Source organism: Nocardioides sp. AE5, assembly GCF_031844485.1.
Lineage (GTDB): Bacteria > Actinomycetota > Actinomycetes > Propionibacteriales > Nocardioidaceae > Nocardioides.
The window spans coordinates 54,474-109,475 of record NZ_JAUZVI010000014.1; the positions used below are offsets into that span (position 1 = coordinate 54,474).

At 67.9% G+C, this 55,002-nt stretch carries 57 protein-coding genes (2 of these 57 running past the window's edge); 23 read left to right on the forward strand and 34 right to left on the reverse strand.

All coding sequences use genetic code 11. From position 1 onward, the window contains the following. Positions 1–2,060, reverse strand: partial view of an FtsX-like permease family protein gene (locus Q9R27_RS17315; protein ID WP_311253654.1) — the 5' portion only. 481 nt of this gene lie to the left of the window's left edge; only the first 2,060 of its 2,541 coding nucleotides appear in the window; the start codon lies at positions 2,058–2,060; the stop codon falls past the left edge of the window. A gap of 5 nt (positions 2,061–2,065) precedes the next feature. Further along, positions 2,066–2,836 (reverse strand): ABC transporter ATP-binding protein, encoded by a 771-nt coding sequence (locus tag Q9R27_RS17320; RefSeq protein ID WP_311253655.1) that lies wholly within the window; start codon positions 2,834–2,836, stop codon positions 2,066–2,068. 142 nt (positions 2,837–2,978) lie between these two features. Between Q9R27_RS17320 and Q9R27_RS17325 the strand changes: the two genes are divergently transcribed. Beyond that, a complete protein-coding gene (locus Q9R27_RS17325; RefSeq protein ID WP_311253656.1) occupies positions 2,979–3,608 on the forward strand; it encodes an alpha-ketoglutarate-dependent dioxygenase AlkB in 630 nt (209 codons plus the stop codon). Positions 3,609–3,673: 65 nt separating this feature from the next. Here Q9R27_RS17325 and Q9R27_RS17330 read toward each other — a convergent pair whose 3' ends face one another. The 4 genes from Q9R27_RS17330 to Q9R27_RS17340 form a co-directional block, all read right to left on the reverse strand. Further along, a complete protein-coding gene (locus Q9R27_RS17330; RefSeq protein ID WP_311253657.1) occupies positions 3,674–4,486 on the reverse strand; it encodes a hypothetical protein in 813 nt (270 codons plus the stop codon). 32 nt (positions 4,487–4,518) lie between these two features. Further along, entirely contained in the window at positions 4,519–5,559 is a 1,041-nt protein-coding gene (locus Q9R27_RS17335) for a helix-turn-helix domain-containing protein (RefSeq protein WP_311253712.1), read from the reverse strand. A gap of 475 nt (positions 5,560–6,034) precedes the next feature. Beyond that, the gene (locus Q9R27_RS18790; RefSeq protein ID WP_397220055.1) at positions 6,035–6,316 is read right to left on the reverse strand and encodes a helix-turn-helix domain-containing protein; all 282 of its coding nucleotides are present in this window, start codon (positions 6,314–6,316) and stop codon (positions 6,035–6,037) included. 149 nt (positions 6,317–6,465) lie between these two features. Next, positions 6,466–6,726: a helix-turn-helix domain-containing protein gene (locus tag Q9R27_RS17340; protein ID WP_311253658.1), complete on the reverse strand. Its 261-nt coding sequence runs from the start codon at positions 6,724–6,726 to the stop codon at positions 6,466–6,468. Between the two features lie 387 nt (positions 6,727–7,113). Here Q9R27_RS17340 and Q9R27_RS17345 point away from each other — a divergent pair, with 387 nt between their 5' ends. The 3 genes from Q9R27_RS17345 (at position 7,114) to Q9R27_RS17355 (ending at position 8,452) form a co-directional block, all read left to right on the forward strand. Next, a complete protein-coding gene (locus tag Q9R27_RS17345) occupies positions 7,114–7,317 on the forward strand; it encodes a hypothetical protein (RefSeq protein ID WP_311253659.1) in 204 nt (67 codons plus the stop codon). 263 nt (positions 7,318–7,580) lie between these two features. Beyond that, positions 7,581–8,039 (forward strand): hypothetical protein, encoded by a 459-nt coding sequence (locus Q9R27_RS17350; protein ID WP_311253660.1) that lies wholly within the window; start codon positions 7,581–7,583, stop codon positions 8,037–8,039. A 65-nt stretch (positions 8,040–8,104) separates the two neighbouring features. Continuing rightward, a complete protein-coding gene (locus tag Q9R27_RS17355; protein ID WP_311253661.1) occupies positions 8,105–8,452 on the forward strand; it encodes a hypothetical protein in 348 nt (115 codons plus the stop codon). A gap of 45 nt (positions 8,453–8,497) precedes the next feature. On the opposite strand, the gene Q9R27_RS17360 is transcribed toward Q9R27_RS17355, so the two are convergent. The 8 genes from Q9R27_RS17360 to miaA form a co-directional block, all read right to left on the reverse strand. Further along, complete coding sequence (locus Q9R27_RS17360; protein WP_311253662.1) at positions 8,498–8,977, reverse strand: DUF3800 domain-containing protein; 480 nt, start codon at positions 8,975–8,977, stop codon at positions 8,498–8,500. Positions 8,978–9,275: 298 nt separating this feature from the next. Next, a complete protein-coding gene (locus Q9R27_RS17365; protein WP_311253663.1) occupies positions 9,276–10,136 on the reverse strand; it encodes a nucleotidyl transferase AbiEii/AbiGii toxin family protein in 861 nt (286 codons plus the stop codon). Next, positions 10,133–10,690 carry a type IV toxin-antitoxin system AbiEi family antitoxin domain-containing protein gene (locus Q9R27_RS17370; RefSeq protein WP_311253664.1) on the reverse strand — a complete coding sequence of 186 codons (558 nt, stop codon included), beginning with the start codon at positions 10,688–10,690 and terminating at the stop codon, positions 10,133–10,135. Before Q9R27_RS17370 ends, Q9R27_RS17365 begins: the two co-directional genes overlap by 4 nt. A 298-nt stretch (positions 10,691–10,988) precedes the next feature. After that, positions 10,989–11,645 carry a hypothetical protein gene (locus Q9R27_RS17375; RefSeq protein WP_311253665.1) on the reverse strand — a complete coding sequence of 219 codons (657 nt, stop codon included), beginning with the start codon at positions 11,643–11,645 and terminating at the stop codon, positions 10,989–10,991. Between the two features lie 116 nt (positions 11,646–11,761). Next, positions 11,762–13,399, reverse strand: a complete 1,638-nt coding sequence (gene groL, locus Q9R27_RS17380; RefSeq protein WP_311253666.1) for a chaperonin GroEL — start codon at positions 13,397–13,399, stop codon at positions 11,762–11,764. Between the two features lie 205 nt (positions 13,400–13,604). After that, complete coding sequence (locus Q9R27_RS17385; RefSeq protein ID WP_311253667.1) at positions 13,605–14,474, reverse strand: hypothetical protein; 870 nt, start codon at positions 14,472–14,474, stop codon at positions 13,605–13,607. A gap of 41 nt (positions 14,475–14,515) precedes the next feature. Further along, on the reverse strand, positions 14,516–15,373 hold the full coding sequence (gene dapF, locus Q9R27_RS17390) for a diaminopimelate epimerase (protein WP_311253668.1): 858 nt from the start codon (positions 15,371–15,373) through the stop codon (positions 14,516–14,518). A 109-nt stretch (positions 15,374–15,482) separates the two neighbouring features. Next, positions 15,483–16,424, reverse strand: a complete 942-nt coding sequence (gene miaA, locus Q9R27_RS17395; protein ID WP_311253669.1) for a tRNA (adenosine(37)-N6)-dimethylallyltransferase MiaA — start codon at positions 16,422–16,424, stop codon at positions 15,483–15,485. Positions 16,425–16,497: 73 nt separating this feature from the next. Here miaA and Q9R27_RS17400 point away from each other — a divergent pair, with 73 nt between their 5' ends. Next, complete coding sequence (locus Q9R27_RS17400) at positions 16,498–16,725, forward strand: antitoxin (RefSeq protein WP_311253670.1); 228 nt, start codon at positions 16,498–16,500, stop codon at positions 16,723–16,725. A 270-nt stretch (positions 16,726–16,995) separates the two neighbouring features. Here the strand turns inward: Q9R27_RS17400 and Q9R27_RS17405 are convergent, their stop codons facing one another. Next, positions 16,996–17,652: a methyltransferase domain-containing protein gene (locus tag Q9R27_RS17405; protein ID WP_311253671.1), complete on the reverse strand. Its 657-nt coding sequence runs from the start codon at positions 17,650–17,652 to the stop codon at positions 16,996–16,998. A 93-nt stretch (positions 17,653–17,745) separates the two neighbouring features. On the opposite strand from Q9R27_RS17405, the gene Q9R27_RS17410 reads away from it, so the two are divergent. The 3 genes from Q9R27_RS17410 to Q9R27_RS17420 all read left to right on the forward strand — a co-directional run bounded on the left by Q9R27_RS17410 (position 17,746) and on the right by Q9R27_RS17420 (position 19,689). Then, positions 17,746–18,201, forward strand: a complete 456-nt coding sequence (locus tag Q9R27_RS17410) for an NUDIX domain-containing protein (protein ID WP_311253672.1) — start codon at positions 17,746–17,748, stop codon at positions 18,199–18,201. Between the two features lie 34 nt (positions 18,202–18,235). Continuing rightward, positions 18,236–18,493, forward strand: coding sequence for a hypothetical protein (locus Q9R27_RS17415; protein WP_311253673.1), 258 nt, complete (start codon positions 18,236–18,238; stop codon positions 18,491–18,493). 164 nt (positions 18,494–18,657) lie between these two features. After that, the gene (locus Q9R27_RS17420; protein ID WP_311253674.1) at positions 18,658–19,689 is read left to right on the forward strand and encodes a hypothetical protein; all 1,032 of its coding nucleotides are present in this window, start codon (positions 18,658–18,660) and stop codon (positions 19,687–19,689) included. On the opposite strand, the gene Q9R27_RS17425 is transcribed toward Q9R27_RS17420, so the two are convergent. Beyond that, a complete protein-coding gene (locus Q9R27_RS17425) occupies positions 19,690–19,962 on the reverse strand; it encodes a MerR family transcriptional regulator (protein WP_311253675.1) in 273 nt (90 codons plus the stop codon). Positions 19,963–20,063: 101 nt separating this feature from the next. Between Q9R27_RS17425 and Q9R27_RS17430 the strand changes: the two genes are divergently transcribed. Then, positions 20,064–20,486 (forward strand): Hsp20 family protein, encoded by a 423-nt coding sequence (locus tag Q9R27_RS17430; protein WP_311253713.1) that lies wholly within the window; start codon positions 20,064–20,066, stop codon positions 20,484–20,486. Between the two features lie 158 nt (positions 20,487–20,644). Here Q9R27_RS17430 and miaB read toward each other — a convergent pair whose 3' ends face one another. After that, positions 20,645–22,150 carry a tRNA (N6-isopentenyl adenosine(37)-C2)-methylthiotransferase MiaB gene (gene miaB, locus Q9R27_RS17435; RefSeq protein WP_311253676.1) on the reverse strand — a complete coding sequence of 502 codons (1,506 nt, stop codon included), beginning with the start codon at positions 22,148–22,150 and terminating at the stop codon, positions 20,645–20,647. A 264-nt stretch (positions 22,151–22,414) separates the two neighbouring features. Here miaB and Q9R27_RS17440 point away from each other — a divergent pair, with 264 nt between their 5' ends. From Q9R27_RS17440 to Q9R27_RS17455, 4 genes are all read left to right on the forward strand, one after another. Continuing rightward, the gene (locus Q9R27_RS17440; RefSeq protein WP_397220037.1) at positions 22,415–23,191 is read left to right on the forward strand and encodes an amino acid ABC transporter ATP-binding protein; all 777 of its coding nucleotides are present in this window, start codon (positions 22,415–22,417) and stop codon (positions 23,189–23,191) included. Between the two features lie 28 nt (positions 23,192–23,219). Next, a complete protein-coding gene (locus Q9R27_RS17445; RefSeq protein WP_311253677.1) occupies positions 23,220–24,128 on the forward strand; it encodes a transporter substrate-binding domain-containing protein in 909 nt (302 codons plus the stop codon). Positions 24,129–24,265: 137 nt separating this feature from the next. After that, positions 24,266–24,952, forward strand: coding sequence for an amino acid ABC transporter permease (locus Q9R27_RS17450; RefSeq protein WP_311253678.1), 687 nt, complete (start codon positions 24,266–24,268; stop codon positions 24,950–24,952). After that, a complete protein-coding gene (locus Q9R27_RS17455; protein WP_311253679.1) occupies positions 24,949–25,806 on the forward strand; it encodes an amino acid ABC transporter permease in 858 nt (285 codons plus the stop codon). Before Q9R27_RS17450 ends, Q9R27_RS17455 begins: the two co-directional genes overlap by 4 nt. A gap of 71 nt (positions 25,807–25,877) precedes the next feature. Here the strand turns inward: Q9R27_RS17455 and Q9R27_RS17460 are convergent, their stop codons facing one another. Next, entirely contained in the window at positions 25,878–26,348 is a 471-nt protein-coding gene (locus Q9R27_RS17460; RefSeq protein ID WP_311253680.1) for a hotdog fold domain-containing protein, read from the reverse strand. 129 nt (positions 26,349–26,477) lie between these two features. On the opposite strand from Q9R27_RS17460, the gene Q9R27_RS17465 reads away from it, so the two are divergent. Beyond that, positions 26,478–27,437, forward strand: a complete 960-nt coding sequence (locus Q9R27_RS17465; RefSeq protein ID WP_311253681.1) for an acyl-CoA desaturase — start codon at positions 26,478–26,480, stop codon at positions 27,435–27,437. 207 nt (positions 27,438–27,644) lie between these two features. Beyond that, complete coding sequence (locus tag Q9R27_RS17470) at positions 27,645–28,241, forward strand: TetR/AcrR family transcriptional regulator (protein WP_397220057.1); 597 nt, start codon at positions 27,645–27,647, stop codon at positions 28,239–28,241. A 24-nt stretch (positions 28,242–28,265) separates the two neighbouring features. Here the strand turns inward: Q9R27_RS17470 and Q9R27_RS17475 are convergent, their stop codons facing one another. Both Q9R27_RS17475 and Q9R27_RS17480 read right to left on the reverse strand, forming a co-directional pair. After that, entirely contained in the window at positions 28,266–28,646 is a 381-nt protein-coding gene (locus tag Q9R27_RS17475; RefSeq protein WP_311253683.1) for a VOC family protein, read from the reverse strand. Continuing rightward, complete coding sequence (locus Q9R27_RS17480; protein WP_311253684.1) at positions 28,643–29,416, reverse strand: methyltransferase domain-containing protein; 774 nt, start codon at positions 29,414–29,416, stop codon at positions 28,643–28,645. Before Q9R27_RS17480 ends, Q9R27_RS17475 begins: the two co-directional genes overlap by 4 nt. Before the next feature lie 102 nt (positions 29,417–29,518). Here Q9R27_RS17480 and Q9R27_RS17485 point away from each other — a divergent pair, with 102 nt between their 5' ends. Next, the gene (locus Q9R27_RS17485; protein WP_311253685.1) at positions 29,519–30,004 is read left to right on the forward strand and encodes a MarR family transcriptional regulator; all 486 of its coding nucleotides are present in this window, start codon (positions 29,519–29,521) and stop codon (positions 30,002–30,004) included. A 171-nt stretch (positions 30,005–30,175) separates the two neighbouring features. Then, on the forward strand, positions 30,176–31,144 hold the full coding sequence (locus tag Q9R27_RS17490) for a type IV toxin-antitoxin system AbiEi family antitoxin (protein ID WP_311253686.1): 969 nt from the start codon (positions 30,176–30,178) through the stop codon (positions 31,142–31,144). 56 nt (positions 31,145–31,200) lie between these two features. Here Q9R27_RS17490 and Q9R27_RS17495 read toward each other — a convergent pair whose 3' ends face one another. The 6 genes from Q9R27_RS17495 to rsmI all read right to left on the reverse strand — a co-directional run bounded on the left by Q9R27_RS17495 (position 31,201) and on the right by rsmI (position 38,198). Continuing rightward, entirely contained in the window at positions 31,201–32,982 is a 1,782-nt protein-coding gene (locus Q9R27_RS17495; protein WP_311253687.1) for an ABC-F family ATP-binding cassette domain-containing protein, read from the reverse strand. Continuing rightward, complete coding sequence (locus Q9R27_RS17500) at positions 32,982–33,941, reverse strand: 4-(cytidine 5'-diphospho)-2-C-methyl-D-erythritol kinase (protein WP_311253688.1); 960 nt, start codon at positions 33,939–33,941, stop codon at positions 32,982–32,984. The genes Q9R27_RS17495 and Q9R27_RS17500 overlap by 1 nt, the downstream gene beginning before the upstream one ends. Next, entirely contained in the window at positions 33,934–34,836 is a 903-nt protein-coding gene (gene rsmA, locus Q9R27_RS17505) for a 16S rRNA (adenine(1518)-N(6)/adenine(1519)-N(6))-dimethyltransferase RsmA (protein WP_311253689.1), read from the reverse strand. Before rsmA ends, Q9R27_RS17500 begins: the two co-directional genes overlap by 8 nt. Positions 34,837–34,870: 34 nt before the next feature. Then, positions 34,871–36,001, reverse strand: coding sequence for a transglycosylase family protein (locus tag Q9R27_RS17510; protein WP_311253690.1), 1,131 nt, complete (start codon positions 35,999–36,001; stop codon positions 34,871–34,873). A gap of 309 nt (positions 36,002–36,310) precedes the next feature. Further along, entirely contained in the window at positions 36,311–37,198 is an 888-nt protein-coding gene (locus Q9R27_RS17515) for a TatD family hydrolase (RefSeq protein WP_311253691.1), read from the reverse strand. 154 nt (positions 37,199–37,352) lie between these two features. Then, on the reverse strand, positions 37,353–38,198 hold the full coding sequence (rsmI, locus tag Q9R27_RS17520) for a 16S rRNA (cytidine(1402)-2'-O)-methyltransferase (RefSeq protein WP_397220045.1): 846 nt from the start codon (positions 38,196–38,198) through the stop codon (positions 37,353–37,355). Positions 38,199–38,246: 48 nt separating this feature from the next. Between rsmI and Q9R27_RS17525 the strand changes: the two genes are divergently transcribed. Further along, positions 38,247–39,887 carry a phospholipid carrier-dependent glycosyltransferase gene (locus tag Q9R27_RS17525; protein ID WP_311253692.1) on the forward strand — a complete coding sequence of 547 codons (1,641 nt, stop codon included), beginning with the start codon at positions 38,247–38,249 and terminating at the stop codon, positions 39,885–39,887. A 14-nt stretch (positions 39,888–39,901) separates the two neighbouring features. Here Q9R27_RS17525 and Q9R27_RS17530 read toward each other — a convergent pair whose 3' ends face one another. Beyond that, positions 39,902–40,108 carry a hypothetical protein gene (locus Q9R27_RS17530; RefSeq protein ID WP_311253693.1) on the reverse strand — a complete coding sequence of 69 codons (207 nt, stop codon included), beginning with the start codon at positions 40,106–40,108 and terminating at the stop codon, positions 39,902–39,904. A gap of 139 nt (positions 40,109–40,247) precedes the next feature. After that, on the reverse strand, positions 40,248–40,745 hold the full coding sequence (locus tag Q9R27_RS17535) for a GNAT family protein (protein ID WP_311253694.1): 498 nt from the start codon (positions 40,743–40,745) through the stop codon (positions 40,248–40,250). Between the two features lie 129 nt (positions 40,746–40,874). Here Q9R27_RS17535 and Q9R27_RS17540 point away from each other — a divergent pair, with 129 nt between their 5' ends. Next, a complete protein-coding gene (locus Q9R27_RS17540) occupies positions 40,875–41,300 on the forward strand; it encodes a hypothetical protein (RefSeq protein WP_311253695.1) in 426 nt (141 codons plus the stop codon). Between the two features lie 27 nt (positions 41,301–41,327). Here the strand turns inward: Q9R27_RS17540 and Q9R27_RS17545 are convergent, their stop codons facing one another. Both Q9R27_RS17545 and Q9R27_RS17550 read right to left on the reverse strand, forming a co-directional pair. Then, entirely contained in the window at positions 41,328–42,173 is an 846-nt protein-coding gene (locus Q9R27_RS17545; protein ID WP_311253696.1) for an alpha/beta hydrolase, read from the reverse strand. A 132-nt stretch (positions 42,174–42,305) separates the two neighbouring features. Continuing rightward, a complete protein-coding gene (locus tag Q9R27_RS17550; protein WP_311253697.1) occupies positions 42,306–46,166 on the reverse strand; it encodes a hypothetical protein in 3,861 nt (1,286 codons plus the stop codon). Positions 46,167–46,415: 249 nt separating this feature from the next. On the opposite strand from Q9R27_RS17550, the gene Q9R27_RS17555 reads away from it, so the two are divergent. Further along, positions 46,416–47,210: an enoyl-CoA hydratase family protein gene (locus Q9R27_RS17555; RefSeq protein WP_311253698.1), complete on the forward strand. Its 795-nt coding sequence runs from the start codon at positions 46,416–46,418 to the stop codon at positions 47,208–47,210. A gap of 778 nt (positions 47,211–47,988) precedes the next feature. Here the strand turns inward: Q9R27_RS17555 and Q9R27_RS17560 are convergent. Beyond that, positions 47,989–48,300 carry an antibiotic biosynthesis monooxygenase gene (locus tag Q9R27_RS17560; RefSeq protein ID WP_311253699.1) on the reverse strand — a complete coding sequence of 104 codons (312 nt, stop codon included), beginning with the start codon at positions 48,298–48,300 and terminating at the stop codon, positions 47,989–47,991. A 108-nt stretch (positions 48,301–48,408) separates the two neighbouring features. Between Q9R27_RS17560 and Q9R27_RS17565 the strand changes: the two genes are divergently transcribed. From Q9R27_RS17565 to Q9R27_RS17575, 3 genes are all read left to right on the forward strand, one after another. Continuing rightward, entirely contained in the window at positions 48,409–49,350 is a 942-nt protein-coding gene (locus Q9R27_RS17565; RefSeq protein WP_311253700.1) for a helix-turn-helix domain-containing protein, read from the forward strand. A gap of 132 nt (positions 49,351–49,482) precedes the next feature. Then, the gene (locus Q9R27_RS17570; RefSeq protein WP_311253701.1) at positions 49,483–49,926 is read left to right on the forward strand and encodes a hypothetical protein; all 444 of its coding nucleotides are present in this window, start codon (positions 49,483–49,485) and stop codon (positions 49,924–49,926) included. Between the two features lie 133 nt (positions 49,927–50,059). Continuing rightward, positions 50,060–50,338: a hypothetical protein gene (locus tag Q9R27_RS17575; protein ID WP_311253702.1), complete on the forward strand. Its 279-nt coding sequence runs from the start codon at positions 50,060–50,062 to the stop codon at positions 50,336–50,338. Between the two features lie 6 nt (positions 50,339–50,344). Here Q9R27_RS17575 and Q9R27_RS17580 read toward each other — a convergent pair whose 3' ends face one another. The 3 genes in view from Q9R27_RS17580 to Q9R27_RS17590 are tightly spaced (each overlapping or abutting the next) and all read right to left on the reverse strand, a layout consistent with a single transcriptional unit that may run on beyond the window. After that, positions 50,345–53,185 (reverse strand): hypothetical protein, encoded by a 2,841-nt coding sequence (locus Q9R27_RS17580; RefSeq protein WP_311253703.1) that lies wholly within the window; start codon positions 53,183–53,185, stop codon positions 50,345–50,347. Then, complete coding sequence (locus Q9R27_RS17585) at positions 53,182–53,850, reverse strand: hypothetical protein (protein WP_311253704.1); 669 nt, start codon at positions 53,848–53,850, stop codon at positions 53,182–53,184. Before Q9R27_RS17585 ends, Q9R27_RS17580 begins: the two co-directional genes overlap by 4 nt. Continuing rightward, positions 53,850–55,002, reverse strand: the end of a protein-coding gene (locus Q9R27_RS17590; RefSeq protein ID WP_311253705.1) for a type I restriction endonuclease subunit R. It continues 2,006 nt past the right edge of the window; only the last 1,153 of its 3,159 coding nucleotides appear in the window; its start codon lies beyond the right edge, outside the window — the gene reads right to left on this strand; it ends in the stop codon at positions 53,850–53,852. The genes Q9R27_RS17585 and Q9R27_RS17590 overlap by 1 nt, the downstream gene beginning before the upstream one ends.

Genomic DNA, 55,002 nt, shown 5'->3' on the forward strand with positions numbered 1-55,002 from the left:
ATGTCGGCACGGACCGCGTCGTTGTCGACCCCGTCCTCCATGGTCACGAAGACCATCGAGTCCTGGGCCCGCTGGCCGCCCTTCTCCAGGGCATCGGGCGAGACGATGAAGTCGGAGGGCACCCCGCCGGCCGCGAAGATGACGGCGACCTCGACCTGCTGGGTCCCGGCGTCGAACTCCATGTCGAAGACCTGGCCGACGTGATAGCCGTGGTCCTTGGCCTGCCGGTCGCTGACAGCGACCTTGCCCGGTCCGAGGTCGGCCACGTCGCCGTCGACGACCTCGAGTTCGAAGGCGTTCTCCATCACCGTCGGGTCGACGGCGAGCACGCCGGCGTATCCGTTGCCGATCTTCGGATAGCCGAACCGTACCGGGGCCACGCCCTTCACCCCGTCCACGCGCGCGACCTCCTCGGCGATGCCGGGCGAGAACGGCTGGCCGATCGCGTTGGAGATCACCAGTTCGGACGTCAGCGTCTCCTTGATCGCGGCGTCGGTGCTGGCCGAGGCCGACGAGCCGAAGATGGACATCATCGACATCAGCGCCAGGCCGATCATCAGCGCACTGGCGGTCGCGCCGGTACGCCGTGGATTGCGCAGTGTGTTCTGCGTGGCGAGGTTGCCCACCGCGCCGAACGCCTTGCGATAGACGATCCCGAAGAGGAGCAGCAGGGGGCGACCGAGCAGGGCGCTCATCAGCGAGACCCCGACCAGGACCATCAGGATGCCCAGCCCGATCAGCCACAGCCCGGTGGCCCCGTCACCGAGCAGGCCGAGGAACATCGACAGGGCTCCGACGACCACCAGGGTGGTGCCGACCACCATGCGGCGGCGCAGCGTCGCCTCGGGCATCGACACGTCGTCGCGCAGGGCTGCCATCGGCGGGATCCGCGACGCCCGGACCGCCGGGGTGACTGCAGCGATCGCGGTGACCACCAGCCCCACGGCGTACGCCCAGAAGATGGTGGCCGGCGAGACGGTGAACGCAGCATCACCCAGGTCGAGGCCGAACGAGGCGAAGAGCGCACGGAGCCCCAGCGCCAGCAGATAGCCCAGCCCGAGCCCGAGGGTGGAGCCGGCCACGCCGACAGCGAGGGCCTCCAGGATCACCGAGCGGTTCACCTGGCCGCGGGAGGCGCCCAGGGCCCGGAGCAGGGCAAGTTCGCGGGAGCGCTGGGCGATCAGGATCGAGAAGGTGTTGATGATCAGGAAGATCCCGACCACCAGGGAGACACCGGCGAAGACCAGCAGGAAGGTGGTCAGGAAGCCCATCAATTCGTCCAGGGCGGCCTTGTTCATCTCGACGTACTCGTCGCCGGTCCACGCCACCACCCCGTCCGGCAGCACCTGCTGGGCCTGGTCGGCCAGTTCGCGCTGCGAGACGCCGTCGGCGGCGTTGAGGGAGATCGCGTTGTAGACGTCCTCGCCCTCGAAGAACGTGTCCTGCATGAAGCCGAGCTCGAAGATGCTCAGGGTGGCGCCGTTGGTGCCGCCGGCACCGAACTCGACGATCCCGACGAGCTCCGCATCCAGTTGTGGCGGGGTGGCGCCGGTGACGAAGCTGATCTGGTCGCCCACCGCGAAGCCGCCCTTCTCGACGGTGGCGGTGTCGAGGGCGACCTGGCCGGGACCATCGGGCATCTTCCCCTCGACCACGTCGAGGATCGGCTTGCCGTGCATGGAGGTGGCGTCGGTGGGGTTGAAGGCGAGGCCGGGCGGGCCGTTGCCGCCGATCACCTGGCCCTCCTTGTCGAGGACGAAGACCGTCTGCAGGCCGACCGAGGGGTGCACGGACTCGACGCCGGGCAGTTGCTCGAGGTCGGCGGCGACCGAGGCGGGCATGGTCCGGTTGTCCTCGCCGGAGACGAAGTCGGTGCCGCCCTCGAAGCCGATCTCGACGTCAGCGGTCGATCCCTCGATGATGTCGTCGAAGGTGCCGCCCATGGCGTCGGTGAAGATCAGGGTGCCCGCGACGAAGGCGACGCCGAGCACGATCGCGAAGCCGGAGAGCGCGAGCCGGACCTTGCGGGCCAGCAGGTTGCGCCAGGTGACCTTCCACATCCGGCTCAGCCCTCGGCCGGTGCTTCGTTGGCGAGCTCCTGCATCTTGCCCAGCACCTGGTCGCGGTCGGGTTGGCGCAGCTCGTCGACGATCTTGCCGTCGGCCAGGAAGACGACGCGGTCGGTGTAGCCGGCGGCCACCGGGTCGTGGGTGACCATGACGATGGTCTGGCCGTGCTCGTCGACGCTGTTGCGCAGCAGGGTGAGCACTTCGGCGCCGGATCGGGAGTCGAGGTTGCCGGTGGGTTCGTCGGCGAACACGATGCTGGGCCGGCTGACCAGGGCGCGGGCCACCGCGACGCGCTGCTGCTGGCCACCGGAGAGTTCGCTGGGCTTGTGCGCGAGCCGCGAGCCCAGGTCGACGGTGCGGATCACCGCGTCGAACCACTCCCGGTCGGGCTTGCGGCCGGCGATCGAGAGCGGGAGCAGGATGTTCTCCTCCGCGGTCAGTGTCGGCACCAGGTTGAACGACTGGAAGACGAATCCGATCTCGTCGCGGCGCAGCCGGGTCAGGGCCTTGTCGTTCATCGTCGTCAGCTCGTGGTCACCGATCTGGACGGTGCCGCTGTCGGCGGTGTCGAGGGCCGCGCAGCAGTGCATCAGGGTGGACTTGCCGGAGCCGCTGGGCCCCATCACCGCGGTGAACTCACCCGCGACCAGGTCCAGGCTCACGTCATCGAGGGCGCGCACCTCGGCCTGTCCCATGCCGTAGGTCTTGACCAGGTTCCGCACTCGAGCAGCCGGTGGTGCCGTGGTCGTCGCGGGTGTCGTCGTCATGGGCAACAACCCTAGAGGAGGCCACCGACACATGGGCAACAGATTTGTGGCGGTTCAGGGACCGTTCAGGGTTGTCCCGGGGTCTCGCCGACACACCCCGCACATCGAACTGTTGTTCGATTTGTCGGCTAGGGTGGCGCGCATGAGCGTCCAGTTCCAGGCCAGCCTCTTCGACGCCGAGCCCGCCGTCGGCCCGGCGCTGGCCGACCTCGGTGCCTCCCGACGTACGACGTTGGGCTCTGGCGCCTGGGTCGACGTACGGCCCAACTGGGTCACCGGCGCCGACGACCTGCTGGCCACCCTGGTCCACGACGTACCGTGGCGGGCCGAGCAGCGCGAGATGTGGGACAAGGTGGTCGACGTGCCGCGCCTGGTGCACACCTACCTGCCCGGCACCTCGCTCCCCCACCCGGTGCTCGACCAGGCGCGCGACGCACTCGGCGCCCACTACGCCGACGAACTCGGGGAGCCGTTCGTCTCGGCCGGGTGCTGCTATTACCGCAACGGCCAGGACTCGGTGGCGTGGCACGGCGATGATCTCGGCCGGGGTCGCCATGAGGACACGATGGTTGCCATCGTCTCGTTCGGTGACCCGCGGAGGTTGCTGTTGCGACCGCGCGGCGGCGGCTCGTCGATCTCCTTCACGATGGGCCATGGCGACCTGCTGGTGATGGGCGGCTCGTGCCAGCGGACCTGGCAGCATGCGGTGCCCAAGACCGCCCACGCGGGGCCCCGGATCTCGGTCCAGTTCCGGCCGCGCAACGTGTTCTGAGCTGCGACGTTCCCTCGATGAACTACGGGGCATGGCACACGCTTCTGGACGAAGGGGCGTGTCGCTCACCCAAGCGAGCGGGCCGGTGCGACAGCCAGGGCGAGCGCGCGGACCGTCGCGTGCGCCCGGACGTCTGGGGTCATCGACTTCAGCCCGAAACCTCCGACCTTCACGAAGTCCCACAGAACGGTCAACGCATCCCCTTGTGATCCAGAGTTCCGCCAGTCGCCGGGTCGCAAGCCGGCCTCCCGGCAGACACCCAGCAACCTCCAGACGTCAACGGCGTCCTTCTGGGCCAGACGGTCTCGGTAGGCCAGCAATTTCAGGCACAGCGCGGATTGGGGCGAGGGCAAGGGCACGCTCACGCGAAACGTGCTTCCCGTCGTCAAGCGGACATTGAAGGAGACGAGGACCGCTGGTTGAGCCAAGGCCAGGCTCACTCCCGGAAAGGCGTCGACGTGGAGGTCACCCGCTTCCTGGTTCGGCTCATGCCGGCCACTCAGCGACGGGCCCATGAAATCGACCGTTGCCCTGAGCGCCGCCACTTCCGCCGGAACCTCGCTTGCCCCACCACCGTGGTATCCCCGCCGCTCAGATTCGCTCAGCGGGCGGGAGAGGCGGCTTCCGTCGTCACGGGTGTAGCCGAGCGCAGCCATCCGCTCCAGCAATTCCGGGTTGGCCAGAACCTCGAAGTCAGCGGCGACGTCAGCGTCTGCGGTGTCGCGCTCCGGCACTCCCACGACCTCGAAAGCCGCAGCAAGCAAGGACACGGCGTTCCCGCCCACGATTCGGTACCCATCCTCCAACTGGCGCCTCACCGCGGCGACATCGCGCAGCGCGAGGTAGCCGAGGTCCTGCTCACGGGACGTGCTGGTCATCTCGAACTCTCGCAGGGGCGCCGCCTTTCCTGTCATTGCGCCACCCCAACCGAGTTCGCCCATCGCTGCGCCAAAGGGCCACGCAACTGATCCAACAGGCGCGCTTGCGCCTCCTGAGCCGTCGGCGACGGAGACTGTTCCAGGTCGTACAAGATCTGGAGTGGGTCAGCGAACTCAGCCGCGTCCCCGAACGAGGGGACGCCCCAGGCGGCGGACAGCCACACCCCGGGGTCGTCCGGGATGGTCACCTGCACGGTGGCGGCCCCAGCCGAGGGGACCGCAACCAGCCCCGCCGGAGTCAGCGGTCGGGCAGCGCGCACGTAGACCTTCGCTTGCTGTGGGCGCTGCCAGGGGGCCATGACGTCCGCTGCCACCTCGCCGGATATCGCGATACGTTCCGCGTCCACTCCGAGGACTCGCACGGCGTCGCGGACCTGGTCAGCAGGTGCATCCAGGCCGTACCAATAGCCGGTGATGCCGCCGGGGCCAGGATAGTTTCGCAGCCACCATGAAGCCAGGAGCGAGAGATCGCCCACGACCACACTTGAACGGCCAGTTTCAATGAGGCCAGCAGCCTCAATACGTCGCAAGGCCCGTGACACCGTCGGCTGGGAAGCGCCCACGATCCTGGACAGATGCTGCTGCGTCGTTCGCACGTGGCCACCGTCTCCGGCGGCAAGCGCGGCAATGGCCCTCACGACCGAGAACTGGGCCCACGGCACTGAGCCCGTCCTTCCGCTCGCCTTTCGCTGGCCGGACGACTGCTCGTCCGCGCCGGGCCTTCGCACGATGCGACGGCCACCCAGGTCGACGTCGAGCATCCCGTCATCGGACACTACGGACCATCCATGGGAGCGGGCGTGCTCGACGAAGGCAGCGGTGCCTCGCGGAACGGCCAACAGTGCCGGACCGCTTGGCAGCGCCGGAACCTTCGAAGGAGTCAACGGTCGCGTGGACTCATGGAGCCACATGATGACTTCGGCTGAAACGCGCTCATCACTCAGGAGCACGCGACGGCTGTCCACGACATCCACCGCAATGCCTTCGTCGGCCAAGACTTCTCGCCACTTCATCACGCCACCTCATTTTATTCACATTATCCATGACAAGTGGATAATGTGAATAGTTCGCACACGCCCGGATTACCGCGAGCTACGGGACGACGACCAACCACGGCGCGATACATGTTCGCGACTCTGCCAAGACCCCCCGACAGTTACTTCACGCGACGGGCTTCGGCAAGCAGTTCCGCAACATCATCGGCGGAGGTCTTGATCGCCCGACGCAACGCGGAGAGTCGCCGCCCTTCGGGGAGCAGCCCCGCGAAGTACGCCGGACGGCGCCGCCGGGCGTCAGCACGGGCTCGCCGCCGACAGGCAAAGTGGTAGCGACAGCGGGGCCACCCGTTATGAGCCAGTCCCGGGCGTAGGCGAACTCGATCCCCGCGCGGTCCGGGTGAGGTGAGCAGCCAGGGCTCCCGCCTTGTAGACGTCGGTACGGTCCACGCCCCGCACGTCGAGGTCGCCCACCCCTGCTCCGCTCCCCGCTTCACTCGTCACGGCCACTCCGATCCAGCCGCAGGTCTGACTTGAGCGGTGCCGAGGTGGTCACCTGCGGGGAGCCTCCCTCGCTGATCGCGAGATGGAGGCCCAGCGCATCGAGGACGGCGACGAGCTTGTCCAGTTGGAGGCTCTTCTTGCCTGCTTCGATGGCATGGACGAATCGCGGCGAGCAGCCGGCCAGTTCGGCAAGTTCCTCCTGGCGCAGCCCCAGGCGCTCTCGTCGTCCCAGTACGGCGGCAGCAAGCTCACCTGCCTGATCTGCGCGCAGATTAGCGCCCTTCGCCGCCTTGGTTCACCCTGGCAAACCAGAAATCTGCATGATCGTGCCGTTCAACGGACCGATGCCCATTGGGCCACGACTACCACCGATCCCGGAACTGGCCCCGATGCTCTCGTCCGTTCAGCGCGACGAGGAGTTCATTCACCGAGCACCTCCCGCAGGAGGTCCTCGTCCTCGGAGACCTGGTGTTCACGCAACACCAGATCCAGGCCAAGGATGCGCAACACGGCCAGCACCCGGGCAGGCTCGGCATTGTCCAGTCCACGTTCCAACCGGATCACCCAGGCGCGGGACACCCCGGCCCGGTCAGCGAGTTCTGCCTGTGTCAGGCCGGCAGCACGACGCCGGTCCCGTACGGCGGGCCCCAACCGCGACCATGTGTTCAGCGGGTATTCCATACATGTAACAGTACGACGACATTTATGAATGTCACACGACTATTACATTGCCCTGCCACTAGGACAGCTCGCTGACCGAACTGAGTGCGATCCTGCTCTGCGACGCTTCCAATGCACTGCACTCTCAGCATCATGAGCGCACAGGCTCCTGGAGAGCGGGGGCTCGGCCTGATCGATCGTCGGAACCAGCCAAGCCAACGGCTTGTCTCATCCGCTGGATTCGTTGAGTTCGATCTGCCTGGCATCGACCCGAGCCTGTCGGCTTGGTTGATCGACTTACCTGCCATCTAGAAATCTGCAGCTGGATGGTGGAGGTGTCCATGGTCGTCGGGTACGCCGGGCATGTCATGGATTGCGCCCCATGCCTGGCCGCGCAACCATGGGTGGATGGACAATGACACGCTGTACAGGCTCACATTCCTTCTGAATTGGAACAGGGACCGGATCGTGTCCCTTGAGCAAGAAGTCAGGGACCTTCGTGAGGCCCACCGCGACGTGCGGTGGGAGTTCAACCACCAGCGGGAAACCATCCAGCAATTGGAGGAGCGGATCGCGACGCTCGAAGCGAAGCGGCTCCAGCCCGTCAGCTGATCAGGAGTCGGGCTCGACCCCCGACCTGCTCGAGCCCACGTCGCTCAATCATGTTGTTCTGCCAGCTCCACCTCGTCGCTCGGATCCTGCACCGCGGATCGAGGAGGCGCCCAGCGCAGCGAGAAGCACTGCTGCGGCGAGTCCCATCGCCATGAGCTGTCGGGCAACGCCAAACGGAGACGAGCCATAGAGGTCCTCCCCGGCCAGATCGCCGACGAAGCCATAGAAGGCAGGCACCCATCGAGCCGCTCCTGGTCACCGACTTGCCGAGCCGGGACACCGACCGCCTGGCAGATGCCGCCGGCATCACCCAGCGCTGGGCCGAGACCGCACCCGAGAAGCGCGGCGGCCTCGTGGCCGAGTTGCAGGAGCAGGGACGGATCATCGCCATTGTGGGCCCCTGCACCGGCCAAGCGGAGGCACCTGCCGAGGCCGCGCTCTCCGTCGGGGACGATCCCGCGTCCGACATCACGATGCGCGACTTCGACGTGTCGCTGGTCGCCGATGCGTTCTCGCTCACCCGGCGACTGCCCCGCGCGCTCGACATCAACCGGATCATCACGTTGGTGGCGTTGGTGCTGGCCTTGCCGTTGGCCGTCTTCACCGATCTGCACTGGGCCGTGCCCGCAACGATCCTCGCCACGGGCCTGGTCGCGGTGAGCCTGCAGTCGACACGTGTGCGCGCAGGGATCGGGGTATATCCGCCGCCCCCGAAGGACTGAACTGCCGCGGTGGCGGCGTCGTACTCACGCACGGCGCCCAACCACGCCCGACGCACAATGGAGCCATGGTCGACCAGTTGATCTCCGCACGGGCGCTCGTGATGCGCGACCTCGAAGCAACCGGCGTGGCCAGTGCCGACGTGGTCTCGATCCTCGAGGATGCCGTCAGCGAACGACGCTGGTGGGCCGAGCAGTGGCCCGAAGGAGCGGTGTACGTCGGCGGCCTGGTCGCCCAGGACGTGCAGGACGCGCTCCTCGAACGCGTCGGGCGCTGGCCGTTGTGCACGCACTGCGCCGATGACGACACCCACCCGCTCTACATCGAGCCCGAGCTCGGCGGGCCCGACCCGCACTGGGTCTGCGAACACTCCGGCACCGTCATCGCCCCGCTCGGCAAACTGCTCAACGGGTGAATATCAGCCCATCACCCTTGCGGAAGACGAGCTTGCCCTCGTCCATCAATTTCCGGACCTGAGGGCGGGGAATCGCTTCTTGACGATCTTGCGCAGGTAGTCCTTCTGCAATGTCTGCTTGGTCCGGAAGAAGAATAGGTCGGAGCGCGACAGGGCGTTGTCCTCGACTTTGGCTCGCAACAGTTCGAGCGTGCAGAACAGGTCCGCCGCTTGGAACAGCCGGTAGTCCTTCGGCTTGACGTTGCGGAAGTCGACGTCGAAGAAGAACGCGTTGAACACGGAGTTCAGGGTCCGCGTGACCTCGGTCTGCCCGTTGTCGTAATGGGCGATCACCTTGTCGAAGGCGAGGAAGTACTCGGCGTTCTCGCGCAAGAACAAGCCGGGTTGACGGGCCAACGCGCCTTCGAGCTTGAGCGCGTCGCCGAACTCCTTCTTCCGGAAGACGAAGTGCTGGTAGGTGATGTTCACCCGACGTGCGAAACCGTGGAAACGAGTGAAGATCGCCTTGCGCTCGGCGATGTCCATCCCGCGATAGCCCTCTTCCCCCCCGGATGGCGGCCCCGGAGTGCACGACGTGGCGGCCAGGGAAACCAAGGTTCATCAATGACGCGTCAAGAGCAGCGACATCCTCAGCGATACTGTGCCGCTGCTCATGGAGCACGATGGAGAGGACGTAATAGCCCGTCCGGGCTGAATCGAAATGTCCGGACTCGTCAATGAAGATGCTGAGTTCAGCCACGATCCCCCCGAGAAGATGAATGGCGGGGGACTTCCCCCGCCACCATGTGGGTCTAGACGTTTCCGCCAACCCAGTGCCACCAGACTACCACGGCGCCCCGTGCGACAACACCGGATCAAGAACGGCAGCGACGCGCCGCATCTGGTCGTCGAGGTCGGCTTCGCTGATGCCTTCGAGGCCTACTTTCCTGCGCCAGGCGGCCCACTTCGCCTGCATGTCACCGGTCGCGGCGTAACCCGCCACCACCGACGCGATCGGCCGGAGAACCACTCGTCGGTAACGCGCAACGGCGCGAGCCGACTCCAACAGTTGACCTTGGTCGATCTCGTGGTGCTCGGGCAGTTGAGCGATGTCGACGTAGTCGCGCCAGCGGGTGCTGGTGGTCCCTCGCTCGAGGATGGTGACACCCTTCTCGGCGATAATCGTCTCGGGTGCGTAGCCGAGCATCTCGATCGGTTCGCCGATGACGCGTACAACACGTACCTTCCTGGGCGTGGGCACGATGGGGTCGCCAGTCGAGATGTCCCAAGCGATCGCGATCTGCTGCGTACCGAGGGTGGCGCGGACGCGCATCCGCAGACCCGGGTAGTCGGCCGTCTCACGGATCTCCTCCACGCTCACAGAATCGAGATCAAAATCAAGCCCGTCATCAACTTCGATCGCGGCGACGTCATTGACGATCTGCTCGATGTGCGCTGCTGTGACACTGGCGGACACGGCCTCGGCGTCGACGTCCTTGGTCGGCCGCCGAACGCCGTACACACCGATCAGGATGCCGCCCTTGAGAATGAAGTCCTCCGCGTGATCCGTCTGCGCGAGTCGCGCGAGGAAGGACTCCAGACCATGACGGATCAGGTACGCAGCGGTAGGCGTCGGCTTGCCGTTCAAACGGCCCTCTGCCCGCGCCAGATTCTGGAGTTCGCGGAAGATCTGCTCTGCTCTCACGCGAGCAACTCCAGCGCGTGGAGAAGTGGCCCCTTGGATCGCGGGATCCGTGTGGCCACGTCCATGATGTCAGCCGGCTTCCCACCGCGGCGCAGCCATGCCCGGAGCGCGTCACGTCCGAGCTCGTAGCCGAGCGCGCCGCGAAGGCGGAACGCGTCGACGATCGTTCGCTGTGGCGAATAGATCCCGATGGTCTCCGTGGTGCCGGGGATCTCGATCTGCTCGCGTCCTATCTCGAAGGACTCACGCGCGAACAGATGCCAGCGGATCGCGCCCTCGGATACCGGGATGCGTGAGCCTCGCGGAATGGCGATCTCGAGCGCATCGGGGATGGCGTCGGTCAGGTCGTGATAGGCGAGCGCCGAGGTCAGACAGATCGTCGCGTCGTCGCGTCGACTCGCGGCCTCGAGCCAGTCCCAGTCCGCGGGCGGTGCGTCGGTCGGCCGGTAGAGCCCGCGGGCGATGCGCTCGAAGTCACCCGCAGCGGCAGCCCGATAGAGGGCGCTTCGGGACATGCCTCGCTCAGCAGCCCTCGCCGGTCGCAGGGTCTCCATCCCACTCACCGCCTTCTGAAACGATTCGCATACAGATAATGATACATGCATGCACTTCGTCCCATGGACGTTCGGGTGTCTACGCTGGTGGCCTGACGCGCGACCCCACGCGGACATGCCCAAGGCAAAGGCCACACCCGTTGGTATCGCGACCACTATGGATAAGCCGCCCGGGTGTCGCCGGCCTCTGGTAATGCGCCTGTCATCGCTCCACTCGGCGGAATGCGCAATGAGTGAGTATCAGTCGATCACCTGGATGGACTGATAGCCGCACGCCTGAGAAGCGGACCGACAGCAGTCAGACGGTCGGGGTCGCCGACGGAGCCGGCGACTCGAAGAGCTCCCGATATTCCTCGGGGACCAGCTCGAGCCACTCCTGGGGGATCAGGGTCGCCAGCTCCTCGGGGATGATCCCCTTCAGCTCGGACGGCAACTCCGAAGGCAGGAGCTCCTGCAACTGCGAGGGCAGGTCCTCGGGGCTCAGCGACTTCAGCCCCTCGGGAACCTCGCTGGGCAGCAGCGCCACCATCTGCTTGAGCATCTGCTCGCCGCACGCCGTCCCGACGTACATGCCGAGCGCCTGGAGCGACTCCTGGTCCGCCTCGGGGAGGTCCTGGTAGACCTTGAAGACGTCCTTGGGGTCGGACATCTTGCCGGCGTTGTCGATCAGGACCTGAACGCCGGCCGTGGCCTCGGGCGACATCTCCGCGGGCATCCCGTCGGAGAGCAGGTCCACCAGCGGGTCCTTGCTCGCGTCGGTCGAGGAGATGACTGCCACGATGTTGTCGCAGAACTCCTCCTCGCTGATCTTTGCGGAGTTGGGCGTCGCGGGCGCAGACGACGACGTCGGGTCGCCGGTCGGCTCGCCGGACGTGTTCTGGACTTCCTTGTCCCCACAACCGGTCACGGCCAGGGCCGCCAGCACGGCGGGGACGACGAGGAGTGATCTGCGCATGGCACGAGTGTAGGCACGCCATTCAACGCCGGACACGGAAACAGCCCCGCGCGCACCCGGAAATGCCGAACGGCCCCGGGGGATCCCCGGGGCCGTTCGCCTGGTGCTGGTGCGGATCAGAAGTCCATGCCGCCCATGCCGCCCATGCCACCGGACGGGTCGCCCATCGGGGCAGCCTTCTCCGGCTTGTCGGCAACGACGGCCTCGGTGGTCAGGAACAGGGCCGCGATGGAGGCCGCGTTCTGCAGGGCAGAGCGGGTCACCTTGGCCGGGTCGATGATGCCGGCGGCGATCATGTCGACGTACTCACCGGTGGCCGCGTTGAGCCCGTGGCCGGACTCCAGGTTGCGGACCTTCTCCGAGATGACGCCGCCCTCGAGGCCGGCGTTGATCGCGATCTGCTTGAGCGGGGCCTCGGTGGCGACGCGCACGATGTTGGCACCCGTGGCCTCGTCACCGGAGAGCTCGAGCTTGTCGAACGCGGTGGCGGCAGCCTGGACCAGCGCCACGCCACCTCCGGCGACGATGCCCTCCTCGACGGCGGCCTTCGCGTTGCGGACGGCGTCCTCGATGCGGTGCTTGCGCTCCTTGAGCTCGACCTCGGTGGCCGCGCCGACCTTGATCACCGCAACACCGCCGGCCAGCTTGGCCAGGCGCTCCTGCAGCTTCTCGCGGTCGTAGTCGGAGTCCGACTTCTCGATCTCGGCGCGGATCTGGTTGACCCGACCCTCGATCTGGGCCTGGTCGCCGGCACCCTCGACGATGGTGGTCTCGTCCTTGGTGATGACGACCTTGCGGGCCTGGCCGAGCAGCTCCAGGCCGGTCGACTCGAGCTTGAGGCCGACCTCCTCGGAGATGACCTGACCGCCGGTCAGGATCGCGATGTCCTGCAGCATGGCCTTGCGGCGGTCACCGAAGCCCGGCGCCTTGACGGCAGCGGACTTGAAGGTGCCACGGATCTTGTTCACCACGAGGGTGGACAGGGCCTCGCCGTCGACGTCCTCGGCCAGGATCAGCAGCGGCTTGCCGGACTGCATGACCTTCTCCAGGACCGGGAGCATGTCCTTGACGTTGGAGATCTTCTGGTTGGCGATCAGGATGTAGGCGTCCTCCAGGACGGTCTCCATCCGCTCCGGGTCGGTGACGAAGTAGGCCGAGATGTAGCCCTTGTCGAACCGCATGCCCTCGGTGAGCTCAAGGTCGATGCCGAACGTGTTCGACTCCTCGACCGTGATCACGCCTTCCTTGCCGACCTTGTCCATCGCCTCGGCGATGGCGTCACCGACGGTGGTGTCGCCACCTGCGGAGATGGTGGCGGCAGAGGCGATCTGCTCCTTGGTCTCGATGTCCTTGGCCATGCCGAGGAGCTGCGAGGACACGGCCTCGACAGCGGCCTCGATGCCACGCTTGAGGCCCATCGGGTTCGCACCCGCGGCCACGTTGCGCAGACCCTCGCGGACCATCGCCTGGGCGAGCACGGTGGCCGTGGTCGTCCCGTCACCGGCGACGTCGTCGGTCTTCTTGGCGACCTCCTTGACCAGCTCGGCGCCGATCTTCTCGTAGGGGTCCTCGAGCTCGATCTCCTTGGCGATCGAGACACCGTCGTTGGTGATCGTGGGGGCGCCCCACTTCTTCTCCAGGACGACGTTGCGACCCTTGGGGCCCAGCGTCACCTTGACGGCGTCGGCGAGGGTGTTCATGCCCCGCTCGAGGCCGCGGCGCGCCTCTTCGTTGAAAGCAATCAGCTTCGGCATAACTCCTGCGTTCCTTGCTGCATAAGAGTTGGAACGGAGTCGGGGAGCTGCCCGCGACGGACGATCCGGCTGACCCGGCGGACCCTTCCCGCCGACGCTTCGGACCTCAACTCACCGGTCCCGTTTGTTGTCACTCTCATGGTGAGAGTGCCAGCCCCATGTTTAGCACTCGACCCCTGAGAGTGCAAGGCGACCCGGGGTCCGGTCAGGGGCGTCCCAGGTGGGCCAGCACGGTGTCGGCGAACCGGCCCGCGTTGTCGGGCAGCACGTCGAGGTAGAGGCTCGGCTCGGTGACCTCCAGTTCGCTGACCGCCCAGGTCCCGTCGGCCAGGCGCATCTGGTCCACGCGGGCATAGGGAAGCTCGACGCCGCACAGTCGCTGCGCGGCCCGTACGGCGCGCTCGGCCACCTCACGATGCTCCGCCGAGGGAGTCGCGGCGACCATGGATCCGCCGTACTCCTCGTGCACCCGGATGTCGCCGGCGGCCGGCACCTTCCTGCTCGCCGAGACCACCTCACCGCCGAGCACGAAGACCGACCACTCCCCCTCGTCGTGGATCGACTCGACCAGCGGCTGCACCACCCACGGGCCCGGCGAGAGCTGGGACTCGTCCAGGTCGCCGGGGCCTCCGTCGGCCATGTCGAAGACCACCACGCCACGCCCGCCCGCCGCCGTACGCGGCTTGACCACGGCCGTGAAGAACTCGGCGATCGCGGGCGGCAACTCCTCCTCGCCGTCCACCACGATCGTCGGCACCACCGGTACGCCGGCGGCAGCGAGCTCGGGCAGGTAGGCCTTGTCGGTGTTCCAGGCAAACAGCCCGGCACCGTTGAGCAGGTGCGCCCCGGCCGCCTCGATCCGGCGCGCCCACGCCAGGAACTCGTCGTACCGGGCGTCGTAGTCCCAGGTGGAGCGCAGGCAGACCGCACCGGCGCCGGCCCAGTCGACCTCCGCGTCGTCCCAGGCCACCCAGCGCGCCGTCGTACCGCGGGCCGCGAAGGCGTCGACCAGCAGGTCGCCGCGCGGCTCGCCATCGGGCAGCCCGGCGCAGGTCACCAGCAAGACGTCGGCCATGGAGCGAGCCTAGTGGGTGTCGCCCTGCGTTGGGAGTGCCCTCAGAGAGTGGTGGTGCCCTCGGCGACGATCCGGGCCGGGCCGGTCATCAGGATCCGGTTGTCGTCGGTCCACTCGATGCGCAGCCGACCGCCCGGCACGTCGACGACGTACGGCGTACCCCGCTCGGCGCCGTCGGCCAGCGCGGTCGCCGCCATCACCGCACAGGCACCGGTGCCGCACGAGCGGGTCTCGCCCGACCCGCGCTCGTGGACCCGCATCGCGACGTGGTGGTCGCCCTGGCGGGTGACGAACTCGATGTTGACGCCGTGCGGATAGACCTCCGCGTCGTACGCCGGCTCGGTGAGCAGGTCGCCGGCCTCGGCCAGGTCGTCGACGAAGGCCACCGCGTGCGGATTGCCCATGTCGACGTTCACCGCCGCCCAGGTGCGCTCGCCGACACCGACCTTCGACTCGGGCCCGAAGGAGGGCTCGCCCATGTCGACGGTGATCGCGATGCCGCCCTCGATCTCGTCGTCGACGGAGAAGGTGACCGTCTTGATGCCGGCGCGGGTGGCCACCTTGAGCGGCTCGCGCGGGTCGATCGTGGAGTGGGTGGCCAGGTAGAGGGCGAGGACGCGGACCCCGTTGCCGCACATCTCGGAGACGGAGCCGTCGGCGTTGCGATAGTCCATGAACCACCGCGCCTCGCCGCGCGCCGCGACCGCCGCCGGGTCGTCGGTCGCGTCCGTGCGCACGACCCGGATCACGCCATCGGCGCCGATCCCGGCCCGGCGGTCGCAGAGCCGGACCACCTGGGCGGGGCTCAGCTCGATCTTGCCGCTGGCGTCCGGGACCAGGATGAAGTCGTTCTCGGTGCCGTGTCCCTTGACGAAGTCGTACTCACTCACGCCGCCCATCCTTCCACGTCCCCACGAACGCTCACTCGTTGCGCTCCGAACGCTCAGTCGTTGTGGTCCGAAAGCTCAATCGTTGTCGTAACGGCATCAAGGATTGAGCTTTCGAGCATCAATGAGTGAGCGTTCGTGGGACCAGGGCCGCTGCCTTGTCGGCCAGGTCGGGGTCGTCCCAGGCCAGCCAGGTGATCCGCGGGTCCTTGCGGAACCACTGGTCCTGGCGGCGCGCGAAGCGGCGCGTCGCGATCACGGTCCGCTCCCGGGCCTCCGCCTCGGTGAGTTCGCCCCGCAGGTGCGCCATCACCTCCGGATAGCCGATCGCGCGACTCGCGGTCCGGGCCCCGGCCAACCCCCGCTCCACCAGGGCAGCGACCTCGTCGACGAAGCCTGCTTCGAACATCGCGTCCACCCGGCGCTCGATCCGCTGGTGCAACGTGGCCCGGTCGATCGCGACGCCGATCTGGTGCGCGTTCGCCACGGCGTACGCCAGGCGCGGCAAGGTGGCGCTGAACTTCTCACCGGTCAGCTCGATCACCTCGAGCGCCCGTACGATCCGACGTCCGTTGGAGGCCAGGATGGCTGCGGCAGCATCGGGGTCCAGCGTCGCCAGGCGCTCATGGAGTACGCCGGACCCGACGCGCTCCAGCTCATCGGTGAGCCGGCGGCGTACGTCGGGATCGGTGCCGGGGAACGCGAACTCGTCGAGCACGGCGCGGGTGTAGAGCGCCGAGCCGCCGACCAGGATCGGCGTCGTACCGGCGTCGCGGAGCCGGGTGATGGTGGCGCGGGCCAGCGCCTGGAACTCCGCCACCGAGGCCACCTGGTCGATGTCGAGGAAGTCGAGCAGGTGGTGGGTGATGCCGCGGCGCTGGTCGGGCGGCTGCTTGGCGGTGCCGATGTCCATCCCGCGATAGACCTGCATCGCGTCGGTGTTGACCACCTCGCCGCCGAGCCGTTCGGCGAGTGCCAGGGAGAGGTCCGTCTTCCCTGCCGCGGTCGGCCCGACCACGGCGATCACCGGCACTGCGTCCGGTGGCTGGGATGAATCGGACATGGGGCCTAGTCTTCCAGAGTCAACATCTCGGGCCGCGGACACGACCGTCACGGCTGGAACGAAGGAGAAGCACATGGGATTCCTCGACAAGCTCAAGGGCAAGAGCGGCGACATCAAGGACAAGGCCGCCGACGCCGTCGACAAGCACGGCGAGAAGATCGGTGACGGCCTCGACAAGGCCAAGGACTTCGTCAACGACAAGACCGGCGGCAAGCTAGGCGACAAGGCCGACACCGCGGTGGACAAGGCGAAGGAGGCGCTGGACAAGCTCGACGGCAAGGCCGACGGCGACGTCAAGTGACCTGCCTGCGCCAAGCCTGAGGGGCCCGGGACTTCCCGGGCCCCTCGTGCATTTCCGGGCTGCTCCACCCGGCCGGCTCCCTTGTAGAGCCGGCTCGGCCCCTTGTAAAGCCCGGTCCATGCGCCTGTGCACCTCGCCAGCGGGGTGCAAAGCCAACACAAGGGCGCGGTAGTGCGATGCGCGCGACGTTACCCCGTGCGACGGGCGCGACGTGGCCCCGTGCGATGCGCGCCGCGTGGCCCGTAGTGCGATGCCCGCGACGCGCAGGCCTCAGGCGGTACGCCGCAGCAGGACCACCCCGTCCTCCAGCACCGCCTCCTCGCCGTCCGGGCCGACGGCATCGCGAGTACGCGTCTCGGCGAGCACCGTGCGCCACGAGCCCGCATCGAGATCGAGCTCCGCGATCTCCTGCTCGGGGGTGAGGAAGTCATGGGAGTGACGGTGTCCCTCGTGACCTTCCTCATCGTGCGCTCGGGCCCACGGCGGGAACCCGGCGTGCGAGACCACCAGGAGATGTCCGCCCGCGGCGACCCGGCTGGCGGCATACCGCAGGATCCGGGTCCGCTCCAATTCGACCTGGGAGTGGAAGAAGGTTGCGGTGACCAGGTCGAACTCGTCCTGCGTCCGCCATTCGGTCAGGTCGGTCGCCTCGAAGATCGCCTCGACCCCGGCCGCCGCTGCTGCGGCGCGGCCCCGCGCGACCGCGCTCGGCGAGATGTCGACGCCGGTGGCCTGCCAGCCCTGTTCCGCCAACCAGACCACGTCGCCGCCCTCGCCGCAGCCCAGGTCCAGCGACCTGCCCGGGGTGAGCGTGGCGGCCACGTCGGCGACGGTGGTGTTGACGCGCCCGGACCAGATCTGGTCCTTGCCGTCCGCGGTGTATCGGGCCTCCCAGTGCGCAGCCGGGGTCTGTTCGTTCTCAGTCATGGCACCGAGCATGCATGTTCATGTCAAGGTGAAGTCAAACCCTGTGGCGTCGCCCCCGGGCCGCGGGGAGCGCGCATGGGTAGGGTCAATGTCATGAACCGGTTCGTCGTCGTGCCCGCCTCCTATGTGTACCTGCTGCGCGAGGGCGCCCAGGGCACCGAGGTGCTGCTGCAGTTGCGCCAGGGCACCGGATACATGGACGGCCACTGGGCTGCGGCGGCTGCGGGCCACGTGGAACGCGGGGAGACGGCGTACGTCGCGGCGGAGCGGGAGGCGTTCGAGGAGCTGGGCATCAAGGACGTGGAACTGGAGTTCCTCACCTCGATGCACCGCACCCAGGGCGCCGACCCGATCGACGAGCGGATCGACTTCTTCTTCACTGCCCGTGCCTGGTCGGGCGAGCCGCGGATCATCGAGCCCGAGAAGTGCGCCGGGCTGGACTGGTTCGCCCTGTCCGCGCTGCCGGACCCGGTGGTGCCCCATGAGCGGGCCACCCTGGAGGCGCTGCGCGGAGGCCGGGTGGCGCCCTACACGACCCACGGATTCTGACCCACGGACCACACGATCGAGCGAGGAGATGACGATGAGCGAGAACACCCCCACCCCGGCAGCCGAGGAGCCGCAGATCACCCCGGGCGGCGCGGACTCCCTGGACGACCCGAAGTACGGCGACACCCCCGGCGCTCCGGTGCCGCGCGACCTCGACCCCGACCGCAACCCGGCCGTCGAGGACGTCGCTCCCGAGGAGGTCAAGGAGCCCGACGACAAGCAGCAGGAGCCCGAGGAGGGCTCCGAGGACCTGGACGCTGGCGAGGAAGGTCGCTCCGAAGAGCCAGCCTGACGGCGAGGAGTGAGGCCGGAGGTGGGCCGCTGCCCTGGTTGCGGTGTCCTTCACTGTCACCACATGACAGCAAACGACACGGCAGTTGAGCGTGGAATCGGCAGTTCTCCACAGGTTGCGGCGACCCCGTGGCGGACGCCTCCGGACCGGCGGAGCATCGGGGCATGGAACGCATCGCCGATATCCTCCTCAATCAGGACCAGCTGATCAGCCGCCGCCAGGCCCACGAGTGCGGTCTGGACGACAACGACCTGCGTCGCCTGGTCCGCAATCGCCGGCTGGCGATCGTGCACCCGGGCGTCTATGTCGCGCACACCGGTGCACTCACCTGGCACCAACGCTCCTGGGCTGCCGTGCTGGCGGCCTGGCCAGCGGCACTGTCCCACGACTCTGCGCTGCGGGCGGCCAACGGGCCCGGGCGTCGCGATGGCGCTGGGGAGGGCTTGTTGCACGTGGCGATCGGCCCCGGCCGGAAGGTCGTGGTGCCCGAGGGGGTGGTGCTGCATCGCACCGCCCACCTGTCCTCACGGGTGCACTGGAACCGCTCCCCACCACGGATGCGGATCGAGGAGGCGGCGCTGGACGTGGCTGCGGCGGCGTCCTCGGACTTCGATGCGGTGGCCGTGCTTGCCCAGGTCGTCTCGGAGCGGCAGACCACGGCTGCCCGGTTGCTCAAGGCCCTGGCCGGGCGGGAGCGGATCGCCCGACGCCGTTTCCTGGAGCGGGTCCTCACCGATGTCGCGCAGGGCACCTGCTCGGTGCTGGAGCACGGCTACCTCACCCGCGTCGAGCGGCCCCACGGGCTGCCGGTGGCGGTGCGGCAGGCGATCGACCTGTCGCGCGGCACGCTCTATCGCGACGTGCTCTATGAGGAGTTCGACCAGGTCGTCGAACTGGACGGGCGGATCTTCCACTCCGGCGCACACCGGCGTGATGTCGACCTGGATCGTGACCTGGACGCGGCCGTGGACGGCCTGGCCACAGTGCGAGCGGGATGGGGGCAGGTCCACCTGCGCGCCTGCCGGACGGCGGCCCGGATCGCGCTGCTGTTGCAACGGCGCGGTTGGGACGGCGAGCCGCGCACCTGTCCGGCATGCACCCCGGCCGACTGGCGCCTCTATGTGGAGGCACAACCATGTCGGTTGCAGTCACCTGGTGACAGCAGACGACATGACAAACGGGGCGAGGTCGCTTGATCACCGCACGGAGATCAGGAGCCGCAGCCGGGCGACCTCCTCCTCGAGCGCGAGCACCTTCTCGATGCCGGCGAGGTTGAGTCCCTCGGCGAGCAGTTCACCGATCCGGACCAGGCGAGCGACGTCGTTGTGGCTGTATCGCCGGGTGCCCCCGGGGGTCCGGCCAGGCGAGACGAGGCCACGCCGTTCATAGACCCTGAGGTTCTGCACCTGCATGGAGGCCATGTCGGCCGCCACGGAGATGGCGAAGACACCCACGTGTGCTTCTTCCATCCTGTCCTCCTCGCTTGGCTCGATCTCTACCCTATGCTATAAAAAACCTATAACCACTGATACAGATTCAGTGGCCATCCCACAACGAAGGAGGACCCATGATGTTGATCCGCAACACCGACCCGTTCCGCGAGTTCGACCGCCTGACCCAGCAGCTCATGGGCACCACGAATCGCCCCTCCGTGATGCCGATGGATGCTTGGCGCGAAGGCGACACCTTCGTGCTCGAGTTCGATCTGCCCGGGGTCAGCGCCGAGGCGATCGATCTCGACATCGAGCGCAACGTGCTGACCGTGCGGGCAGAGCGCACCGCCCGGAACGGCGATTGGGAGATGCTCGCCTCCGAGCGCAGCAAGGGAGCCTTCAGCCGCCAGCTCGTCCTCGGCGACAACCTCGACCTGGACCGGATCGAGGCCGCCTACGACGCGGGCGTGCTCCGCCTGAACATCCCGGTCGCGGAGAAGGCCAAGCCGCGCAAGATCGAGATCGGCTCCGTGGACGCCAAGGAGGCGATCACGGCCTGATCTGAGGAGGGAGGCGCAGGTAGGCCGAGGTACGAGGTCTGCCGGAGCCGAGCCCCGCAGGCATCAGGCCAACCGAACACCGGCCTGATCCGAATGAGGCGGGGGTCCGCGGTCACACGCTGACGGCGGGCCTCCGCCTCTTTGCCCGTCCCGGGGACTCAGGCACCGCAGGCGGGGGCGTCCGGCAGCGGCGCCGGGACGCCGATGGTCGGCATCCCGAGGCCGACGCCCTTGGGTGCTGCGGACCGGCCCTCCCAGGCGTCGCCGGAACGGGTACGTCGTACAGCCAGGACGGGTCCCTCAGCGAGCAGGTGGTGCGGGGCACCGCGGGTGATCTCGACGGTGACCACGTCTCCCGGACGGATTGGCCATCCCGCGTCCGCGGACGCCGCGGCATCCGGACCCAGTTCCGGGTTGAAGTGGACCAACCGGTTGTCCGGGCCACGCCCGGACATCCGCTGCGTCGCGGAGTCCTTGCGGCCCTCTCCCTCGGAGACGAGCAGTTCCACCCGCTTGCCGACGAGGCGCTTGTTCTCCTCCCACGCGATCTCGTTGACCAGCGCAGCCAGGCGTTGGTAGCGATCGGCGACCACGGCCGGCTCGATCTGGTCGGGCAGGTCCGCAGCGGGTGTGCCGGGACGGATCGAGTACTGGAAGGTGAACGCGCCGGAGAACCGCGCCTCACGGACCACGTGCATCGTCTCGAGGAAGTCCTCCTCGGTCTCACCGGGGAAGCCGACGATGATGTCGGTGGTGATCGCAGCATCGGGGATCGCGGCCCGCACCTTCTCCAGGATGCCGAGGAACTTCGCCTGCCGATAGGAGCGACGCATGTCGCGCAGCACCTTGTCGGAGCCGGACTGCAGCGGCATGTGCAGGCTGGGCATCACATTGGGCGTCTCGGCCATCGCCTCGATCACGTCGTCGGTGAACTCCGCCGGGTGCGGGGAGGTGAACCGGACCCGTTCCAGGCCCTCGATCTCGCCGCAGGCACGGAGCAACTTGGAGAAGGCCTGCCGGTCGCCGAACTCCACGCCGTACGCATTGACGTTCTGGCCCAGCAGGGTGATCTCGCTGACGCCATCGGCGACCAGTGCCTCGATCTCGGCGAGGATCTCGCCGGGGCGGCGGTCCTTCTCCTTGCCGCGCAACGACGGGACGATGCAGAAGGTGCAGGTGTTGTTGCAGCCGACCGAGATGGAGACCCAGGCGGCGTACGCCGAGTCCCGCTTGGTCGGCAGCGTGGAGGGGAACACCTCCAGGGACTCGAGGATCTCGACCTGCGCCTCGGCCTGGGAGCGGGCCCGATCGAGCAGGGCTGGCAGCGAGCCGATGTTGTGGGTGCCGAAGACGACGTCGACCCACGGCGCCCGCTTGAGGATGGTGTCGCGGTCCTTCTGGGCCATGCACCCGCCGACCGCGATCTGCAGGTCGGGCTTCTTCGCCTTGACCGGGGCGAGGTGTCCGAGGTTGCCGTAGAGCTTGTTGTCGGCGTTCTCGCGCACCGCGCAGGTGTTGAAGACGACCACGTCGGCCTGCTCACCCTCGGGGGCCGCGGCGTACCCGGCGTCCTCGAGGAGTCCGGTGAGCCGCTCGGAGTCGTGGACATTCATCTGGCACCCGTAGGTCTTGACCTCGTAGGTGCGCGTTGCTGCTTCAGTCATGGCGTCTCAAGCGTACGGCGCGGCGCGCCGAGGTCATAAGCCAGCGTCGGACATCTGGCGGCACACGTGATCGCCGCCCAGGCCATGGTGGGATTCGGCGCCCTGGTCACGAAGGACGGGCGCATGCTGTCAGCCCTCGAGCAGTACGCCGTCTGCGACGGGTAGGCGCGCCACCAGACACGAGAAGGCAACGATTCGGTCTCGGCTCTCGCCAAACCGCGCCATTTTGTGGTCCGGATCACATCAACCGGTTAGGTTGCCGCAATGACCTCGGTGCAGAGCAAAGAGACCGAAGCCACCCCCGGCGAGCCCTTGGTGGTCCTCGACGGGGTGAACAAGTGGTACGGCGACCTCCACGTGCTCCAGGACATCAATCTGACCATCCGACGCGGCGAGGTGGTCGTGGTGATCGGTCCGTCCGGGTCCGGGAAGTCCACGCTGTGCCGCACCATCAACCGCCTGGAGACGATCGACCAGGGCACGATCAGCCTCGACGGTCAGGCACTCCCCCAGGAGGGCAAGGCCCTGGCCGGGCTCCGCGCCGACGTCGGGATGGTCTTCCAGAGCTTCAACCTCTTCGCCCACAAGACGATCCTGCAGAACGTGACGCTGGGCCCGGTCAAGGTGCGCAAGAAGTCGAGGACTGAGGCGGAGGCCAAGGCACACGAGTTGCTCCAGCGCGTCGGCATCGACCACCAGTCCGCGAAATATCCGGCCCAGCTCTCCGGCGGCCAGCAGCAGCGTGTCGCCATCGCCCGGGCGTTGGCCATGGAGCCGAAGGTGATGCTCTTCGACGAACCGACCTCGGCACTGGACCCGGAGATGATCAAGGAGGTCCTCGACGTCATGGTCGATCTGGCCAAGAACGGGATGACCATGGTCGTGGTCACTCACGAGATGGGCTTTGCCCGCACCGCCGGCGACCGCGTCATCTTCATGGCCGACGGGGCCATCGTCGAGGAGAACACCCCCGAGGAGTTCTTCACCAACCCGCAGAGCGATCGCGCCAAGGACTTCCTCGGGAAGATCCTGAAGCACTGAACACCACCCACAGGAGAAGGAGATCAGGATGCGCACCAGGACCATTGGGATCGGCCGGAAGGGGATGGCCGTCGTGGCCGGGTTGCTGCTCGGCGTCAGTTTCCTGGCTGCCTGCGGTGAGGCCGGCAACGACGATGACGGCCGCACCGTCGAGGCCGCCGACGACTGCGACGGCAAGTTCGAGGAGGGCTCGCGGATGGCCGAGCTCGCCGAGGCGGGTGAGATCACGGTCGGCGTGAAATATGACCAGCCGGGACTCGGCTACAAGGACGCGACGGCCGACCGGCCGACCGGCTTCGACATCGAGATCGCCAAGTTGCTCATTGCCGACCTGTGCATCGACCCGGCCTCGAACAACGTGACCTGGGAGGAGACCATCTCCGACAACCGCGAGCCCTATCTCCAGGAGAAGCGGGTCGACATGGTGCTGGCGTCGTACTCGATCACCGACGACCGGCGCACCGTCGTGGGCCAGACCGGGCCCTACATGATCACCGGCCAGCAGGTCCTGGTCCCGATCGACAGCGACGTGACCGGGATCGAGGACCTGGTGGGCGTCGAGGTCTGCTCGGTCTCCGGGTCCACCTCACTGAAGAATGTCGAGGAGGCCGGGGCGATCGGCGTACCGGCGGAGACCTATTCGGCCTGCGCCGAGGACGTGGTGAACGGATCGGTGCCCGCGATGTCCACCGACGGCGCGATCCTGATGGGACTCGCCGCGCAGTACGAGGGCGAACTCAAGGTCGTTGGCGACATGTTCTCCCAGGAGCGGATCGGGATCGGCTATTCGCAGGACTATCCGGAGATGTGCGGCTGGATCAACGGCGTGCTCAAGAAGTCCTTCGAGGACGGCAGTTGGGCCGAGGCCTTCGAGTTGACGCTGGGCAAGTCCGGCTCCGAGGTGCCTGAGGTGCCCGAACTCGACGCCTGCCAGTGAGACCCTCACCCGCGTTGCTCCGGGCGCTGGCACCGCGCAACTGAACCCGCCGGCGCCGCCGCGGCGCAGATCGACGAGGAGCGGGGGCAACCCGCAGCGGATTGCCCCCGCTCCCCCGACGGAAGGACTGATCCCGCGTGGGCGTGATCATCGAGAATCGCGAACTGGTGGCTCTGGCGTTCGCGCACACCATCCTGCTCTTCCTGATCTCGGGCGTGCTCTCGATGATCCTGGGCACCTTCCTGGCGGCGATGCGGGTGGGGCCGATCAAGGTGCTGAGCGTCAGCACGGCGATCTTCGTCAGCCTGGTCCGCAACACCCCGCTGCTGATCATCTTCATGTTCTTCCGGATCGGCGCCCCCAAGATCGGACTGAACTTCACCTTCGTGGAGATCGTGTGGGGCGACATCCGGATGACCAACTTCTTCACCGCAGCCGTGGTCTCGTTGACCCTCTACACCTCCACGTTCGTGTGCGAGGCGATCCGCTCCGGCGTCAACGCGGTGCCCCTGGGTCAGGCCGAGGCGGCACGTGCGATCGGGCTCCCCTTCACCGGGGTGATGTCCCAGGTGGTGCTTCCCCAGGCGTTTCGGGCCTCGGTCCCGCCGCTGGCCAGCGTGCAGATCGCGATGCTGAAGAACACCACGATCGCCGGTGCTTTCGGGGTCACCGAGGCGTTCGCCCGGATGCGCTCCTTCACCAATGACCACGCCAGCGAGCGAGTGGCGATCTTCCTGGTCTTCGCCCTGATCTTCGTGCTCCTGGTCGAGATCGTCTCCTTTGCCGCGAACCGGCTCGAGCGTCGATGGAGTGCAGCCCGATGAGCGCAAGCGTCCTGTTCGACAACCCCGGCCCCAAGACCCGGGCCCGGCATCGGATCTACACCGTGATCGGCGCCTTGGGCGTGCTCGGGCTGCTGGGCTATTCGATCTATCGCCTCTATGACAAGGACCAGTTCAGCTATTCGCGGTGGGAGCCGTTCTTCACCCCGGACTACATCCGGGCGCTCCTGGTCAACGGCGTGTGGCAGACCGTGCAGATGGCAGTCTTCGCGGTGATCCTCGCGGTTGTCTTCGGTGTCGTCTTCGGCCTCGGGAAACTCTCCGACCATGCCTGGGTCCGCTGGCCGAGTTGGGCAGTGGTGGAGTTCTTCCGGGCCGTGCCGGTGCTGCTGCTGATGATCCTGATCTTCTTCACCTTCGGGATCAGCCGCGGCACGTCCGGCGCCTTCTGGAGCGTGGTGATCGCCCTGATGCTCTACAACGGCGCCGTGCTGGCCGAGGTCTTCCGGGCCGGCATCCAGGCCGTGCCCAAGGGACAGGGAGAGGCGGCGTACGCACTGGGCATGCGCAAGACGCAGGTCAACACGATCGTCCTGCTCCCCCAGGCCGTGAAGATCATGCTGCCCTCGATCATCAGCCAGTGCGTGGTGGCGCTGAAGGACACCAGCCTCGGCTATGCCATCGCCGCGCCCGGCTTGACCGCGGTCGGCAAGCAGATCTATCAGGGCGGCTTCCAGAACCACGTGCCGACGATCATGGTGCTGGCCGCGCTCTACATCGTGCTCAACCTGATCCTGACCTCGCTGGCCACCCTGGTCCAGAAGAAGTTCGTGGGCGAGAAGAAGGCGCTCTCGATGCCGATGGTTGGCGAGGCGAAGACGGGCGCGCCGGCCTGAGCCTTTGCACCGGCCTCAGTCTTCGTGCCGGAACGGGTCTTCGTGGCCGAACGGCGGCCCCGCCACGTGGCTCAGGACTTTGCGGGCTTCGGGGTCACCCAGAGCTTGATGACACCGTTGAAGCACTCCACGCCGGATGCGGTCATGGCCTTGACCCGCACGTGCAGGTCCGGGTCGTCACCGGTCCACTGCTCGGGATCCGTCTCGGCGACCACGGTGATGTCCGAGTCCGCCTTGGCGGTGTAGTTGATGTCCATCCCCTTGGGGATCCACCGCTTGTCCTTGGGGATGGTCACCTCGGCGAGTGCACCCATCGCGGCCTCGGCGCCGTTGCACAGCGCGATCGCGTGGACGGTGCCGATGTGGTTGTGCACCGCGCGCCGCTTGGGGATGGTGAGCTCGACGTGGTTCGGCTCGACGACCTGGAAGGTCGGGCGAATGGTGGCGAAGTAAGGAGCCTTCTGGCTGAACGCCACGGAGAACGCCTTCTTGCCCATCGGCACTGCCGACATCTTGTTCCACATGTCCAGGATGGTGACCATGCCTGAAGGCTACCGGTCAGTAATCAGTTGTGGAATGTGCCGCGAGCCACACCGGGGCGCCAACCTACGGCACCGTAGGTTAGTTTTGTCCTGTTCGAACCGCACCTGCATGACACGTTGGGGAGCACCGTGGCAACAACCTCCGAAGCCGACACCGGGATCCCGGAGCGGGCAACCATGGGCAGCGACCAGCAGTCGCTGCTCGAGCAGGTCACCCTGGCCCTGTTCATCCTCGTCCCCTTCGCCGCCCTGGTCGCGGCGATCCCGGTCGCCTGGGGCGGCTGGCTCGGCTGGAGCGACGTGGTCATCGCCGTGGTGATGTATGCCATCGGCCTCTTCGGCATCACCGTCGGCTACCACCGCTATTTCACGCACAAGTCGTTCAAGCCCAACCGGGGCCTGAAGATCGCCCTGGCCATCGCCGGGTCGATGGCGATCCAGGGCCCCGTGGTCCGCTGGGTCGCCGACCACCGCAAGCACCACAAGTTCTCCGACCGCGACGGCGACCCGCACTCGCCGTGGAAGTACGGCACCTCGATCGGGGCCCTGGCCAAGGGCATGTTCCACGCCCACATGATGTGGCTCTTCGACGAGGAGCAGACCCCGCAGCGCAAGTACGCCCCCGACCTGATGAAGGATCCCGACGTGGTCCGGATCAGCCGGCTCTTCTGGCTCTGGACGCTGATCAGCCTGCTGCTCCCCGCCGCGCTGGGCGGCCTGGTCACCTGGTCCTGGCAGGGCGCGCTGACCGCCTTCTTCTGGGGCACCCTGGTCCGGGTGGCACTGCTGCACCACGTCACCTGGTCGATCAACTCGATCTGCCACACCATCGGCGAGCGCCCCTTCCTCTCGCGCGACAAGTCCTCCAACGTGTGGTGGCTGGCGATCCCGTCGGGCGGCGAGTCGTGGCACAACCTGCACCACGCCGACCCGACCTGCGCACGCCACGGCGTACTGCGCGGGCAACTGGACTCCTCCGCCCGGCTGATCTGGCTCTTCGAGAAGGCCGGCTGGGTCCACGACGTCCGCTGGCCGGTGGCCGAGCGCATTGACGCGAAGCTGAAGAGGAACCAGCTCACCCCCGCCTGACCCGCCGAGCCGGCACGAGTTGACGCCGTACGGCGCCGAACCGGCACGAGTTGACGCTTTCTCGCGCCGAGGCGGCGTCAACTGACGCCGCCTCGGCACACAGAGGCCCGCGCACCCCGCCCGCCGTACGACGCGCCGCGGCGGGCCTCGCATGGATGGCAGGATGGCCGGGTGAGCACCCCCCGCAAGAGCACGCCGCGCACCCGGATGACCGCTGCCGAGCGCCGTGAGCAACTCATCACCATCGCTCGCGAGCTCTTCGCCGATCGCGCCTTCGACGGCACCGCCATCGAGGAGGTCGCCCTGCAGGCGCAGGTCTCCAAGCCGGTCGTCTATGAGCACTTCGGCGGCAAGGAGGGCCTCTATGCGGTGGTGGTCGACCGCGAGGTCACCACGCTGCTGACGATGATGCGCGCCTCGCTCACCACGGGTACGTCGCGCCAGTTACTGGAGCAGGCCGCGATCACGCTGCTGGACTACATCGACACCCGGCCGGAGGGGTTCCGGATCCTGGTCCGCGACTCGCCGATGGGATCGCAGGGCGCCAGCTTCCAGTCGATCATCGGCGACGTGGCGACCCGGGTCGAGGGCATCCTGGTCGACCAGTTCCGCAAGCGCGGACTGGAGGCGAAGACTGCCCCGATGTATGCGCAGATGCTGGTCGGGATGGTCGGCACCACCGGGCAGTGGTGGCTCTCGGTGGGCCGCAAGCCGGCCAAGGACGTGGTCGCCGCGCACATCGTCAACCTGGCCTGGAACGGCCTCTCCGGTCTGGAACGGAAGCCGACGATCGACGCGCCCTGACGCCGGCTCGGCGTACGGCCCGTCTCAGGCGAGCAGCTCCACCCGGTTGCCGTGCGCGTCGCGGACGTGGCAGCGCTCGTGCCCGTCGAACGTGTGCCGCTCGCTCCAGTCCACCGCGAACCCGCCGTCGGCCAGGCGCCCAGCCGCGGCCTCGAGTTCGGCAACCGAGTCGAGCAGCAGGGCAGGGTGCGCCTTGCGTGCCGGGGTGAACGGTTCCTCGACGCCGACGTGCACCTCGGCGCTCACCGCACCGCCTGCGTCGTACCCACGGAACCAACAGCCACCGCGCGCGGCGAGTGCGGCCGGCTTGGGCACCTCCGCCATGCCGAGGCCCTCGCCCCAGAAGCGGCGCGCCGCATCCTCGCCGCCGGGCGGGCAGGAGACCTGGACGTGGTGCAGCCTCACTGCGCCTCCCCGCTCCGGTGGGCGACGGCGAAGACGCGGCGGAACGGGAGCAGCACACCGCCGCCGTCGTCGGGGTACGCCGCCCGCAACCGCGCCTTGAATTCCGCGACGAACTCCTCACGCAGCTCGTCCGGGAGCGCCTGGATGGTGGGGCGGGCGCCGGTGCCGCTGACCCAGTCGAAGACCGCGTCGGGTCCGTGGAGCACGTGCAGGTAGGTCGTCTCCCAGGCGTCGACGCGCATGCCCTGGCCGGCGAGCACCCGGTAGTAGTCGGCCGGGTCGTGGGCGGCGGGCACCGCGATGCCGGCCAGGTGCGCGGCGTACTGCGGCTCGGCGGCGAGCTCGGTGCAGATCGCGTGACTGGGCTCGACGAAGTTGCCGGGCACCTGGAAGGCGAGCCAGCCGCCGGGACGGACCCGGGTGGCGAGCCGGGGCAGCAGGTCGAGGTGCCCGTCCACCCACTGCAGGGTGGCATTCGACAGGAGGACGTCGACCGGTTCCGCATCGTCGAGCCAGGCGCGCAGGTCGGCGACGGCGAAGGTGACCCGCTCCGCGTCGGGGGCGGCGGCGATCATCTCGGGACTGGAGTCGACCCCGTGGATGCGGGCGCCGGGCCACCGCTCGGCCAGGGTCGCGGTCAGGTTGCCCGGGCCGCAGCCGAGGTCGACGACGGTGGTCGGGTCGACCGCATTGACGCGTGCGAGCAGGTCGAAGAACGGGCGGCCCCGCTCGTCGGCGTACGTGAGGTAGCGGCGTGGATCCCACTTCATCCCGGTCCTCCAAAGTGTCTTGATGTCAAGATAGTTCTGGACCAGCGTCCCGCGCTTCTATCTCGATGTCAAGATTCTTGATGAATCCGTTAGAGTGTCTCCATGCAGGACGAAGTGGACGAGTTGGTCGAAGCCTGGCAGCGCGAGCGCGCCGACCTCGACCTGTCCCCCGTCGAGGTGTTCAGCCGGATCAGCCGGCTCTCCAAATTGCTCGACCTCGCCCGCCGCCAGGCGTTCACCACCCACCAGATCGAGCCGTGGGAGTTCGACGTACTCGCCGCGCTGCGTCGCGCCGGAGAGCCCTACGAACTCTCACCGGGGCGCCTGATCCGCGAGACCCTGGTGACCAGCGGGACGATGACCAACCGCGTCGACCGGCTCGCCAACCGCGACCTCGTCGAGCGGCTGCCCGACCCCAACGACCGGCGCGGCGTCCTGGTCCGGCTCACCCCCGAGGGCAAGGAACGGGTCGATGCGGCGTTCGAGGAACTGCTCGACTCCGAGCGGGCCCTGCTGGCCGACCTCCCGGATCGGGATCGGACCCAGCTCGCCGCGCTGCTGCGCACCCTGATGTCACCGCTCTCCTGACACGAACGCTCAATCGTTGCGTCGCGAACGCTCACTCATTGATGCGCGAACGCTCAATCGTTGACGCGCGAAAGCTCACTCATTGACGTGGCGCCGACGCCCACCCGACCGAGTTATCCACAGGCCAGCAGATCGCTGTTTATCAGCCCCCACGGCGGCAAGCGTTCTTCCATGTTGATGCCACCTGATGAACCCTTCCACTGGTCCCAGCGCCACGACCTCGAGATCAGCGACTTCACCGTGCGTCGCTGGCTCCGCGATGGGCGGGTACGCCGCGTACTCACCGGGGTCTACTGCACTACGGAACTGCCCGACTCCCGCCACCTGCGCGCACAGTGCGCCGCCCTGGTGCTCGGCGACGGCATGGTGCTGTGTGACCGCTCCGCCGCCTGGCTGTGGGGCGTCGACGTGCACGCCCCCGACGAGCGCTTCACGATCACCGACCTGGAGGTCGCCGTACCTCCCGACCAGACGCCGCCCCGACGCGCCGGCGTGAAGGGAGTGCGCCGCGCCCTCAGGCCCGACGAGATCGTCACCCTCCACGGCGTACGGGTGACCACGCCGGCGCGGACCGCGATCGATCTGGCCTGCCGGCGCGGGAGGTGGCAGGCGTTGGCAACGCTGGACGGCTTCTGTCGCGAGTGCGGGCTGACTGCCCAGGAGTACGTCGCCCAACTCGGCCGCCACGGAGGGCGCCGGGGCGTGACCCAGGCCCGCGAACTGTCCACCCTGGCGACCGCCCTTGCGGAATCGGCAGGCGAATCGTGGCTGCGGGCCGCCATCATCGAATACGGCCTGCCGGCGCCCGAGCCGCAGGTCGACGTGACGGTCGATGGAATCCACGTGCGCCTCGACCTCGGCTACCGCCACCTGCGCATCGCCATTGAGTACGACGGCGAGGAGTTCCACGGCGACGACCGCCGCGAGTACGACGAGCAGCGGCGCGAGTGGCTGCGCAGCCTGGGTTGGCACGTGATCGTGGTCCGCAAGCACCAGCTCAAGGGCGCCGCAAGGCAGGCCTGGCTCGATGAGCTGGCGGAGGTCCATGCCGCGTTCCGCGCGCGGCAAGCAGCTCTATGCGCGGCGCCCCGAGGCCTGGGTCCGCGGCTGAACGGCCCCCACCACCACATCAACAATTGAGCTTTCGGACATCAAGAATTGAGCGTTCGCGACGCAACCAGTGAGCGTTCGTGGGTTCATTCCAGCGCTTCGGCGACCTCAAGCCACTCCAGTTCGAGTTCTTCCTTCTCGGCGTGCAGGGTGTCGAGTTCAGCGCCCAGTTCGGCCAGCCGGGTGTAGTCGGAGGCGTGCTCGGCAAGCTGCTCGTTGAGCCGTGCCTCCAGTTCGGCGATCTTCGCCAGCCGGCGGTCGATCCGCTCGATCGCCTTCTTCGCGGCGCGCTCCTCGGCACTGCCGGGCTTCGCCTTCGACGGCCCCTCGGCCACATCAACAATTGAGCTTTCGGACATCAACGAGTGAGCGTTCGTGGGGGTGGCGGCGCGGTGCTCCAGGTATTCGTCCACCCCGCGCGGGAGCATCGAGATCTGGCCGTCGCCCAGCAGCGCCCAGACCGTGTCGGTGACCCGCTCGAGGAAGTACCGGTCGTGGGAGACCACGATCAGGGTGCCGGGCCAGCCGTCGAGGAAGTCCTCCAGGACCGTCAGCGTGTCGATGTCCAGGTCGTTCGTGGGCTCGTCCAGGAGCAGCACGTTCGGCTCGAGCAGCAACAGCCGCAGCAACTGGAAGCGGCGCCGCTCGCCACCGGAGAGGTCGCCGATCCGGGCAGTGAGCCGGTCGCCGGTGAAGCCGAACCGTTCCAGCATCGAGGTCGCGGTGATCTCGCCGTCCGCGGTGCGGGTCACCCGGCGGATCGACTCCACCGAGGCCAGCACCCGCTCGGTCGGGTCGAGGTCGTCGAGGGCCTGGGTGAGGTGTTGCAGGGCAAGGGTGCGACCGTGCTTCACCTTGCCCGCCTGCGGTGGCAGCGTCCCAGCCAGCAGGGAGAGCACCGAGGTCTTCCCGGCCCCGTTGACCCCGACGATGCCGATCCGGTCACCGGGCCCGATCCGCCAGGTGGCGTGCGAGAGCAGTTGCCGCTCACCGCGGAACAGGTCCACGTCCTCGACGTCAATGACGTCCTTGCCGAGCCGCTGGGTCGCGAAGCGCTGCAACTCCATCCGGTCGCGCGGTGGCGGCACGTCGGCGATCAACTGGTTGGCCGCCTCGATGCGGAACTTCGGCTTCGACGTCCGCGCCGGAGCACCCCGGCGCAGCCAGGCCAGCTCTTTGCGGACCAGGTTCTGCCGGCGTACCTCGGAGGCCGCGGCCTGCCGCTGCCGCTCGGCGCGGGCCAGCACGAACGCCGCATAGCCGCCCTCGTAGGAGTCGACGACGCCGTCGTGCACCTCCCAGGTGAACTCGCAGACCGCATCCAGGAACCAGCGGTCGTGGGTGACCACCACCAGCGCCGAATCGAGGGAGGCCATGTGCCCGGCCAGCCACGCCACTGCCTCCACGTCGAGGTGGTTGGTCGGCTCGTCGAGGATGACCAGGTCGTGCTCGTCGAGCAGCAGCGCGGCCAGGGCGCAGCGGCGCCGCTCGCCGCCGGAGAGGCCGCTCACGGAGCGGTCCAGCGAGATCCCCGCCAGCAGTACGTCGACCACTTCGCGGGTGGTCGCATCCGCGGCCCACTCGTGGTCCTCCTTGCCGCGCAACACTGCCTCGCGCACGGTCTCGGTGTCGACGAGTTCGTCGCCCTGGTGCAGGTAACCGATCCGCAGCCCACGGGTGCGCGAGACCCGGCCCGCGTCGGGCTCCTCGATCCCGGTCATCACCTCGAGCAGGGTGGTCTTGCCGTCGCCGTTGCGCCCGACGATGCCGACCCGTTCCCCGCGCGAGATGCCCAGTGAGACGTCGGCGAGCAGCGGGCGTACGCCGTACGCCTTGGACACCTTCTCCAGGTTGACCAGGTTCGCCATCACTCCACCCTCCCGTCGGTCGTCGTGCCATCGAGGAGGGTGAGGCCCACCACCGTGGCGCCGGGCACCGGTCCGTGCGCGGTGAGCACCTTCGCCCCGGCCACACCACCGGCCAACCGGTCGGCCAGCTCCACCCGGTGCGCCATGTCGCGGGCCAGGAAGAGGCAGGTCGGCCCGGAGCCGGAAACCAGGCCGGCCAGCGCCCCCGCCTCCCGGCCCGCCCGGAGTACGTCGTCCAGCGCAGGTCGCAGCGAGAGCGCCGCCTCCTGCAGGTCGTTGCCGAGCACTCCGCCCAGCGCGGTCGAGGAGCCGGAGGCGAGCGCAGAGACGAGCGCGTCGGGGATCACCGGCTCAGGCACCTCGAGGCCGTCGTGGAGTGCGTCGAACTCGGCGTACACCGCCGGTGTGGAGAGGCCGTCCTCGAAGGTGAGCAGCACCCAGTGGTGCTCGCCGTTGTCGACCAGCGGAGCGATCACCTCGCCGCGGCCGAGTCCCGAGGCGGTGCCCCCGACCAGTCCGAACGGGACGTCCGAGCCGAGTTCGGCGGCGAGGCCGGCCAGGTCGTCGGTGGGCAGGCCCCACAGGTGCGCGCAGGCGAGCAGCGTGGCGGCGGCGTCCGCGGAGCCGCCGGCCAGGCCCCCGGCGACCGGGATGCCCTTGTCGAGATGGATCGCCACCGGCTTCTCGATGCCGTGCCGTTCGGCCAGCAAACGGGCCGCACGCAGGGCCAGGTTGGTCGGGCCGAGTGGCACCTGGTCCACCGCGATGCCGGGCTCGGCGCGGCAGGTCACCGCCCACTGGTCGGCCGGGACGACGGTGACGGTGGAGAAGAGCGCGATCGCCTGGTAAACCGTGGCCAGCGGGTGGAACCCGTCCTCGCGCACCCCGCCGACGCCCAGGTGCAGGTTGATCTTGGCGGGGGCCCGGACGACGACCTCCCGCGCGCGTGGCTCAGGCATCCGTTGCCTCCCCCGGGCGGTCGATCGCGGCCAGCTGTTCGGCGATCCGGGTGAACTCGACGATGCCGAGCACCTCCCCGCGCGCCATCGGGTCGACGCCGGCGGCCCGGAGCACCTGCGCGGCCGCCTCGGAGGAGCCAGCCAGCGGTCGCAGCGTGGCGCGCAGGGTCTTGCGCCGCTGCGCGAAGGCGGCATCGATGACGGCGAAGACCTGCTCCCGGGTGGCACTGGTGGCCGGCGGCTCGCGGCGGGTCCAGCCCACCAGGCCCGAGTCGACGTTGGGCGCCGGCCAGAACACGTTGCGCCCGATCGCACCGGCACGGCGTACGTCGGCGAACCAGGCGGCCTTGAGCGACGGGACCCCGTACACCCGGGAGCCAGGCGCTGCGGCGAGCCGGTCGGCGACCTCCGCCTGGACCATCACCAGGCCCCGCTCGAGCGTCGGCAACAGCGCCATCATGTGCAGCAGCACCGGCACCGAGACGTTGTAGGGAAGGTTCGCGACCAGCGCAGTCGGCTGCGGGTCGGGAAGGGCGTCGATCCGCAGCGCGTCGGCGTGCACGACGCGGAACGAGGCAGCCTGCCCGGGCGCGAAGTCGGCGATCGTGTCGGGCAGCGCACCCGCGAGCTTGTCGTCGATCTCGACGGCGACCACCCGGCGCGCCACCTCCAGCAACGCCAGCGTCAGCGAGCCGAGGCCGGGACCGATCTCGAGGACCACGTCATCGGCGCCGATGCCCGACTCGCGCACGATGCGCCGGCAGGTGTTGGCGTCGATGACGAAGTTCTGGCCCTTCTGCTTGGTGGGCCGGAGGTCGAGCCGATCGGCCAGTGAACGCACTTCCGCCGGGCCGAGGAGTCTCGGCCCGGCGGAAGCGGGATGTTCTGCAGGCATGGGGGTCAGCCTAGTCGTGGACCCCCTCGCGGGCTCAGCGCAGGCCGAGCTTGCGAGTGCAGGCGGGCCACTGGCCCCAGCCGGCACGCTGCTGGAGGATCTTGCCGCGCTTGATCTGCTCCTCGCGAGAGTGCTGGTGCGGGAGACCGGTGCCGCCGACCGAGCGCCAGGTGGAGGCGCTGAACTGCAGGCCGCCGTAGTAGCCGTTGCCGGTGTTGATGGCCCAGTTGCCGCCCGACTCGCACTTGGCGAGCTGGTCCCACACGGTGTCACCGCCGGAATAGTCCGCCTTGGGGGCGGGCTTGGCCTTGGTGCCGACCCGGACGACCGCGTCGACCGGCTGCTTGGTCACCTTGGCGTTGACCACGGTGGTCTCGTGGAGCTCACCGTTGCGGTATTCGCGCTTGTAGGTGACGTCGCGGGTGCCGTTGACGCCGGCCTTCTCGGTCCTGGACTCGCCCTTGTAGAGGGAGGAGTCGTTCTTCTTGGTGGTGCCGTGCTTGACGGTCTCACCGGTGACCGACTCGGTCTTGAAGGTGACCCGGGTGACGGTGATCTTGGTGCCGTCGGTGACCTCGTCGGTCAGTTTCGGGGAGACGAGGTCGTCCTCGCCGACGGTGACGCCGAGCTTCTCCAGCACGTCGGCGACCGTGGTGCCGGCGACGGGACGCTCGACGGTGTCATTGGTGCCGACGGTGACGGTGACGTCCTTGGGCGTGGTGACCTCCAGGGTCATCCCGCCGCGCTCGATGGTGGCGCCACGGCTGGCAGAGAGGTCTGCCCCGCGATAGCCCTGGCCGATCTCGGCCAGCGCCTGCTCGATGGTGGTGGAGTTGACCCAGTGCGTCTCGGTCTCGCCGTCGACGGTGAGGGTCAGTTCGCGTCCGAAGCGGACGGAGATCCGGGTGCCATCGGTGACTTCCTCATCGAGGCCGGGAGCGACGATGTCGTGCTCACCGACCTGGATGTCCTCGTCGGCCAGGACGTCGGCCACCGTGTCCCCGGAGGACTTGATGGTCTTGGTCTCGCCGTCGAGGGAGAGAGTGATTTCGTTGCCGAGCTGTGCATAGCCGTAGGTGGTGCCCACGAGTGCCAGTGCCACTGCGGCGACCAGGGCCACGAGGACGGCCCTGCTCTTGGTGAGGAGTGCGATTGAATTGCGCACAGTTCTCCAGACTTCGTACGTCCCGGTTCTCGGTTGGACCAGCGCGTCCGCACGACTCCGGGCTGCGTGTGGCAGCCCGTCACCGGGCGGGGGAAGGAGTCGACCGCCGTTGTGGGCGGCCGTTGCACTGGTCGCGATCGTCCCGATCCCGGCCAACAGGGATCGACTCTAAGCGGGGTTTTCAAGCCCGGCCAAGTCCCGGACGCCCGTTTTGGACCCATTGTGATGGGTCTCATGCATGCCCGAAGTGGAGGAATCCGGGCCGATTCTGGCCCCTTTTCGCAGGTCAGGTGGGGAATGAGCGCGCGCTCACCACGCGCCGTACAGGTGGGTGGTGTTCTCGTCCACGCGGGCACACAATTCGGCCAGTTCCACCCCACGGACGTCAGCCATCACCCGCATCGTGGTCGGCACCAGGTACGACGCATTGGGGCGCCCGCGGTGCGGCGAGGGCGTGAGGAAGGGCGCGTCGGTCTCGACAAGGATCCGGTCCAGCGGCGTGATCGCCAGCGCCTCGCGCAGCGGTGCGGCGTTCTTGAAGGTGACGGTGCCGGCGAAGCTGAGGTGGGCGCCGGCCGCCAGGCAGCGGCGGGCGAACTCCGCGTCGCCGGAGAAGCAGTGCATCACCCACCGGTCCGGGAAACCCTCCTCGGCGAGGATCCGCAGTACGTCGTCGTGGGCATCGCGGTCGTGGATCATCAGGGTCTTGCCGAGTCGCTTGGCGATCTCGATGTGGGCACGGAACGACCCCTGCTGGGCGGCGCGCCCCTCCTCGCCGGTGCGGAAGTGGTCCAGCCCGGTCTCCCCCACCGCGCGGACCCGGTCGTGGGTGGCAAGCTGCTCGATCTCGGCGAGCGCGGCGTCGAGTTCGCCGGTCGCGGCCAGGCGCGGCGCCTCGTTGGGGTGCAGCGCGACCGCGGCGACCAGTGCGTCGTACTCGTCGACGGCGCGCACCGACCAGCGCGCTGCGGGCAGGTCGCAGCCGACCTGGACGATCCGGGTGACCCCGACGGCGCGGGCCGCCTCGATCGCGGCTGCGGTGCCGAACTCCGCGTCGCCGTCCCCGATGTCGAGGTGGCAGTGGTTGTCGGCGACCGGGTGCGGCAGTGGTTCGGGGGCCGGCGGTCGGGTGGTGTCGCGGCGGCTGCCCGACTTCTCCTCGGTCGTGGCGCGCTGGCGGATCGGCTGCTCACTCACGCTGTCCACCCTAGGCCGTCATCGCCTGTGCCGACTTGCGCGGTGCTGTGGTTCCCACTTGGGCGGTGCTGTTGACGAAAACGCGCGTCACAGCACTACTCAAGCGACCAGGACCCCGCGTTACAGCGGGGAGGGCGGGTTCGTCTTGCACGGGTCAGGGGCGGTGGACCGCGTCGTACACCTCGCGCTTGGGGACCCCGGCCCGGCCAGCCACGTCGAGGATCGCGGCCTTGCGGGGCATCCCGGCCGCCTCCAGGGCGGCGACCTCGTCGCGCCACAACGCCGGGTCCGCGGGCAGTGCCGGGGCATCAGGCGCACCAGCGACCACAATCGTCACCTCGCCGCGGATCCCGTCGGCGGCCCAGGCTGCCAACTCCCCCAGCGGGCCACGGCGTACTTCCTCATGGGTCTTGGTCAGTTCCCGGCAGACCGCCGCAGGGCGCTCCGGGCCAAACGCGTCGACCATCGCCTCCAGCGCAGCCTGGGTGCGGTGCGGCGCCTCGAAGAAGACCATGGTGCGCTGCTCGTCGGCCACCGCGGCCAGCCTCCGCGACCGCTCCCCTGCCTTGCGGGGCAGGAATCCCTCGAAGCAGAACCGGTCCACCGGGAGCCCGGAGACGGCCAGGGCAGTGAGGACCGCGCTGGGCCCCGGCACGGCGGTGACCGGCACTCCGGCCTCGACCGCGGCCGCCACCAGCCGATAGCCCGGGTCCGAGACCGACGGCATCCCGGCATCGGTGACCAGCAGCACGCGCTCCCCGGCGAGCAGGGCATCGAGCAGGACCGGCGTACGTGCGGACTCGTTGCCCTCGAAGTAGGAGACCACCCGGCCGGACACGGTGGCGCCGAGGTCGGTGACCAGCCGCTTGAGGCGGCGGGTGTCCTCGGCGGCGACCACGTCGGCCGAGGAGAGCTCGGCGACCAGGCGCGGCGGGGCGTCGTCGACGCGGCCGATGGGAGTGCCGGCGAGGACCAGGGTGCCGTGGTTTGCGGGGCTCACCTTGCGCATCATGCCAGTGCGCCGACCACGCACGTACGATGTGGCACCGTGACCCCTCGACCCGACCCACGCCTGGCGGTGCTGCGTCGGGAAAGCCGCCTGGTCGGCTGGGGTGCCGCCCTCGCGGTCGGGGCGCTGGCGTTCTTCCTGCGGGTGTGGAAGCTCGGCAGGCCGCACGAGTTCTCCTTCGACGAGACCTACTACGCCAAGGACGCCTGGTCCCTGCTGCAGCACGGGTACGTCGTGAGGTACGTCGAGGACGCCAATGACAAGATCATCGGCGGGCAACTGGACGGGCTGTGGGACACCGACCGTCCCTCGATGATCGTCCACCCCGAGGTCGGCAAGTGGATGATCGCCGTCGGTGAGCACTTCTTCGGGATGGACCCGTTCGGCTGGCGGATCAGTGCCGCGGTGGTCGGCGCGCTGATGTGCGTGATCATGGTCCGCCTGGTCCGGCGGCTCACCGGGTCCACGATGTTCGGCGTCGTCGGCGGGCTGATGCTCTGCCTCGACGGGATGCATCTGGTCCTCTCCCGCCTCGGGCTGCTCGACATCTTCCTGGCGTTCTGGCTGCTGGCCGCCGTCGCGGCGCTGGTCGTCGATCGCGACTGGACCCGCGAGCGACTCCTGGTCCGCCTCGCCGACCGCGACCCGGGAGATGCCCGTGACCTGGTCCGGCGGCTCTGGTTCCGGCCCTGGCGACTGACGGCCGGGATCTGCTTCGGGCTCGCCATCGGCACCAAGTGGAGCGGCCTCTATGCACTGGCTGCGTTCGGGATCCTGGCCTGGGCCTGGGAGATGGGCGCCCGGCGTGCCATCGGGGCCCGGATCCCGATGATGCGCTCGGCGATCGTCGACGGCATCCCGGCGTTCGTCCACCTGGTCGTAGTCGCCGGGCTGGTCTACACGGCGTCGTGGACCGGCTGGCTGATCCACGCGGAGAAGTATGAGGAGGCCTTCTCCGCGTCGCAGTATGCGCGCTTCGTCTCGATGGATGCCAACTGCAACGCCACCACCGACGACCGGCTCCAGTGGTCGACGGCCACCGAGCCGGACGCCAGCGGCTTCGGCGAGTTCACCCAGTCACTGCGCTCGCTGATCCACTACCACCACGACGTGTACACGTTCCACACCAACTTCCTGAACTGCTCCGAGCACACCTATCAGTCCCAGCCCGAGGGTTGGCTGCTGATCAACCGCCCGGTCGGGGTGAACGTGGAGAACGACATCGCCCCCGGCGAGCAGGGGTGCACCGCCGCCGCGGACAGCACCTGCCTGCGCCAGGTGCTGCTGATCGGCACCCCGATCCTGTGGTGGGGCGGGGCGCTGGCGCTGATCTATGCCGGGTTCGCCTGGGTGGGTCGCCGCGACTGGCGCTTCGGCATCCCTGTCGTGGGGGCGCTGGCGATGTGGCTGCCATGGGAGTTCTCCGACCTGCGCCCGATCTTCAGCTTCTATGCCTCGGCCATCCTGCCCTTCACCGTGGTGGCGCTCTGCCTGGTGATGGGCCACATCCTCGGACCGGACCGGGGCCCCACGCTGCGGCGTACGGTCGGGACCATCGTGTGTGGATCGTTCGTGGTGCTGGTGCTCCTGAACTTCGCCTGGTTCTGGCCGATCTGGACCAACGAACTGCTGACTCGCTCCGAGTGGCTGGACCGGATGTGGTTCAGCCGCTGGATCTGAGCAGGAGCAGGCGATCAGCCGGTCTGCTTGGCTCGAATCTCTCGGTCGAGTTCGCTGCAGGTGCGGGTGGCTACACGGAACTTCATGAACAGTACGCCGAGGTCGTCGGCTACGAGGATGACAACTTCATCCAGGTCTCCTTGGTAGCGAATGAGGACGCGATGAATCCCAGCCTCCGCTGTTGCTTGCGTGGTTCCTGTGCCCCGGACGTCAACGACCACGTGGCGAGATTGCAAATCTCGAACGGGAACAGACGGAGCGACGCTGCGGATTGATCAGTCATGTCGTCAACGGTGAGGAGCACTGCCGACAATTCGCTCGCGGCGGACAGGTGCTCCGAGCCGTACGGAAAGGTTGCCTCTAGGCCGCCCATTCGGCGCGCAGGATGCTGAACAGGAAGCCGTCGTGGAAGGCGCCGTCGCGCCACTGGGCGCCGCGGATGATGTCCTCGGAGGTGAACCCGGCCCGGGCCAGCGCCCGCTGTTCGGCGACGTTCTCCACGTCGGTGTGCACCTCGACCCGGTTGGCCGTGGTGTGGCGGAAGTGCAGGTCCACCAGTTGCCGCTGCGTCTCGGTCCCGACGCCGCGGCCACGCGCTTCACGGCGCAGCCAGATCCCGATGATCGGGTTGCGCGAGGCTGCGTTGGGTCCCCACTGGGCGAAGACCCAACTGACCGTTCCGAGCACGGTCTCGCGTTCGTCGACGATGACCAGTCCGCCCGGTGTGTCCAGGCGGTGCTGCGGCACCTCGACCCGCTGGGCCGGGCCCCAGTCGTCGAAGGGCGAGTCGCCACCGGCCAGCAGGGCAGGTCCGCGGCGGTGAAGGGACGCAGGGTGATCGCCATGGGCCGAGACCATGCCGGTCGTGCCGGCGTACTCGAATGGACCGGTGCATGTGCACCCGATCGGCCCTGGAATCCGCTGTCCCGGGGCCGATCGGGTGCATCTGCGCGCGAACCTACCGGCAGCACGGTCTAACCTGCCCCCATGACCACCGGACTCGCCACCGCTGTCGCGCTCACGTTCGTCTGGCTGGGCATGGTCCTGGCCATATCGTTCCTCGAGGCGCCGCTGAAGTTCCGCGCGCCGGGGATCACCATTCCCCTGGGGCTCGGCATCGGGCGGCTCGTCTTCCGCGCCCTCAACATCGTCGAACTGCTGCTGGCCGCCGGCATCATCGTGGCGCTGCTGCTGGCCGATGCCGCGACCGATGCCTGGCTGGCCTCCGGGGCAACGATCCTGGTCCTGCTGGTCCAGGTCGCCGTGGTCCGCCCGGCGCTGACCCGGCGTACGAACCTGGTGCTGGCCGGGGAGGACGCACCCGGGTCGAAGGGCCACCTGGCCTACATCGGGCTCGAGGTGGTCAAGGCCGTCGGACTCGTCGTCACCGGGATCGTGCTGCTCGGCGCCTGAGCCACGACTCCGAGCCCGGAACGCCGATCAGGCGACGCTCTCCTGGCCTCCCGGGGCGACGCTGGCGCTGCTGGCGCTGCTGGCGCTGCGGGCGACGGTCTCGTTGATGATGTCGACGATGGTGCCCGCGGCGTCCATCATCGGCACGTGGCCAGCGCCAACGAGCGCCACGTGGTGTGCCTCGGGCAGCCGCTTGCGCGCGGTGCGGGCCTGCCGGTAGGGCAACAGCCGGTCCTTGGTGCCCCAGGCGATCGTGGTCGGCACCGGGACGTCGGCGTCGAAGACGTAGGTGATCCCGGAGCGGGCGGTCTGGGTGAATCCGCGGGCATGCTTCAGCGCCAGCGAGTCGCCATACGTCGCCTCCGCGGTGGCCCGCTCGGGGTGCGCATAGAGCATCGAGCCGATCAGCCGGCGTCCCACCTCGTGGCCGGCGATCACCTCGAGCACGCGCTCCGGGGTGACCTGGGCCAGCAGCCGCATCAGTCCGAGCGGGATCAGCGCCTGGAACCGGTCCACCGGGCCGAAGAAGCCAGCCGGGCTGAGCGCGGTCACCGAGGAGACCAGGCCGCGGGCACCCAGTTCGAGCGCGATCGCGCCGCCCAGGGAGTTGCCCACCACGTGCGGCTTCTCGATCCCCCATGCCGCGAAGTTGGCGGCCAGGTCGGCGCAGGCGTTCTCCATGTTGTACGCCGTGCCCTTGGGGTAGGGCGCGGATTCGCCGAAGCCGGCCAGGTCCGGGGCGATCACGTCGTGCGTGCGGGCCAGGCGGTCGAAGACCGGTGCCCAAGCGGCGCGGCGGTGGCCGATCCCGTGGAGCAGGACGATCGGTGCACCGGAACCGGCGCGGTCGTGGACGAGTTCGATGTGGGGCACAACATCTCCTGACTTATGTGTGACAGGGAGTATCACATACTTCTGGAACGAGCGGGAGGCCGGCACCCGGCAACACGCCGACGGCCGCCTGTCCGGAGACAGGCGGCCGCCACAGGTGTCAACCGGAGACCATCAGCCCCCGTTCGCCGGCTCGGCCGGACGCGGCGTCCGGTTGGACACGTTGCAGATCGCGTCCTTGATCGAGAGCGTGATCGGCAACCCGATGACGCTCACCGATACGTCGAGCTTGGTGGCGCCGACACAGACCACCTGACCGGTGCCCCCGGTGCCACTCACCCCGATCGGCTGGCCGAAGAGCTTGTCGACCCGCAGGTGGGTGAGGGCGTCATAGGCGTCGAATCCGTTGCCCGGCTCGAAGAGCAGGGAGGCGGAGCCGAGTTCGACGTTGATCTTGCCGCCCTGCAACGGATAACGGCACCCGTCCCAGCCGCACTCGCCACCGAACTCCGCGGTGTTGAGATAGACGTCGCCACCGTTGTCGATGTCCAGGCTGCCGGTCAGCTCCAGCACCCGGGCGCGCAGGCCCTGGGCAGAGAGGCCCATCGACGGGTCCGAGAGATTGATGGTGGTGAACTCGCTGGCCGCGAACCGGATCGAGCCAAGGTCCGGGTTGGTGATCCCCAGGTCTGGCAGGCACGCCTCGTCCCCAGCGAAACAGACCAGCAACTCGGCGGGCAGCGGCCCGGAGATCGAGCCTGCGAGTCCGTCGAAGTCGAAGCTGAGGCTGTTCGTCGGCTCCGATGCGGAATAGTCCAGCACCATCGCGCCGGCGCCATCGTCGACCAGGCGCAGCCGCAGGTCCGGGACCAGGTGGTCCAGGGTCGCGGTCGCGTTGCTGGTCACCGCACCATTGGCGTCGACCTCGCGGAGCACGATCGTGAAGACCTCTCCGGCCACCGTGTCCAGCAGCAGGTCCGGCGTGGAACCCAGAGCCGCCTCGATCGTGCGCAGGCCACTCACCCGCCCGGCCAGGGCCAGCGAGTCGGGCCCGGTCTGCAGCACCAGGCCGTCACCGTCCCCGGGGAGCGCAAGCGGTTCACCGGAGTGCGCGAACAACTCGAGCAACCCGACCGCGTCACCACCGGTGTCGAAGACGACGCTCTCGCCCTCGAGCCCCACCGCGAGCAGCGCCGGGACGTCCTCGAGCCGCAGGTCGACGTCGGTGGCACCGCTGAAGAGGCCCTCCGCGTTGCGGGCACTGACCGTGACCAGGCCGATCTCCGCGGAGCCGCGGACCTCGATCTCACCGTCGGGCGACAGGGAGAGTCCCAGCACGTGTGGCGCGTCCAGGATGCTGGCGTCCAGCTCCAGGCCGTCCTGGTCGACGAGGACCCGCAGCGGGGTCGGCGCCATGGTCAGGTCCAGTCCGACCGTGTCGGCCAGATGCAGCGCCATCCCCTCGAAGCCCGGCAACCGCAAGGCGATGGACTGGGTGTCCTCGTCGCTGAGCAGGCGCACATACGCCGGATCGTCGAGCAGGGCGATCTCCCGTCCGGTGCCATAGCCGGCCTCGAAGATCCCGATCGCTCCGCTGGTGGTCAGCTCGCCGGTGCCATCGGCACCGAGGCTGAAGGTGATGGTGTCGGGCACGTCGGTCAGGCCGAGCTGGATGTCGTCGACGATCCGGCCCTGGTCGTAGGAGCGGGCACGCAGCGAGAGCGCGTCCATCCCCTGGTCTCCGCGCACTTCTGCGGCGAGGCCGCCGTCGGGGTCTCCGGCCAGGGAGACGGCGAGGGTGCCGTCCACCGAGTCCAGGACACCGTCGGCCAGGAAGAGATCGCCTGCGCCCGAGTCGTCGGCCAACTCGATCCCGATCTGGGTCGGCTGATCGGTCTGCAGGGTGGCGGCCAGGTTCTGGCCGCTGGCCCCGGCGCCCAGGTCGATGACCAGCCGGGCAGAGCCCGGGGCGGTGCTGAACGAGACCCCGAAGCGCTGCTCGGCCGGAGCCAGGTCCGTGGCGAGCGGGTCGTCGTCCAGCCCGTTCGGCTGTGCTGGACCGCCGGTCGGCTGGTTCTCGATCGAGGTCGCGGAGGCGACCAGCGCTCCGGTCACGGTGAGCGGATCGTCACCGCGGGAGGCGATCTGCAGCCCGGCGCCACCGTCGGCGAGGACCACATCTGCCCGGAATCCCGCGGGAGCGTTGCTCTCCCGGGTGTCGTAGCCGAAGCGGTATTCCTGGTCACTGCCGGGAAGGGTCAGGATCGCCTGCAGGCTCAGCGGCAGGTCTGCCGGGGCCCCGGGGAGCCGAGCGATCTCGAGACGGGGCACCACCGAGGTGATCTCGCCACTCGGGTCGAGGGCCAGTTCGATCGGGTTGTCGACGTTGCTGAAGCCGAGCGAGCCGACCCCGGAGGCCAGGGTGAGGTTCGCCAACACGTCGGGCACACCGTCACCGGTGACGTCCAGCGGTTCCGGCACCCCGATCAGGGCACGGAACTGCCGCGCTTCGCGGGTGCCGTCGGCGGCGACGTGGACAGCGCGCCAGTCGAAGGTGGCGGTCTCGATGTAGCCGCCCAGTCCGGGCAGGCCGGTGAGTCGGCCGAGCAGGCCGTCGATCACGGCGTCCACCGGGTCGCCGATGGTGCCGACCTCGGTGGTCAGAGTGCCGAGCAGGTCGTCGAGGACTCCGACCAGGGCCGCGTCGTCGAGCAGGTGCAGCACGTCGGTGAGCGGCGTACCACTGGCGCCGAGGGCGGCCAGCAGGTCATCGATCGTCTGCACTCCGTCGGTCAGGCCGGTCTGTACGCCACCGAGCACCTCGGTGATCGTGTTGCCGAGCAGGCCACCGAGGCCGTTGAGCAGGCTGGCCAGGCCGCGGGTGTTGCCGCCCACCGTGCCGTGCTCGACCGGGGCGGGGTCGGCCGCGTCGTCGCCGACGAAGAAGTGGACGGTGTCCGCGCTGGCGGCGTACACCTGGTCACCGGCAAAGGAGGCGGAGGCCTCGACGGTGCGACTGGCGCCGCTCACCTGGACGGAGCGCAGGGCGCGTCCGGTCGCGTTGGTCTCCACCTCGGCGGCATCACCCTCGAAGCCGAGGACCAGTGGCCGCTGCGCGATCGGGGCGCCGAAGCGGTCGCTGCCGGGGGTGACATCGACCAGCTGGCCACTGATCCGGGCGGTGCGCCCGGGCTGCTGCCGGGTGTCGCCGCGGTAGAAGACCTGCGTGGTGCGCCGGTCCAGCGTGGTGCTGGCGCCGTTGGCGCGGCCCGTGTACGCCGGGTCGGTGGCCACGGTGGCGGAGACGGCGAGTGGGCCCGCCGGGAGGTCGGGGAGGTCCAGCGTGGTGCTGGCCCGGCCCTCGGCGTCGGTCTCGACCTCCACCTGGCCCACACCCGGGACGTCGATGGTGACCGCACGGCCGCCGAGCGGCTGGCCGGCGACGCCGGTGCCGACCACGCTGGTCTGCACGCTGACCGGCAGTTCTTCACCGGTGACCACGGAGGACGGCAGCGTCACGGCGACGTCGGCGCCATTGTCGAGCAGCACCAGGACCTCGGAGAGCTTGGCCTCCGCCTGGGTGGTGCAACTGAGGTTGAGGAAGCCGGAGGCCTGGCCGCGGTTGGCGAACGACTCGACGCGGTACTGCCCCCGCGGCTCGCCCAGGCTTGCCCAGGTGGTGCTCAGCGATCCGGTGCCGGTGCGGCTGGCGGTGTGCACGACGGCGCCGTCGGCGACCCGGGTGATCCGGATCCGCGAGCTCAGGTTGCCCGGGGTGGAGAGACAGTTGCTGGTGGCTCCGGTCGCCTCCACCACGGCGACGTTGCCGGAGACGGTGCTGCCGTTGACCGGCAGTGAGACGGCAGCAGTGGCCGTGGAGCCGGACAGGAAGACAAGTCCGGTGGCGCCCAGTGCGGCAGTGATCAGGATCGACCCCAGCTTGCGGGGACGGGGCTCGCGCCGGTGCGCACCCGGCGTACCGGATCCTGGTGCGGATGATGCTGGCTGGGGTGATGCTGTGGCCGGTGTGGTCACCGTCGTCCTCCAACTCTCGGGCGCGCTCGGGGGTCGACACGCCTTGACTCCGATGAACCGCACGGGAGGTGGTTCGTTACGGGTCATTTCTGACCACCCGGACGTGTCTTGTGCATTGCGCAACCAATGTGCTAATCACGTTCCTCGTGGGTGGCGTGGCAGGTCGCGCTTTCCTGTTGACGGGGCCACAATGGTCACTTCGCGCGCTTGGTCGACCCGAGCACAGCAGCAACGACGGAGGAGCCCTCGATGACCACCACCGCACCCACCGGACCACGGGTCGCCGTGACCACCACGGATGGCGTCACCACCATCGCGCTCGACTCCCCGCACAACCGCAACGCGCTTTCCAACCAGCTCGTCACCGAGTTGCACGCAGCCCTGGCCGCTGCCGCTGCGGACGACGCGGTGCGCTCCGTCGTACTGACCCACACCGGCAACACCTTCTGCGCCGGGGCGGACCTCTCCGAGGCGACCTCTTCCTCCAGCCTCGACCCGGCCCGCGAGCGCGCGGACCAGTTGATCGACCTGCTCCGCGCGATCGTCGCCCTGCCGAAGCCGGTGATCGGGCGCATCGACGGCAACGTCCGTGCGGGCGGCATGGGCCTGGTCGGCGCCTGCGACATCGTCATCGCCAGCGACTCCTCGAGCTTTGCGCTCACCGAGTCGCGCCTGGGACTGGCTGCCTCGGTGATCTCACTGACCCTGCTCCCGCGGGTCCACCCCCGCGCTGCGGAGCGCTACTTCCTGACCGGGGAGAAGTTCGACGCGGCCACGGCCGTCGCGATGGGCTTGGTCTCCGAGGCGGTCGGCGACACGGCCTCCCTCGACGCGTCCGTCGCCACGATCACCGGCGAACTGGGCCTCTGCTCCCCCCAGGGCCTGCGCGAGTCGAAGGCCGTCGTCACCCACGACGTACTGGCGTATCTCGATGCGAACCGGGACCGGGTGGCGGCCCAGTCGTCGAGCCTCTTCGCCAGCGACGATGCACGTGAGGGGATGACCGCGTTCCTGGAGCGCCGCAAGCCGCGCTGGGCACTCTGAGGCGCCCGTACGCCGATCCGCGGCGTACCGGCTCACCCGCCCCGGTGGCCGCGACCTACCCCAACAACGATGTCGTCTGCAGTCACGTGGTGACAGCAGACGGCATGACAACCGACGGTGAGCACCTGGAAATGAACGAGGCCCGGACCTCTGCCATGGGGCAGCGTCCGGGCCTTGCGCCTTCGGTGGAACTAACAGGAAACCATCCAATCCATGTCCCGCCGCCGAGCGGATGCTCGTAAAGAAGAAGTCGCAGGTCAGCCGCACTTCGGCTACGCCATGTCCGACGGCACAGCGCCAGAAGCATGTCCGCCTGTCGGACGATCAGCGGGATGAGCTTGTCCAGCGCCACCTCGACGGTGCGTTCAAGAAGGAACTCGCCCCGGCATACGGGATCCACGTGGAGACGGTACGGACGATCATCCGACGGGCCGAGAGAGCGACTGGATGATGGCGCGCGGCATGCAGAGATACTCAGCCGCCTTGGGCTACCCAGAAACGTCTTCGACGACGACGGGACCGGCGAGGCAACGGATCGCAACCACGACCCGCCCACGGCGCCTCGCGGGACGAAGGGCAAGGTGACACAGTTTCGCTGCCATGGACCAGCGCTGGCTCTCTCGATGACCACCGGTGAAACAGTGCCGCTCCAAGCTTGCGCCTGGTGTTGCCTGACCTCCTCGTGATCGGCCTGTCGGGGATCGTCAAGGTGATGCGGGTGTCGAGACGGTCGGGTCCGACGGCTCGGCGGGGCGCGATCGTCTCGTGCGTTGGCGGACTACGGGAGCTTGGACGCGAGGACGTCGGCCGCCAGGATCTCGGGTGCTGCGCCGAGGAGGTGCTGGTTGGCCATCAGGGCTGCGACGATGGCGCCGTTGGCGTGGGCGTCGCGAGCGGCCTCGTCGGGGAATGCATCGAAGATCCAGAAGGTGTCGGCGTGGGTCCTGACCGCGAACCAGACAATCGTTCCTACTTCTTCGTTGGCGAGTGCGACAGCGCCGGCGAGCAGTTCGGCGAGCGCGTCGTGCTGTCCATCGGCCGCGACGATCTTGGCGACGAAGGCATACGGAAGTGATGCGGGTGTGGCCATGAGGGGTTCTCCTACGTGTCGAGGTTTCTTGGTGATGCGAGTTCAGCGTATGACGAGCGAGGGCCGGCGGGAAGTGGCGCATACGACAGTATTGCTATTGTTCGCGCCATGCGTATCGGACTGGTTGCGATCGACGGCTGCTTCGGTTCGGCGGTCGCGTCGGTCATCGACATCGTGCGGGTGGCCGACGGAGCCCGCGCCGATGTCGACCCGCGGATCGACCCGATCGAACTCGCCATCCTCGGACCGAAACGGCGAGTGACCACGACGGCATCAATGACCCTGTCGGTGGACCACCCGCTGTCGGAGTCCGCAGAGTTCGACGTGGTCGTCGTCCCTGCGCTTGGTACCCTCACGGCCGCAGCGACCCACGACGCCCTCCAGAGCCGAGATGCTCGTTCCGTCATCGCCTCACTCGGGCGCCTCGACGACGCGACCACCCGGATCGCCGCGGCGTGCACCGGCGTGTTCGCCGTCGCCGAGACCGGACGGATGCATCATCGGCGGGCGACGACCAGCTGGTTCCTGGGGCCGGAGTTCCTGAAGCGCTATCCGACCGTCGCCCTCGATCTCGACACCATGGTCGTGGTCGACGGGAACCTCGTCACCGCCGGCGCCGCCTTCGCCCACATCGACCTCGCGCTCTCACTCGTGCGATCGATCAGCCCCGATCTGGCCCAACATGTCGCCAAGCTCCTCATCATCGACGAGCGCCCGTCGCAGGCGGCCTTCGTCGCCTACGAACAACTCCGGCACGAGGACCCGATCATCGTCGAGTTCGAACGCTTCGTGCGCGCCCGCCTGGACGAACCGTTCAACGTCGCCATCGTCGCGCAGTCGCTCGGCACCAGCCGGCGCACCCTCGAACGACGAGTCCGTGCGGCGCTCAACCTCACTCCACTCGGCTTCGTCCAACGGCTTCGCATCGAACGAGCTCGGCACCTCTCTGCAACCACGGACCTCACCTCCGCTGAGATCGCCCTACGGGTCGGCTACGCGAACGCCGAGACTCTGCGCTCCCTCCTGCGCAGGGAGCGACGCCGTTCCTGACCTGCCGCCATGCCTGTAGCCGGTGTCCTAGCGCTCGGTTGGAACCACCTCTCACCACGTCGCGTCGACGCTCCTGCGTCGCCCCTGGACGACCCACTCGACACTCCCCGCCGGGGAGGCCGAACACGCCGCATGGAGAACCAGCGCCCTGCCCGCCCCGCCGACATCGCCCGCGAGAAGCAAGCCGCGCTCGCCAGACAACTCGCCAACCTCGAATCCGAACCCAAGACCCTCGAAGCGGCCGGGGTCGACACCGAGACGACGTTGGAGCGCGTGATCGACCTGATCAGCCACCCTACCCACGCGTACAGCGGGCTGGAGCCGGGCCTTCACCGCACCTACAACCAAGCCTGGTTCAGCAAGATCTACATCGAGACCGTCCCGGACGAGCCCGCTTCACCAATGCAGGCAATTCCCGAACGCAGCGACCTCGCCGACGCTCTGGAGGCCAGCCGTCCGGTCATCACTGCAGAGCTGGAGAACGAAACACCCGAAGGGCCCGCTGTTCAATCTGCCGCCCATTCCCCGCGTCAGGAGTTTGAACAAGCAACCTTGGGTGGCCCTATCGAGTGTTGATACAAACAATTGGGCGCCTCTGTTAGCGCGGGACTGGGAGCCCTCCCCGTCGGCTCAACCTGCCCTTGACCATGAACGAACAGGCCCTCTTCGTCAACGGCAAAATCGCCTGACCCCTGAGCAGGTTGCCGCGATGGCCGACCGCTACCTCAATGGCGCCAACGTCAACGAGCTCGCGGCCGAATTTCGCTGCACTCGGCAAACAGTGGCCCTCCGGCTGAAGGAGCACGGGGTCGTCATGCGCAACCAGCCTGCTACTGCCGAGGAGATCGCCCGGGTCATCGAGCTGTACGCATCGGGCCTCTCCCTGGTCGGTGTCGCAGAGCGCACCCGGTTCTCACCGAAGTCGGTGCTGAATTACCTTCGGGCCGAAGGCGTCCAGCTGCGGGACACTCACGGTCGAGACCGCTAGGGGCAGTTACGGGGCCTCGGTCGCACGTAGTGCTGCCACTCGCTGGTCAAGATCCACCTCGCCGCGTTCGCCCATCTCGTTCATAAGTGCGATCGCGTCCTGAGTCAACTGATCGTCGCCCGCGTCCATCGCTGCGGCAAGTACTGGAGCGAGCGCATGATGGGTCAGATCCCATTGGTCCCGGTTGTGCGTTTCAGCGGGCTTCAGCAGGAGTCGAAGGACCTCGAGTGCGTCCTGCGGATGCGCAGGTGCCGCTTCCACCAACTGTTCGCCGATCATCCCGTGTGTTTCGAGCTCTGGATCAAGCGAGATGGCTTGCTTGAGGCGGGTCAACCACCAATCCGCCCCGAACTTGCCACACGTGACAAACCAGTAGAAGTCCTTGAGTTCGGCGCTGTCCTCGGCGTGTTCTGCGACATGCGCAGCACGCTCGTCCCAAAGTTCCGCGAGGCGGTCCCGGAACACGTCGTCCACCTTGTCGGCCCGAAGGAAGCTCCATGCAACGTGGCCGATCGCGTCCCCTCGCACGTCAGCAGGCGCAACTGAATAGAACGCCACACGAAGCGGGTCTGCCTGATCGACGTGGCCTCGGATAATGGCCTGCACTACCCATTGGCCGATTCGGGCTTTCGGAGTGTCCTGATCGCCCCACCCAACGGCGATCTCATCGGCTTGTCCGAGGGCGGCGATCATCGATCCGCTCAGACGCTGGTACAGCGCCGGGTGGTAGTAGTGCATCGCGATCGCAGTGGTCAGCGCGATCTGCTGCCCGCGGTCGAGTGACGCTTTCGAGCCGAAGTAGGTCTCGAAGTGCATGTCCAGCCATTCGGGGGCGCGGTCGTGAAGGCGCCCAAGGGCCTCCCCAACCACCGCCCGCGATGCGCCGCGCAGGTCCTCTCGACCAAGTTCGCGTTCCAGGGACTCCGCGGCCGATGCGTACCAACTGGCTTCGGGTCCGTGGGTAACAAGATGCAGGAGTCCGCGAACCATGTTCGGCCACTGCCAGTTCAACGACGTGGTGAGCGGATCCATGCCAGACTCGTTCGAAAGCTCGTAGTTTGCGTAGTCGTTCCATGCGACTTCGTCCTCTGAGGTCTCGATGAGGAGATTCGCGACCTGCGTGAGAGCGTCCGCCGGAATCCGGTCACTGCTCTTGACCTTCGCGAACTCTTCAAGGATTCCGACTGCCGCTTGCTTGGCCTCCCGGAAGTCCGCATCGTCGTCGAAGCGCCCCCCCTCGACCGGGAAGTCGGACGCGTAGCCGTGGTTGACCACGAAGGAAACCGCTGCGATAACAGCACCCCAGGGAAGGTCGAGGTCCGCCTTAAAAGCGGCCTCCCATCCGCTCAGAACAGCGCGGATGTAGGTCGGGCGCAGTCGCTCAGTGAAACCGGTTGCGTCGCCGAGCGCAAGGGGGTTCGCCGTGAGCACAGCGCTCAGGACCCGGCCCTGGCCTTCGTGCGATGGTTCCGCAGTCCACCGATCACCCGAGTCGTGCCAGCTCTCTAGGTGTGCAAGCAGTTCAGTCGGGCTCATGGCGGCCATGCCGTCTTGGTCGAGCGGGCTGTTCGGCCCTGTCCAGGACGTCATTTCGAATGCGGGCGCAAGTGGACGCTCGATGACACCGCGAGTTGCGTCGAGATCGTCGAGCTGAGCTTGCAGCACCGGAGGCAGCTGATCCCGCCCAATTCCCGCGAGCACTTGGTGCCGCCAGGTCTCGTCCCAGCGCTGAAGTGACTCATCGATCGACTCGTTCGTTTCGCCGCGTTCAGCCATGTTCTTCCGAATGCGTGCCGACGAGTCGGCAGTGAAGTGTCCTTCGTTGATCACTTCGACAAGTACGTCGGCAGCTGAGCGTGCGACAAGCGACTTTGCCAGCGCGACGAACTCAAGGCGCGCGCCCTGATCACGACACAGCGGCTTGGCCAGCAGGTCTCCACCCATCGAAACGAGCTTCGCCACGAGGGCCGGGTCAGTGGCTTCTTCGAGCGCGTGGGCCATCGAGTACATCGCGATGCGCTGCGCAATAAGAATTTCGTTGCTCTCGAAGAGTCGCCACGTCGTGTCGGGATCAGTGCCGAAGTCGCGCTTCGCCAAGTCCCGCGCGGCGTCGATCAGGGCATCTTCGATGTCCCGAGGTCCGTCCCCTCGTGCAGCGACGGTTGAACGACTAAAGCCGCTGTGGTCGAAGGTGTCGCCCACGGACTTCTTGATCCGCTCGTACTGACTGAGCCACGGAAGGACGGTCTTAAGCCCGTCGGTCCCAAGGGCGTTCGCCACGCGCGGGAGTTCCTGGGAGTACCAATACGACTTGAGTTCGACGACCGGATCTCGCGCGTCGTCCTCAGCATCACGCGGACGGAACAAGACGTTGGCGAACGTGACGCCATACTTTTGGCCACCTTCGATGAGGTTGATGGCGAAAGAAACCAGGTCGCGTGGGTCTGTCCGCCAACCAAGCCCTCCCACTTCGGACCACGCCTTGACTAAGGGCTTCAGGCGCGCCGCCTGGTCGGCCGGAACCTTCGCGCCAATGACGAACGCTGCCCGGCGCACCCATGAGTTGGCCGTAGCTTCGAGGCTGAGGAGGACGTCAATGACATCGACCGGCGCCTCCTCCGCCACGTTCAACAGATAGCTGACTTCCGGCCAGAAGACATCCTTGATGTAGCCGTCGCCAGTCGCCTCGGGCTCAGGCGGATTCGTGAAGACGTTGAGGTCAGCTAGGGGCTTCACCCAGTTCGGGTTCTTGAGACCTTCATAGAACACTCGGCGAAGTTGATAGCTCGTCAAGCGACGGACAGCTGCGTCCACCTCTGCGGTCGTCGGTACGGCGTAGTCGCTCATGACTGGGCCTCTCCAGCCTTCCGGTTTGCCGAGGTCAGGATGTCCTCGATAAGACTCTTGCTCTCGAAGAAGGCCGATCTGATGGCATCGACGTGGTCATCGAAGATTCCGATCTTCGCTGCGAGCTCCTCGTCGGTAGGCAAGTCGGCCTCGAACTTGTCGTGCAAATGACCCCACCGGACGAAATATTCGCTCAGATCACGCCACTCCTTGACGGCAGGCGCCTTGGGATTTCCATCATCTGTGAGGAAGGCAGCGAGAGAGCTCAGTCGGCGTCGATCCTCGTAGCTCGCCGTATCGATGAGCCGCGACAGCGCCATCGCTGCTGGTTTCGGCACAGGGACGTTCTCTGCTTCCTGAGTCAGATCCATGTCCGGGTGATCGATCCGTAGTTGCGGGAGGGCGCGCACCTGGACTGACGCGGGGACGTAACCGTCGACCTCGTCCTGACTTGCAGCCCCCTTGCCAAGGAGGGCTGCGGTTGGAAGTCGGTTCATGACCTCTCGCATCGAGTGGCAGATGAGCAAGATCCTTGTCCGCTCGTGACCAGCATCAGGCTTCGCACCCAGCATCGATACTGCAGCACGGTAAGTGCTGGCCAGGTCGGGCTTCTTATCCTCCAGCCATTCGGCGACCGCTTGGCGCCGAGCGTCGCCTGCGTCCATCAGTCACCCGATCCTGCGCTCAGCCCGAAGAAGCGATCGAAGAACTCGCCGAGCCGGTCGAGCACGCGGGCTTTCTTCTCACCGTGGCTGCCACCGGCGGAGAAGCGGGACGCGGGCGGAAGGATCTTGGTGATCGCGGTGCCGGTGGTCGGGATGGAGCCGTCGCGGAAGGCGTGGTCGACGAAGGCTCGGGTCTCGTCTGGCTTGAGGTTCTCGTCGGTGATGATCGCCTCGAGCTCGGCGGTGCGCTGGGCTTGGATATAGACGCGCCACTCCTCATCGATCTCACCCGATGCGGAGACACGGTCGACGAAGTCGAGGATGAGGTCTTTCTTGTTGCGCAGGGTCGGGCTGGAGTCGACGGAGCGCTGGATGTCCATGAGTGCGGACATCTCCTTGTCGGCGCCGTTGCCTCGAGCGTCGCGCCATTTGGCGACGAGCATGAGGATGTAGTCGACGTTGATCTCGACCTGCTTGATAAGCTCGATCTCGAAGACGACGTCGTCGTTGATCGCTTCCTTCTCGCTCTCGCCTTCCTTGCGGAACTCGGCGTAGAGGTTGAGGTAGATGCTGCGGTAGTCCTGCATTTGGCGGGCGGTGATGATCTCGTTGCCTGCGAAGTCGTCGAACGAGGTCAGGATGTTCTGCAGCCGCAGGATCGCGCCGAGGAGCGCGATGAACTCCTTCTGCGCGCTCTCGCCGATGATCGGTTCGTCGAGCGGGAACTTCTTGAGGAGCTCGGTGGCCTTCTCGGCGTACTCGTTGTAGTACTCGCCATAGGGCTTGAGCAGCACGATGCCGCGGGCGTCCTTGTTACCGAAGAGGGCGATGGCGTCGTTGGTCTCTTCCTCCAGGTCGCGGAAGGACACGATGTTGCCGTAGGTCTTGACCGAGTTGAGGATGCGGTTGGTGCGTGAGTAGGCCTGAATGAGGCCGTGGTTCACGAGCCGCTTGTCGACGAACAGCGTGTTCATCGTGGTGGCGTCGAATCCGGTCAGGAACATATTGACGACGATGACCAGGTCGAGCTCGCGGTTCTTCAGCCGAAGCGACAGGTCCTTGTAGTAGTTCTGGAACTTGTCGGCCGAGGTGTCATAGCTGGTGCCGAAGAGTTTGTTGTAGTCCTTGATCGCATCGTCGAGGAAGTCGCGT

Excerpts from the sequence above, each read along its gene's own strand:
- Q9R27_RS17320 (WP_311253655.1), bottom strand. The coding sequence starts at position 2,836 with ATGACGACGACACCCGCGACGACCACGGCACCACCGGCTGCTCGAGTG.
- Q9R27_RS17325 (WP_311253656.1), top strand. The coding sequence starts at position 2,979 with ATGAGCGTCCAGTTCCAGGCCAGCCTCTTCGACGCCGAGCCCGCCGTC.
- Q9R27_RS17330 (WP_311253657.1), bottom strand. The coding sequence starts at position 4,486 with ATGACCAGCACGTCCCGTGAGCAGGACCTCGGCTACCTCGCGCTGCGC.
- Q9R27_RS17335 (WP_311253712.1), bottom strand. The coding sequence starts at position 5,559 with ATGAAGTGGCGAGAAGTCTTGGCCGACGAAGGCATTGCGGTGGATGTC.
- Q9R27_RS17340 (WP_311253658.1), bottom strand. The coding sequence starts at position 6,726 with ATGGAATACCCGCTGAACACATGGTCGCGGTTGGGGCCCGCCGTACGG.
- Q9R27_RS17345 (WP_311253659.1), top strand. The coding sequence starts at position 7,114 with ATGGACAATGACACGCTGTACAGGCTCACATTCCTTCTGAATTGGAAC.
- Q9R27_RS17355 (WP_311253661.1), top strand. The coding sequence starts at position 8,105 with ATGGTCGACCAGTTGATCTCCGCACGGGCGCTCGTGATGCGCGACCTC.
- Q9R27_RS17360 (WP_311253662.1), bottom strand. The coding sequence starts at position 8,977 with ATGGACATCGCCGAGCGCAAGGCGATCTTCACTCGTTTCCACGGTTTC.
- Q9R27_RS17370 (WP_311253664.1), bottom strand. The coding sequence starts at position 10,690 with ATGGAGACCCTGCGACCGGCGAGGGCTGCTGAGCGAGGCATGTCCCGA.
- Q9R27_RS17375 (WP_311253665.1), bottom strand. The coding sequence starts at position 11,645 with ATGCGCAGATCACTCCTCGTCGTCCCCGCCGTGCTGGCGGCCCTGGCC.
- groL (WP_311253666.1), bottom strand. The coding sequence starts at position 13,399 with ATGCCGAAGCTGATTGCTTTCAACGAAGAGGCGCGCCGCGGCCTCGAG.
- Q9R27_RS17385 (WP_311253667.1), bottom strand. The coding sequence starts at position 14,474 with ATGGCCGACGTCTTGCTGGTGACCTGCGCCGGGCTGCCCGATGGCGAG.
- dapF (WP_311253668.1), bottom strand. The coding sequence starts at position 15,373 with ATGGGCGGCGTGAGTGAGTACGACTTCGTCAAGGGACACGGCACCGAG.
- miaA (WP_311253669.1), bottom strand. The coding sequence starts at position 16,424 with ATGTCCGATTCATCCCAGCCACCGGACGCAGTGCCGGTGATCGCCGTG.
- Q9R27_RS17400 (WP_311253670.1), top strand. The coding sequence starts at position 16,498 with ATGGGATTCCTCGACAAGCTCAAGGGCAAGAGCGGCGACATCAAGGAC.
- Q9R27_RS17405 (WP_311253671.1), bottom strand. The coding sequence starts at position 17,652 with ATGACTGAGAACGAACAGACCCCGGCTGCGCACTGGGAGGCCCGATAC.
- Q9R27_RS17410 (WP_311253672.1), top strand. The coding sequence starts at position 17,746 with ATGAACCGGTTCGTCGTCGTGCCCGCCTCCTATGTGTACCTGCTGCGC.
- Q9R27_RS17415 (WP_311253673.1), top strand. The coding sequence starts at position 18,236 with ATGAGCGAGAACACCCCCACCCCGGCAGCCGAGGAGCCGCAGATCACC.
- Q9R27_RS17420 (WP_311253674.1), top strand. The coding sequence starts at position 18,658 with ATGGAACGCATCGCCGATATCCTCCTCAATCAGGACCAGCTGATCAGC.
- Q9R27_RS17425 (WP_311253675.1), bottom strand. The coding sequence starts at position 19,962 with ATGGAAGAAGCACACGTGGGTGTCTTCGCCATCTCCGTGGCGGCCGAC.
- Q9R27_RS17430 (WP_311253713.1), top strand. The coding sequence starts at position 20,064 with ATGTTGATCCGCAACACCGACCCGTTCCGCGAGTTCGACCGCCTGACC.
- miaB (WP_311253676.1), bottom strand. The coding sequence starts at position 22,150 with ATGACTGAAGCAGCAACGCGCACCTACGAGGTCAAGACCTACGGGTGC.
- Q9R27_RS17440 (WP_397220037.1), top strand. The coding sequence starts at position 22,415 with ATGACCTCGGTGCAGAGCAAAGAGACCGAAGCCACCCCCGGCGAGCCC.
- Q9R27_RS17445 (WP_311253677.1), top strand. The coding sequence starts at position 23,220 with ATGCGCACCAGGACCATTGGGATCGGCCGGAAGGGGATGGCCGTCGTG.
- Q9R27_RS17455 (WP_311253679.1), top strand. The coding sequence starts at position 24,949 with ATGAGCGCAAGCGTCCTGTTCGACAACCCCGGCCCCAAGACCCGGGCC.
- Q9R27_RS17460 (WP_311253680.1), bottom strand. The coding sequence starts at position 26,348 with ATGGTCACCATCCTGGACATGTGGAACAAGATGTCGGCAGTGCCGATG.
- Q9R27_RS17470 (WP_397220057.1), top strand. The coding sequence starts at position 27,645 with ATGACCGCTGCCGAGCGCCGTGAGCAACTCATCACCATCGCTCGCGAG.
- Q9R27_RS17480 (WP_311253684.1), bottom strand. The coding sequence starts at position 29,416 with ATGAAGTGGGATCCACGCCGCTACCTCACGTACGCCGACGAGCGGGGC.
- Q9R27_RS17485 (WP_311253685.1), top strand. The coding sequence starts at position 29,519 with ATGCAGGACGAAGTGGACGAGTTGGTCGAAGCCTGGCAGCGCGAGCGC.
- Q9R27_RS17490 (WP_311253686.1), top strand. The coding sequence starts at position 30,176 with ATGTTGATGCCACCTGATGAACCCTTCCACTGGTCCCAGCGCCACGAC.
- Q9R27_RS17495 (WP_311253687.1), bottom strand. The coding sequence starts at position 32,982 with ATGGCGAACCTGGTCAACCTGGAGAAGGTGTCCAAGGCGTACGGCGTA.
- Q9R27_RS17500 (WP_311253688.1), bottom strand. The coding sequence starts at position 33,941 with ATGCCTGAGCCACGCGCGCGGGAGGTCGTCGTCCGGGCCCCCGCCAAG.
- rsmA (WP_311253689.1), bottom strand. The coding sequence starts at position 34,836 with ATGCCTGCAGAACATCCCGCTTCCGCCGGGCCGAGACTCCTCGGCCCG.
- Q9R27_RS17535 (WP_311253694.1), bottom strand. The coding sequence starts at position 40,745 with ATGGTCTCGGCCCATGGCGATCACCCTGCGTCCCTTCACCGCCGCGGA.
- Q9R27_RS17540 (WP_311253695.1), top strand. The coding sequence starts at position 40,875 with ATGACCACCGGACTCGCCACCGCTGTCGCGCTCACGTTCGTCTGGCTG.
- Q9R27_RS17555 (WP_311253698.1), top strand. The coding sequence starts at position 46,416 with ATGACCACCACCGCACCCACCGGACCACGGGTCGCCGTGACCACCACG.
- Q9R27_RS17560 (WP_311253699.1), bottom strand. The coding sequence starts at position 48,300 with ATGGCCACACCCGCATCACTTCCGTATGCCTTCGTCGCCAAGATCGTC.
- Q9R27_RS17565 (WP_311253700.1), top strand. The coding sequence starts at position 48,409 with ATGCGTATCGGACTGGTTGCGATCGACGGCTGCTTCGGTTCGGCGGTC.
- Q9R27_RS17570 (WP_311253701.1), top strand. The coding sequence starts at position 49,483 with ATGGAGAACCAGCGCCCTGCCCGCCCCGCCGACATCGCCCGCGAGAAG.
- Q9R27_RS17575 (WP_311253702.1), top strand. The coding sequence starts at position 50,060 with ATGGCCGACCGCTACCTCAATGGCGCCAACGTCAACGAGCTCGCGGCC.
- Q9R27_RS17580 (WP_311253703.1), bottom strand. The coding sequence starts at position 53,185 with ATGAGCGACTACGCCGTACCGACGACCGCAGAGGTGGACGCAGCTGTC.
- Q9R27_RS17585 (WP_311253704.1), bottom strand. The coding sequence starts at position 53,850 with ATGGACGCAGGCGACGCTCGGCGCCAAGCGGTCGCCGAATGGCTGGAG.